This is a genomic window from Borborobacter xinjiangensis (assembly GCF_047739745.1).
Classification (GTDB): Bacteria; Pseudomonadota; Alphaproteobacteria; order Rhizobiales; family Rhizobiaceae; genus Pseudaminobacter.
On sequence record NZ_JBLLVA010000008.1, the window covers coordinates 112,793 to 167,300 of the forward strand.

The window sequence follows — 54,508 nt, forward strand, 5'->3', positions numbered from 1 at the left end:
ACGAAACCACCATCAACTATGTCGGCCACGCGGCCAAATGGGATGCGGTCGACATCGATGGCGATATTGCAGCCGCAGATGCCGTGGTCCGCTACAAGCAGGGCGGGCGGGTTGTTGCCGCCGCTACGCTCGGACGTGACCGCGAAGCGCTTGAAGCGGAAGTGGCGATGGAGGCGGACCGGGCATGATCCCGAAATGTGGGACCCGGTTTTCTGAAAAATATCACGCTTAAACAAGGGGATAGAGCGTGATGGGGCCATCCGCGCGGTCTCAGATCAAGACCAGTCTGATGTCAGGGCAGCGTTCTTCACCACCTGTCGCAGGCCGCTCAGCGCGTCCTTCAGGTCCGGCCGGCTTTCGCTGGCTTCCGAATAGACGGCATAGGCCGGATAGGTGAATTGCGGCGCCCCCTCGACCGCCTCTAGCTTGCCTTCATCGATGAGCGGCGACACCACGCCCTTGCGGAAGTAACCCATGCCCCCGGCGCGCAGGATATAGCTCAAACCGAGAGGACCAAGCCCCACCAGCAGGCCGGGCTCGCCGAATGCCGTCGAACTGGCGTCGTGCTGTGCGGCAAACAGCGGCCCCCAGTCGACATAGACATAGTCGTCGCGCCGGTCCGCGCCGTCCTTTGCCGTGCGCCTTACCAGAACCAGTTGCTCCTCGACCAGGAGATCGACCTTGAAACCGGGCAGCAGCTTGGGTGCATAAAGCACCGCTATGTCGAGCACGCCAGTGCGCAATTGCTCCAGCAATTGGTCAGGCACGCCGACATGCGCATGGATGGCGATTTTCGGCTCGGCCGATTTCATCCAGACCAGCCAGTCCAGAAGCAGCGGGTTCCAGAGGCTGAGCTCGCCGCCGAGTGCCACCACGCTGGTTCTTCCCGAGGGAATGGCGAGCTGGTGGCGGGCGCGTTCCCACACCTGCACGAAGGACTGCGCGAAGCGCTCGAACTCCTTGCCCGCAGGGGTCAGGCGTGCCCCGTTGCGGTTGCGCACGAAGAGCTGCCGTCCGAGTTCGTCTTCCAGCGTTCGGATGCGCGCGCTGACTGTTGTCTGTGTCACATGCAGCCGTTCGGCGGCTCTGAGAAAGCTGCCGGAGTGGACGATTTCGAGGAAAGTGCGGGCGCGGTCGACGTCCATGGGATGGCTCCGGTTTAAATGCAATATTATTGCATCAATACAGCATTTAATTCCGTTTGCCTTCTCCTTTTGTGCGGCGCAACGTCTGGCGCGACGTCGGGGACGGTTCTGTTCCGACGTGGATGGCGCAACACAAAACGGAATCCCTGATGTCCAACGAGAAAAGCACGCATTCCGAGACGGGGCAGTATGCATCTCCACCTTGCTTCATGCATGAACTCGGGCCGGATTACGGGGTTGACGCACCCGGCGGGGACGGCTGGACCGATGTCCTTCGCTGGCGCAGGGCCGAACGCAAACGCCTGATCGACGAGCGGCTCGGCGTCGATGCGGAGGAACGAAAGGTCCTTTCGACGCGGATTGCGACCGGATTGGATCGTGTGGTCGGTAAGTCCGGCAGCCGCATCGTCAGCGCCTATTGGCCGTTTCGCGGCGAACCCGACCTGCGCGACTGGATGATCAGGATGCACGGGCGCGGCGCAAGGATCGCGCTGCCGGTCGTCATCAAGAATGGCTGGCCGCTGGAGTTCCGCATCTGGGCGCCGGGCGACCCGCTGGTCCGCGGCGTCTGGAACATCCTGGTGCCCGCGCATGGGCCGGCCGTTCAGCCGGACGTGGTCGTGGCGCCCGTCGTCGGCTTCGACGAAGCGAACTATCGGCTTGGCTATGGCGGCGGCTTCTTCGACCGCACGCTGGCGGCAATGCCGAGGCGGCCCCTGGTCGTCGGGGTCGGCTACGTGGCGGGCAAGATCAGGACGATCTATCCGCAGGATCACGACATCCCGATGGACGTCATCGTCACCGATGAATGAAGCGCAAGCCGGTAGCTGATCCGCGCTAGCCGACGGCTTTCCGGTGCGCGCCTTTGGCTCGGCCAGGGCGCGCGGACGTGCAGGAACAGGTAAGGCAATGGATACCACCACCACGACGGTCGACGTTCACCAGGATCACAAGCCGTCCTTCATTGCCCGCTGGCTGTTCTCGACCAATCACAAGGACATAGGCACGCTTTATCTGCTGTTCTCGATCCTGTCGGGCATTCTCGGCACTTTCCTGTCGGTGGCCATCCGCATGGAACTGCAGGAGCCCGGCATGCAGATTTTCGGCGATCCCGGGCTCTACAACGTGTTCGTCAGCGCGCATGGGCTGGTGATGATCTTCTTCGTCATCATGCCAGCAATGATCGGCGGGTTCGGCAACTGGTTCGTGCCGATCATGATCGGCGCCCCCGACATGGCCTTCCCGCGCATGAACAACGTCTCCTTCTGGCTTCTGGTCGCCTCGCTGATCCTTTTCATCATCTCGATGTTCGTTCCAGGCGCATCAGGAACGCCAGGCCATGGCGGCGGCTGGACCCTTTATCCGCCCTATTCGACGGCCGGCCAGCCGGGACCGGCGGTTGACCTCGTCATCCTGTCAATGCACCTGTCCGGCGCATCCTCGGTGCTGGGCGCGATCAATTTCATCACCACCATATTCAACATGCGCGCCCCCGGCATGACGCTGCACAAGATGCCGTTGTTCGCCTGGGCCATGCTGGTCACCGGCTTCATGCTCCTCTTTGCCCTGCCGGTGCTTGCCGGCGCTATCACCATGCTTTTGACCGACCGCAATTTCGGCACGACATTCTTTGCGCCCGAAGGCGGCGGTGACCCGATCCTTTACCAGCACCTGTTCTGGTTCTTCGGCCATCCCGAAGTCTACATCATGATCCTGCCGGGCTTCGGCATCATCAGCCATGTCACTTCGACTTTCTCCAGAAAGCCGATCTTCGGCTATCTCGGAATGGCCTATGCGATGGTGGCGATCGGCCTTATCGGCTTCGTGGTCTGGGCGCATCACATGTTCACCGTCGGCTTGTCGGTCGACTCGCAGCGCTATTTCGCCTTCGCTTCGATGGTGATCGCGGTTCCGACCGGCGTGAAGGTGTTCTCATGGCTGGCGACGATGTGGGGCGGCTCGATCCAGTTCAAGACGCCGATGCTGTGGGCGGCCGGCTTCGTCCTGCTGTTCACCATCGGCGGCGTGACCGGCGTGGTGATCGCCAATCCCGGCGTCGACCGCATGCTGCATGACACTTACTATGTGGTCGCCCATTTTCACTATGTGCTGTCGCTCGGCGCGGCGTTCGCCATCTTCGCCGGCTTCTATTACTGGTTCCCGAAGATGAGCGGCTACATGTACAACGAGGCGCTTGGGAAGCTGCATTTCTGGTTGATGTTCATCGGCGTCAACCTGGTCTTCTTCCCGCAGCATTTCCTCGGTCTTGCCGGCATGCCGCGCCGCTATGCGGACTATCCGGATGCCTTCGCCGGCTGGAACTTCATCTCCTCGATCGGGTCCTATATCTCCACGGCCGGGCTGGTGGTCTTCCTGGTAACCGTCGCCGAGGCCTTTGCCCGCAAGCGCAGGGCCGGAGCCAACCCGTGGGGAGCCGGCGCGACCACGCTGGAATGGACACTGTCCTCGCCGCCGCCCTACCACCAGTTCGAGGCCTTGCCCCGCATAAAATGAAGACATGGCAGCCGGCATCGGCCGGAAACGAGGGGACACAATGATCGAAGTTGCTGCGGATTTCGGAAGCTACGCCCTGGCGGTCGGCATGCTCGCCTTCTACTGGATGCTGTTGCGCTTCTGGCCCGATCTCCAGAAGATCGACGAGAACGAAAGGGCCGAGGACAGAATTCCGGCAACCTTTGCCCGCACGACGCTAGACCCGATACCCATGCCGGTTTTCGGCGGCGTTTTCGACACCCTTCGCGCGCACGACCGTTGCTTCGACGAGGCGATTTTCCTGGGCCATGCCCGCAACGTGTATGAGATGGTGCTGGATGCCTTCGCCGACGGTGACACGCTGACATTGCGGCAGCTTGTCGGACAGGAAGTATTCAAGGCGTTTCATCGCGCCATCGCAGAGCGCCGGCAGCGGCAGGAGGTCCTGCGGGTGATGCTCGTCGGCATCAAGGAGGCGCGGATCGTCGCCGCCGAGATCGACGGTGATGTTGCGGAGATATCGGTGCGATTTGTCGCCGAAATGATACGCTCGACCTTGGCGGCCGACGGGGCCATCGTCGAGGGCAGCCCGGAAAAGATCATTGAGACGCATGACCTTTGGACGTTTTCGCGCAAGTTGCCGTCCAACGATCCTTCCTGGCGGTTGATAGGCTCCGACGAAGGCTGACTTCCCACACTCTTGAAAATGCGGCGAAGCGGTCAAAAAACCGCTTGATACTCGTATAAGTGCTTTGGTGTCGGCACTTGCGGTCTTGGCAAAAATCCTTGGTGCGAAGCTGGCAATCGGCTACGAATAATGCTGCCCGCGCAGGAGAAAAGACGTTTGAGCGATATGGAAAGCCGGAGACCCAGACGGGAGCCGCGATTGCTCGGCCTGCACACGCCGACCCGCATCCCGCTGATCCCGCCTGTGACCGCGGCGCGCTGGCTGTTGGTGCTGATCGTGGCGGCCGGCATCTACTTCTTCCACGGCTTCCTGGTGCCGGTGCTCGCCGCCCTCGTCATCGCCTTTGCGAGTTGGCCGATTTACCGGCGCCTCCTTGACGGGGTCGAGGGCAACCGCACGATTGCCGCCACTCTGGCCATCGTGCTCATCCTGACCTTCCTGGTCGTTCCGATCTTTCTCGCCGGCAGCTATGCGGTCAATGAGATTCGAGAATGGTTCAGCTGGGCTGTGGAGACCAACCGGCATGGTGCGCCCACACCGGCCTGGATCGTCGCGCTGCCGGTGGCCGGCGACTGGCTCGACCAGCAATGGGCGCGTCATATCGGCCATCCGGGCGCTATCGGCGAACTGATCCAGATCGTCAGCGGCGCCAATATCGGCAATATCTATCGCGGCGTGCTGGCAGCGGGCGGTGCATCCTTTCATCTGCTGCTGACGCTTCTATTCATGCTGATCGCGCTGTTCTTCATCTACCGCGACGGGGAGGGCGTTGCCCGACAAGTGGACAGGCTCGGCGAACGTATCCTGCCGACGCGCTGGGAACGCATTTCAGGCGTTGTGCCGGCGACCATCAGTTCCACGGTAACCGGAATGACGTTGATCGCCATCGGCGAAGGCGTGGTTCTGGGCACCGCGTACTGGATCGCCGGCGTGCCCTCGCCGGTGACGCTCGGCGTGCTCACCGGGCTCATGGCGCTGGTGCCGGGCGGCGCGCCACTGTCCTTCACGCTGGTATCGGTCTATCTCGTGGCGAGCGGCTCGCCGGTCGCCGGCATTTCGCTGTTCACCTGGGGCTCGGTCGAATTGTTCATCGTCGACAAGACGCTGCGCCCCAAGCTCGTCGGCGGGCCGATCAAGCTGCCGTTCCTTCCGACTTTCTTCGGGCTGGTCGGCGGCGTCAAGACTATGGGCTTTCTCGGCCTTTTCATCGGCCCGGTGCTGATGGCTTTGATCGTGGCGATCTGGCGCGAATGGCTGCGGGAGATTGAAATGACCGACGAAGCCATGTCCGCCGCGCCGGTTGAAGCGCCCCCCGACTTGCGGACCGATCCCGCCGCTTCCGAACGGCGCACCGGTTCCGATTGAGCAAGACAGGTACGCACCATACCGCCTGCCGCAGGCTTGCCGGGGCGGCCCGATACTGGTCGAACCGCCCCATTCCGATTACTTCATTATATGGACGATCTTGCGGGTACCGGGATCCACCAGAACGGTCTGTCCGTCGACGATGACGTAGCTGTACTTGGTTTCCATATCGGGTACTTCGACCGCGTGCAGCTCAACCGTTTCCGGCAATACCGTGCCGACTGACACGGTCACATCGGCCGGCAGCTCCGCAGGGGCTGCCTTTTCCTTCACGACATATTCCCTGATCACGGTTTCCTGCTCCGGAGCGATGACCACGTCTTGGGCATATGCAATGCCTGTACCGGAAAGGATCAGCAGACATGCGATAAGTTTAGCTCTCATAGCTATCTCCTTGGCTTGGAACGGCATTCAAACCCTCCAGCCCCAAAAACGTTCCGTGAGGGCCGTCGATGGCCTTTGGAAACAGCTGCCACCAGATCGGAGCGGAACGTTTCTTCGCTTCCCTCCGTTTAGCAGGCGGAAGGGAAGGGCCGATGCTTGTTTTTCTTGTGGTGGTGCTGGCGCTGCTCGGTGCGGTTTTGGCAGGCGGTGGGGCGTGGCTCGTCGTGCTTGGCGGCAATTGGTACTATCTTCTGGTGGGCCTCGGTTTCCTGGCAACAGCCATACTGCTCTGCCGCAGGAACTCGGCAGCCTTCTATCTCTTCGCGATCATAACCATCGGATCGCTCGCCTGGGCGATCGATGAAGTTGGGTTCGACTGGTGGGCGCTCGCCCCAAGGGGCGGCCTGATCGTTGTCCTCGGACTGCTGATGCTGATCCCCTGGGCGCGGATCAAGCCGAGCCGCGTCGGCTCGCGCACGGCTGCCTGGCGAGGCGGCGGATGGTCGATCATCGCCTCGCTCGCGGTCGCGATCGTCGTCGCCGCCTACTCCATGGTGATCGATACACATGCGCTCGAAGGGCAGGTGGCGCCGGCCGCCTCTGCCGATCTCCCGCCGAGCGAGGCTTCAGTGGATCCCGCGCAATGGGCGGCTTATGGCCGCACGCCCGGCGGAAGCCACTATTCACCGCTCGCCGCGATCACGCCGGAGAATGTCGCCGGGCTGACCAAGGCCTGGGAATATCACACCGGCGATATAAGAACCGACGCCGATCCCGAAGAGACCACCTATGAAGTGACGCCGACGATGATCGACGGCCTCCTTTATCTGTGCACACCGCATCATTTGGCGATTGCCCTCGACCCGGTGAGCGGCAAGGAAGTATGGCGCTTCGACGCAAACGCCGGCATCAACAAGCAGCGCCAACACCAGACATGCCGTGGCCTGTCCTACTACAGGGTCGAAGGCGCGGCGGCCGACGAAGCCTGCTCTGCGCGCGTTCTCTTGCCGACCGGTGATGCGCGGCTGATCGCGCTTGATGCCAAGACCGGAAGTCCTTGCTCAGGCTTTGGCAACAACGGCACTGTCGACCTCTGGGCCAACATGCCCAACATCTATGAAGGCTCATATTATTCGACATCTCCACCGGTGGTGGCCGAGGGCTTGATCGTCGTTGGCGGCGCAGTCAACGACAATGTCTCGACCACCGAACCTTCGGGGGTCATCCGCGCTTTCGATGCCGGCACAGGTCGGCTGGTATGGAATTTCGACAGCGGCAATCCGGAGGCGACGCAGCCGATTTCGCCTGACGCCAAATATGTCGGCAACTCGCCGAACGCCTGGTCCCTCCTCAGCGTCGATACCGAACTCGGGCTGGTTTATGCACCCATGGGCAACGCGCCGCCGGACCAGTTTGGCGGCAACCGCACGCCGCAAACGGAGCGGTTCTCCTCGTCGGTTACCGCGCTCGACCTTCGAACCGGCGAGGTTCGCTGGGTGCGTCAGCTCGTGCACCACGACCTGTGGGACATGGATACGCCATCGCAGCCGCAACTGGTCGATCTGCCGTCCGAGAACGGGATGCTTCCCGCGTTGGTCCAGGCGACCAAGCAGGGCGATATCTATGTGCTCGACCGGCGCACCGGCGAGCCGATCCTGCCGGTGACCGAAGAGCCGGCGCCAACCGGCGCTGTGGAGGGCGACACCACCGCACCGACGCAGCCCACTTCCGCGATGACCTTCAAGCCTGCCCCGCTGCGCGAAAAGGACATGTGGGGCGCCACGATGCTCGACCAGCTCTATTGCCGGGTATGGTTTCGAACCCTCGACTATGAAGGGCGCTACACACCGCCATCGGTGAACGGCACGATCGTTTATCCCGGCAATTTCGGAACCTTCAACTGGGGTGGCGTCGCCGTCGATCCTTTGCGCCAGGTGGTCATTGCCAATCCGGTCTATCTCGCCTTCATCGTCAAGCTCATTCCCCGTGCCGACGACACCACCAGCTATGTCTCCGAAGAAAAGCCAGGCTTCAACGAGAATTTCGGCGCGCCGTTCGCGGCGATGATGCGGCCGTTCTGGTCGCCGATCGGCCTGCCATGCCAGGCGCCGCCTTGGGGCTATATCGCTGCCGCGGACCTGAAGACCGGCGAGACCGTCTGGCAGCATCGCAACGGCACGGTACGTGACCTTTCGCCCTTGCCGCTGCCATTCGAGATGGGCGTGCCGGCAATTGGCGGGCCTATCATCACCGCCGGCGGCGTCGCGTTCCACAGCGGCACGCTCGACTACTATGTGCGTGCCTTCGACGTGACAAACGGACGGGAACTCTGGCGCGAGCGGTTGCCCGCCGGCGGACAAGCCACGCCGATGACCTATCAGGGCGCGGATGGACGCCAATATGTGGTCGTCGTCGCGGGCGGCCATGGATCGACCGGCACCAAGGCGGGCGATTCGATCATCGCTTATGCCCTGCCCGCCAACCAGCCGCAGTAGCAACGTCGACGAGGAGGGAACCGCATAGCGCATGAGGCATCGAAACGCGCAGCGATTCGGCGGGTGTGCAGTTTTTGCGTTTTTTCCCGCGTGTGTCGCCGGCTGCTCGGGAATCCAGTCGGCGCTCGATCCGGCGGGCACGGAGGCCGACAGCGTCGCGCGGCTGTTCTGGGTCATGGTTGCAGGCGGCGCGGCGATCTGGATCGGCGTGGTCGCTCTCCTCCTTTATGCGAACCGCAGCCGACGGCGCGTTCATAGCGAACGGACAGCCAGCCTGCTGATTTTCTGGGGTGGGGCGGTGTTTCCCTCCGTCGTGCTGGCGCTGCTGCTCGGCTATGCGTTCTGGCTGATGCCCGCCATCCGGCCCTGGGCGGCTTTCGCCGACACGCCGTCTCTGCGCATTGCGGTTGTCGGCGAACAATTCTGGTGGCGGGTTACCTATCTTCCCGCAGACGGAAGAGCGCCGGTCGTCTCGGCCAATGAAATCAGGTTGCCGGTCGGCGAGCGCGTGGAGATCACGCTGGAAAGCCGCGACGTCATCCATTCCTTCTGGATACCGCCGCTCGGCGGCAAGATGGACATGATTCCCGGGCGCATCAACCGGCTTTCCCTGCTTGCAACCAGGACGGGGACATTTCGCGGCCCCTGCGCCGAATTCTGCGGGACCTCGCATGCATTGATGGCGTTTGCCGTGGTCGCCATGGAGCCCGCGGCTTTCGATGACTGGCTCGATGCAAGATCGTCGCCGTCGCCGAACGTGGCGGCAACAGGACTGAACGCCTTTCTGGCGAATGGCTGCGGCGCCTGTCACACGATCAAGGGTACGCAAGCTCGCGGCGAGATCGGTCCCGATCTCTCCCATGTCGGCTCGCGCGAAACACTTGGCGCCGGCATTCTGCCTAACACGCAGGTTGCGATCGCTCGCTTCATCGCCGGGCCGGAGGAAATCAAGCCCGGCGTGAAGATGCCGGCGTTCGGCATGCTGCCGCCGCAGGAAATCGATGCGATTGCAGCCTATCTGAAGGGACTGAAATGACCGTCGCTCAGGCAAAACCGTCGCCCGAGGAGCGCCGTGCCCAGGCAGAGCGGCTGCGCGCGGTCTGGGCCAATCCGCCTGGCTGGCGCTATTGGACCTCGGTCAACAATTTCCAGATCGGGCTCTGGTACGCCTCCGCGGCTTTCGCCTTCATGCTTTTTGCCGGTGTTCTCGCCTTGCTGGTGCGTACGCAACTCGCTTTTCCCGAGAATGATTTTCTTTCGGCCGGTCTCTTCAATCAGGCTTTCACCCTGCATGGCACGGTGATGATGTTCCTGTTTGCCGTGCCGATTTTCGAGGCGATAGCGATCTTCCTTTTGCCCCCGATGCTGGGCGCGCGCGAGCTTCCCTTTCCGCGGCTTTCGGCCTTCGGCTTCTGGAGCTTCCTGATTGGCGGCGTATTCGTCTGCGGATCGATTTTCTTCAATGCCGCGCCATCGTCGGGTTGGTTCATGTACCCGCCGCTCGCCACTGACAAGGAACTGTCCGGCATCGGCGCCGACATCTGGCTGCTCGGCCTCTCCTTCATCGAGGTTGCATCGATTGCCGCCGCGGTCGAACTCATCGTCGGCATCATGAAATGCCGGGCGCCTGGAATGCGCATCAACATGATGCCGCTGTTCGCCTGGTATCTGCTCATCGTCGCCGGCATGATCCTGTTCGCCTTTCCGCCGCTGATCGCCGGCGACCTGCTGTTCGAAATGCAGCGGATGTTCGACTGGCCGTTCTTCGATGCGGAACGCGGCGGCGATTCGCTGTTGTGGCAGCATCTCTTCTGGATCTTCGGCCATCCCGAGGTCTACATCATCTTCCTGCCGGCCATCGCGCTGATGGCGATGATCGTGCCGACCTTCGCGCGGCGTCCGATCATCGGCTATTCGTGGATCGTGCTCGCCGCTGTCGGAACCGGTTTCCTGTCGTTCGGCCTGTGGGTGCACCACATGTTCACAACCGGCCTGCCGCAGATATCGCTTGCTTTCTTTTCGGCGGCATCCGAGGCCGTGGCGATCCCCACCGGTGTGCAGATCTTCGTCTTCATCGCGACGATGCTTGCCGGGCGGGTCATCTTTTCCGTGCCGATGCTGTTTGGCACCGGCGGTTTGGCGATCTTCGTCATCGGTGGGCTGACCGGCGTCATGGTCGCGCTGGCGCCTTTCGACTGGCAGGCGCACGATACCTATTTCATCGTCGCGCATCTCCACTATGTCCTGATCGGCGGCATGCTGTTTCCGGTCGTCGCCGGCATCTATTACTATTATCCGCTGATCGACGCCCGCAAGCTCTCGGAGCGGCTCGGCAAAATAGCCTTCTGGCTGATGTTCGTCGGCTTCAACATCGCCTTCTTCCCGATGCATCTCGCCGGCTTGCGCGGCATGCCGCGACGGGTGTTCACCTATCCCGAAGGGATCGGCTGGGACTGGTTCAACCTGATCTCGACAGGGGGAGCCTTCGTCTTTGCCGCAGGTGTCCTGGTGGTGGTCGTCGATGTGCTGCGGCCGAAGCATCGTTCGCCGCGTGGCGAGCTCAATCCGTGGAATGCCGGGACGCTGGAATGGATCAGCGAGCCGGAGGAGAATTGGGGCGTTCGCTCCATTCCGATCATCAAGAGCCGCTATCCGCTGTGGGACCAGGAGAACCTTGCGCGCGACCTGAACGAAGGACGCTTCTACCTGCCCGACGCCAAGGAAGGCTATCGCGAAACGCTGGTCACCTCGGTGCTCGACGCCGAGCCGATCCAGTGCCTGCGTGTCGGCGGAACGTCCTATGTCACCATAGTCTCGGCCTTCGCCCTGGGCGGCGTGTTCATTGCGCTGACATTCCATTGGTGGATCGCGACGCTGGTCTCCGGCCTGGTCGCCTTCGCCGCCATCGTCTACTGGCTGTGGACGGGGACTGCCGAAATTCCCGAGAAGCCCGACAAGGATGTCGGGCTCGGCCTCACCTTGCCGCTCTATGTCTCCGGACCCGCCTCGGTCGGCTGGTGGGCGATGTTCATCACCATGTTCGGCGACGGCACGGCGTTCGCAAGTCTGGTGTTCGGATATTTTTTTTACTGGACGATCCATGACGATTTCACCGCCGGCCTGGCAGGCCCCGGCGTTTTCTGGCCGCTGTCCGCGCTGCTATTGTTTGGCGGCGCCTGGATCGCAATGCTTGCCGCACGGCGGCTGAACGACAAGGACGCGCTCGCCGCGATGCGGTTGTCGCTGACGGTTTCGTTCCTTCTGACGGCCAGCGGATGCGTGGCCGGCTTTCTCGGCCCCTGGACATATGCGATGGACCCGACCGCTCACGTCTATCCGGCCATCGTCTGGATTCTGGTGGGCTGGACCCTTTCCCATGGCGGCGTCGGCATGGTGATGCAGGCCTACTGCCTCGCGCGAAGCTTGGCCGGGCGGCTGACGCGCGACTGCGACATGGATCTGCGCAATGTCGTTCTCTACTGGCATTTTCTCCTGGTAACGGCGGTGACGACTTTCGGCGTCATCGGCCTGTTCCCGCTGGTGCGATGAGGGCGTGATGAGATTTCTGCCAAAAGAAGTCGAAACGCTCTGGACGCTCTTTACCGCCCCGGTGGTTTGGGCCGTCCATTTCCTGATCTCATATGTCGGCGCGGCGATCTTTTGCGCCAAGCAAGATCAATTATCGCTCGGCTTCGACGTGGTTCGTACCGGCATTGCTCTCGTCACCGTAGTGGCGCTGTTGATGATCTTGCTTGCCGGTTGGCTTGCCTGGAGGCAGTGGGGGTTCGGCGCGCACGATCCGCCGCATGACGACCCGACCGCGCACGACCGCAGGCTGTTCCAGGGTTTCGCGACGCTTCTCCTGTCGGGCCTGAGCTTTGTCGCCGTGATCTATGTGGCGATGCCGCTTCTGTTCATGACGGAGTGCTGGCCATGAAACGCGCGGCGCTGTGGTGTGGGCTTCTTCTTCTGATGGTCATCTGGGCGGGGCCGCTGCTCGATGCCGACCGGGACTCCTTTGCCGCCCATATGCTCGCCCATATGGGTGTCGTCGCCATTGCCGCGCCGCTGATCGCCATCGGCCTTTCCGGGACGCGATGGGATTTCGTGAGCAAGCGACGACTGGTTTCGCCGATTGCGGCCTCGTTGTTCGAGCTTGTCGTCGTTTGGGTCTGGCATGCGCCTGCGCTGCGTTCCGCAGCGCAGGCATCGTTAACCGTAACGGTCGTTGAACAGGCAAGCTTCCTCGCTGCGGGACTTGTTCTCTGGATGTCCTGCCTTGGCGGAAACCGCGACGAGCAAGGTGCGGCGGGCGCGTTCGCGCTCCTGCTCACCTCCATCCATATGACCCTTCTTGGCGCGCTTCTCGCCTTGCCGCCGCGCCCGCTCTACGGGTTCGAAACCGTGACCTGCCTTGGCCTCACGTTGGAAGCCGGCCAGGACCAGCAGTTGGGCGGCGTCCTGATGTTGCTTATCGGTGCCGCGGTCTATCTGGCTGGCGGCGTGGCGCTTCTGGCGCGGCTGCTTTCGGCTCCCGCCGGCGGACAGAAATCGGGTGCGGGTTGATGGCGATTCGAAAGCGTCATCTGTTGATCGGGATCGCCGCCTTGCCGGTGGCGGCAGTGGTCTTTGCCTGGCTCGGCATCTTCAACGTCGCGGCAACCGGCGGGCATTGGCAAATCACCAACTGGTTTTTGCATTTCGCCATGCGCTCGTCGGTGCGAACTTATGCGCTCGGCGTGAAAGTGCCGCCGCGTGACATCTCGCTTCTTCAGCCGGCTGCCGGGCACTTCGCGCAAGGCTGCGCTTTCTGTCATGGTGCGCCGGGAGTTCCACCGTCGCCGGCCGCTCTTGCCATGTTGCCGACCCCACCCAATCTGTCGGGAGTGATCGGCGAATGGACCGATGCCCAACTTTTTCGCATCGTCAGGCACGGCGTCCGCTATACCGGCATGCCCGCCTGGCCAGCGCCGGAGCGGACTGATGAGGTCTGGGCGATGGTGGCTTTCCTTCGTGAATTGCCTTCACTGGACGCCAGGAAATATCACGAACTCGCCGAAGGATCGGCGAAGGCCGCGACAGCGCAGGAAACTGGCTTTGATGCTGCACTTGCCGGTTGTGCCCGTTGCCATGGATCGGACGGGATCGGGCGTGGTGAGGGGGTGCCGATTTTGGCCGGCCAATCCAGCGTGTATCTGCGGGCCAGCCTGGAGGCTTACGCCAAGCGCAAGCGGCCAAGCGGCATGATGGAAGTCGCGGTCGAGCAAGCAGGCGGCGGCACTTTTGAAGCGCTGGCGAAACATTACGCGGCTCAGCCGCGGCCAAGCCGTGCGCCTCTTGCCGCTGACCCGGCGCTTGTTGGGCGCGGCAAGGAGATCGCTGAGCGGGGCGTACCAGGAGACGGGGTTCCTGCCTGTCTTGGATGCCACGGCGGCACGCGCAAAAACCCGGCCTATCCGAACCTGGCCGGGCAGAAGCGATCTTATCTGGAAAACCAGCTGCGCTTGTTCGTGGGTGGCAAACGAGGCGGGACCGCCTACGCTCACATCATGGCGAAGGCGGTCAAGAATCTGAGCGAAACCGACATAAAAAGCGTGGCCGGCTACCTGGCTTCCATGGAGTAGGCGGCCGCTCGACCGGGTTCACCGGCCCGCTGGCTGGCCGCCGCTGCCGTCGGGAGGACGCTTGCGCCTTCGAGGGTGCGCAGCCAAAAGATGCGGCGGCTTGCCGTCGAAGTCGACATCGAGGCCGAACTCGATCGCTTCACCTGCGATCGCATCGATCAGTATCCTGTCGCCGAGGCTTCCGCATGACGGACACCGTCGGCGCAAGTCATCCAGCGCATTGGATGTCGATACTGGCCATCCGCCGCGATGGTTGAGGAGGTGCTGCAAAATGGCAGCTCGAACCGCTATTGGAAGTCTAGGAGGGGCAGATGTCATGGCTCACTCCCTGAGAGCTACTATGCTGACATCCATCGAAAAAAATAGCGAGTCACAACTTCACGCCTGCGCGTTAAAAGGACGCATTTTCATCTGACGACCTGCTCTCCCGCCGCAGTCGAACGAGGCGGCTATCGCAAGCTCAGGACGGTCTCCCTCTCGTCGCGCTCGCGCCCGCCGAGAAGAGCGGCGACGGACGCGATGAAGGCGCCGATCAGAAGCGACAGAGCCGCGACAAGCGAGAGTGTAAGCGTTGCCTGCCGTGCGGTGTCGGCTGCCTCCTTGGCCTGGGCTCTTGCCTCATCGATACGCTGCAGGACGCCGTTTACCCGGGCTTCCGCGTCCGCAGGGGCAAGGCCGGTGCGTGCGCTGACAAGCTGCGCCAGATAGGTGCGGTCCTCGGCAGATACTTCGCCTGCAACGGCACTGGACAGCAATATCCGCGAAGCTTCGCCCACCGCCGCCGCATCGCCTTCGGCACCCGGTGCACTCACCGCACCCGGATCGGCGCGCCGGAACAGCGAGTCGACGAAATAGCCGGTCAGGTTATTGTCCTCGCCGGTTGCGCCGTCCTGGCCCGAGGCGGCCGCACCGGCTCCCAGAGCCGCGCCCGAGACGACGGTTGAAGCCGCCTGCACACCGCTTCCCACCACCGACGACAGCGCTGATCCAAGGACGGCGGCGACGAGCAGCGTGGCCAATGCCCATGCCAGGAAGCCGTGCGCCGTATCGCGGAAGTAGACTTCGTCATCATGAATGCCGACCCATTTGGTGCGCAGCCTGCCGGTCAGATAGCCGCCGAGGGCCGAAGCGAGCCATTGCACCACGACAAGCCAGATTGCAGCCGAGACGGCAAAGGTGGTGGCGGATATCCCTTCCGCGGACCATGGCGAAATCACGGTCAGGCCAAGCCCGGAGCCAAGCAGCATCAGGATGAGGGTAGCGGCTGATGCGGCAAGCGCGCCTGCGATGATGGGCCCCCACGCCACCGCGGAAGAAGATGCTTCTGTCGGCGCGACGACCTCAACGGATGACACTGTCGGCATGGCGATCTCCTAGCGCAGGAACAGCAGGATAAGAATGATGATGGGGATCGGTATGCCGATCAGCCAAAGCAGGATTGCGCGACCCATTGTATGTCCTCCTTGAAGACATCGGACCGAATGGCCCGCTGAACCAACCGCAAACAGCCATGAAAGTTCCAGCCGGGCCGTTCGATACCGTTCAGGGGAATTTCGGACGGAAGGCGGAAATCTTATGCCCGGATCGGAACCGCAGTTCGAACCCGACATTGTGAGACATCGACCACTCGACAACGGGAGTTCACAATGGCGAAAGAAAAAATGCTTGAAGACCTCTTCCACGACACGCTGAAGGACATTTATTACGCGGAACGCAAAATCCTGAAGGCATTGCCCAAGATGGCCAAGGGCGCCCAGGCACCCGATCTGAAGGCGGCTTTCGAGAAGCATCGCGACGAAACCGAACAGCATGTGGAACGGCTTCAGGAGGTGTTCGAAATTCTCGGCAAGCGGGCGCAAGGCAAGACCTGCCCGGCCATCGATGGCATCATCGAGGAAGGCGAGGAAGTCCTCGAGGATTACAAGAGCACGGCAGCGCTCGACGCCGGCCTGATTGCCGCTGCGCAAGCCGTCGAGCACTATGAGATCACGCGCTACGGCACTCTCAAGCGCTGGGCCGAACTGATGGGCAAGAAGGACGCCGTGAAACTGCTCGACGCCACGCTGAACGAAGAGGCCAAGACCGACGACGCATTGACCGCGTTGGCGGATGCGCTCGTCAACGAAAAGGCGCTTGGCAAGGCTGCTTGATCTTCAAGATTTTCGACACAGCGCCTCGTGGACAGAGCATCACGGGGCGCTGTTTTCTGTGGGAACCCAAATTCAATCCGCAATCCAAGCGATCGAGGCAGGATGGCAAAAAAGCCCAGCCTACGCAGGGCAATGGTGCGAGGGCGAGCAAGCTGCTGCGCCCTCGCACTCATAGAAGCTCTATTCTGTCTTAGTACCCGCTTGGGCAGCGACCGATATAACGGTTGCCGCGCGAGTCTCGATAGTAGCAATCGCCGGGTTCGTTCGCCCGCCCGATCAGCGCACCCGCTGCGGCGCCAACTGCGCCACCGACCAACGCACCTTCGGCGGTATTTCCCGGTGATGCGACCGCTGCTCCTACCGCCGCGCCGCCGAGGCCTCCGATCGCGGCCCCCCGTTCGGTTTGTGAGCAAGCGCTGATCGATGTAACGACGGCCAACAGAATGAATATCTTTTTCATAATTCGTTCTCCGAAAAGTCCCTCGACGAACGGAAATGCGCGAATGCGGAAATCGATCCATGTGGCGGCAACTGCTTGGTTTTCGCTGGAATGTTAGCGCAAGGGAACATAGCGGCGTTCCGTTGGTTCGAGGTCTTTCCAATGCGAGGAGAAAGACAATGAAAAGCATACTGATCAAGACTGCGGTGGCTTTGGCCCTCGGCATCGCGCCGGGCGTGGCGTTCGGCCAGACGGAAGTGATCAAGAAGAAGACGATGGACCAGACCGAGGGTCAGACGACAGCCCCCGCACAGGAAAGTGAAGGCGCCTCGCCGGATGGAGCTACCACGGGCGAGCAAACGCAAAGTGGCGGAACCGAAAGCGGAACGTCGGGCAGCGCGACAGGCCAATCCTCGTCGGATACCGATGCCGGAGCGACCGGCGGTGCAACTACCGGCCAGGATGCGCAGGGCCAGTCCACTACCGGCGAGCAGCCCGCGCAAACGCAGGAGGGCGGCGAGCAGGGCGGTACCACTGGCCAAAGCACCCAGCAGGGAACGACGGAAGGCGGCGCCACGACGGGCGAGCCGGCCGAGAGCGGACAGGAAGCCACAACACCCACCCAGGAAGAGTCCTCCGGCACCGCCGCATCCGAGGTGAATGTCACGGTCGAGCAGAAAACCGAAATCAGGCAAGTCATCACCGAAGCGGATGTCGAGCCGGTCCCGAGCGTCGACTTCGAAGTGAATGTCGGGACGGCGGTCCCGCAAACCATCACGCTCCATCCGCTACCGCCGCGCATCGTGGAACTGGTGCCGGCCTATCAGGGATATGTCTACTTCCTCCTGGCCGATGGCAGGATCATCATCGTTGATCCGGATTCGCACGAGATCGTCCTGATCATCGTGTAGCTCGTCTCGCACCGAAAGAGGCCCGCCTTCACACAGGGAGGCGGGCCTTTTTATTCAGTCGGCGCATGGCTTTTCAGGACTTTTTCTTGCGGCGTTTGAGCGGAAAGGTTGAATCGCCGTCTTCGTTTCCGGAAAGGACGCGAGGATTGGCACCGCTGACGCCGTCGTTCGACTTGCCGTGTTCGGTGCGAACAAACTGGCCCTTGGCGTCGCGTTCGACGGCTGGCTTGGGGTTCTTGCCTGCTTTGTTCTCGGGCATGTCAGGCGCTCCTTTCTCGATATTTTTGAAACCGCAGCCTTGCCGTTCGGAAACCGACCGGCTTGCGCAATGTTCCCTAAGGCCGCTCGCAGCAGTTCCCGAAACATGGAACAATCCGGCGGCGCAAAGGTTCGCCGTCTTTGTCAGGAAAGGTGATCACCATGGCCGCCAAACAAGGATCGCAACAAATCGCGAAATGGCCCGAGGAATCCCGCGAAGCCGCGCAACTTGTCATCCACCAATACGGCGAACCGGACGAAGCGAGCGAGACGCAACTGACGTGGCATCGACCCGGTCCGTGGAAACGGATCGTCGCGTCGAAAGCCTTCTTTCAGCACGACTTCCCCGCGCCGCACCAGGACTCCGTCGAATCCGTAATCGACTATCGGGTTCCGCCTGAAAAGTTCACGCAATTGGCCGAGTTTGACGGCAGCGTGATCGTCGAGCGCACCGCCGGAGAGGTTTCGGCCCGCTGTCACGACGAGCAGGCGAATTTCCTGGCGCTGAACCTCATGCATGACATCGTCACCGGGGCGAAAAGCGTTCAGCAGGCCAGAGACTACTATGCCAAGGAATTTGCCGATTTCCGGCGAAAGAAGCCGACGCCCTACATGGAAAAACTTCACTTTTCGCCCGGTGACGGCGACACCGCCGATCCCGACATTCGTCAGCTATCCGACGAGGATCTCGAGCAAGCCAAGCGGGAAGGCCAGCAACGCGGCTAGTGCGGACCGATCACGATCCGATCGCTAGTCGCGCCGAACGAACTTGTTGAAGCGGCTGGTGCCGCCATCCTGGGTTGTGTCCTGATAGAGGAATGCCAGGTCGTTTTCCTCGAAAATCTCGAAAAAGCGCTCCCAGCTTATTTCTTCCAGGCTTTCTTCAGGCTCGCCGAAATCAAACCTCAGAATGCCGCCTTCTTTAGCGTCGCCAACGCGCGATGGCTTTCCGCCGCGCTTCTCCGCCCAACGGCGAATTTCGTCATGGTCGGTGGTCGTCTTCGAAGCTGTCATGGTTCTCGCTCGCTGCTCTCGCCCGCCGCCTTCCACGTTCTGAACCCTGCTTGCCGACCATTGTTCCGCTGCGGGACATAAATTGTCTCGGCAGGTTCATCAAAGCCGCGACGGGGCACCGAGCGCCAGCTTCCGCTTCTTTCCGCCCCGCGCCACGATCGCGGCACCGACCGGCAGCTTCGATGCAGGCCGCCCGAGGCAGACATATCGCAGCCCATGCCGGGTCACCTCGCCCGGAGTGAACAGATTTCGATAGTCGACCAGCGTTTTTCCCTTCATGAGCGCCGACATCTCCCGCAGGTCGAGCGACCTGTACTGGTCCCATTCGGTCAAAACCAGCACCACATCGGCGCCGCGACTTGCGCTATAGGGGCAGTCGAAAAAGCTGACATTTTGAAGCCGCAGCCTTGCGGCGGCCATGGCCTGCGGATCGTGGGCCCTGACAGTCACGCCGGCACCCTGAAGGATCGGGATCATAGTGAGCGCGGGCGCTTCACGCACATCGTCGGTGTTGGCCTTGAATGCCAGTCCGAGAATGGTGATGCTCGCGCCTTGTGGCCTGTCGCCGAGTTCGGACAGCACCCGCCGCGCCAGCGCGATCTTGCGGCGCTCATTCTCCAGGATCAGCGTTTCGATCAGCGCTTGCGGTGCCTGATATTTCCGTCCGGCAGCGGCAAAGGCGCGTGTGTCCTTGGGAAAGCAGGAGCCGCCAAAGCCCGGTCCCGGCGAGAGGAAATCCTTGCCGATGCGCTTGTCGAGGCCGATGCCCCTGGCCACGGCCTCGATCTCGCCGCCGACCTTCTCGCAGAGATTGGCGACGTCATTGATGAAGCCGATTTTCAGCGCAAGAAAAGCGTTGGCGGCCTGCTTGACCAGTTCGGCATTGGCCGTGCCTGTAAGGATGATCGGCACCCCGCGTTCGGCCAGGGGCTGGTAGAGGTCTTCGAGGCGGGCCGAGGCGCGCCGATCGTCGGCGCCGATTACGATTCGATCCGGATGGAGAAAATCCTGGATGGCCGAACCCTCGCGCAGGAACTCCGGATTGGAGGCGACCGAGAAGTCGAGCCCGGCGCGCCCATCGGCGATTATTTCGCGCAGCCGTCTGCAGGTACCGACGGCGACGGTGGATTTTACCACCACCACCGCGTTAGGCTTCAGAACCGGCGCAATGTTGCTGGCCGCCGTTTCGATATAGGACACGTCGGCATCACCATCGACGCGCGCCGGCGTTCCGACGGCCAGAAAAACTGCATCCGCCTCGGCTGCGGCCGATGCGCCACGCTTGGAAAAATGCAGACGGCCCGCCGTGCGGTTTCGCGCGATCAGCTCCTCGAGGCCGGGTTCATAGATCGGCATCTCACCGCGGTTGAGCGCATCGATCCTGGCCGCGTCAACGTCCACGCAGATGACCGAATGTCCGATTTCAGCAAGGCAGGCGCCGGTGGTGAGACCCACATAACCGGCTCCGATCATTACGACTTGCATGGCATTTCCTGTTACTAATCAATATGACCAGGGTTCTGGAAACGCCCGCCTAACTATCGGCATCCGCGTCTGTTCCGCAGGGATCAACAAACCTTTCTGACCGCCCGGGAAGATGACCGGACTTGCCCTTCAACCGCGCGACGGGCCGGATTTCTCGATCTCGTCGAGCACCGCTTCCGGCGCCGCATTCTTTTGCAGGTCGTCCATTTCGTTCTCGACGCCGGTGGCGATGTTCAGGTGGGCGGCGATGGCCGAGATCATGGTGATGATCTTCGTCGCCTCGTGTTCGGCAAGGAGGCTGATCTGGAGGTCGAGATCGGCGCGCTTGTCATCGGCGGCAACCATCCTGTTCTGGCTGATCAGGACGAAGCTGGTTAGAAAGATGGCTTCGACGGAAGCCGCCATGGCCAGGACGACGAACGAGGGGTCCCACGGCCTCACCAAGGGGACCCATCCCAGATTGGCGGCAATCCAGAAACCGACGATGACGATGTGCAGGTAGACGAACTTCATGCTGCCGGCGAAATTGGTGATGATCGACGCGAGGCGATCCTCGAATCCGGCTAATTCCGTCTCGGCTTTCCGGCGGCGTACCATCGCCTGAATATTGCGTTCGAGCACCACCGCCAGCCTTTCTTCTTCGGTGCGGGCGGCGGTTGGCGCTTCGGCGTCTGCTCGGTCTTGCTCCGTCATGACCATGCGTCCTCCGCGTTGCGCTTTCTAACTGACGAGACGGCGGTCTGTTCATTGCAAGGCTCCGCGTGCCCGAACGGCAGGGGGAACAATTCAGCAGCTACTTAGTTGGGGTCGCCGAATTGGGGTCGGATTTGGACATCAGGAGCGCGCGTGAGAAAGATACTAGTCACCGGAGGCTGCGGCTTTATCGGGCGCTGCGTCACGAAAGAACTTCTGGCAAATGGATACGAGATACGTGTCCTCGACAACCTCGTCCAGCAGGTGCATGGCGAGGATGGCGTGTCCGTTCCGGCAGGTGTCGAATTGGTGAAGGCTGATATCCGCGATGCGGGAGCGGTGGCTGGCGCGCTGGAAGACATCGAAGCGGTCGTCCATCTCGCCGCCGAAGTGGGCGTTGGTCAATCAATGTATGAGATCGCCCGCTATGTCGGAGCGAACGAACTCGGCACCGCAGTCCTGCTCCAGGAAATGATCGGCCGACCGGTCCGGCGCATCGTAGTCGCCTCGTCCATGAGCGTTTACGGCGAGGGGCTCTACGCCCGCCCGGATGGCAGCCATCTCGGAAATGTCCGGCGCTCTTTCGCGCAGATCAGGGCCGGCCAGTGGGACCCAGTCACCGAAGACGGTCAGCCTCTTTTGCCGGTCGCCACCAGCGAAGACAAGCCGGTCGATCTCGCATCGATCTATGCGCTGACCAAATATGCGCAGGAACGCGCCGTCCTCATCTTCGGCGAGGCTTACGGGATCGAGGCGGTGGCGCTGCGGCTGTTCAACGTTTTCGGCCCAGGCCAGGCTCTTTCCAATCCCTACACGGGCGTGCTGGCCAATTTTGGCTCGCGGCTCGCCAATGGCCAGCGGCCGACGATCTTCGAGGACGGCGAACAGCGCCGCGACTTCGTACATGTCAGGGATGTGGCGCGTGCCTTTCGCCTCGCGCTTGAGCAGCCGCATGCGCCCGGCCACGTAGTCAATATCGGCAGCGGTCAGGCTTACACCATCTCGCAAGTGGCCAGGCTGCTGGCGCAAGCCATGGGCGTACCCGAAATCGAGCCGGAGTCTCTCGGCAAGGCGCGATCGGGCGACATTCGCAACTGCTTCGCCGACATTTCCCGCGCCAGGGAACTCCTGGGCTTTTCCCCACAGCTAAGGCTGGAAAACTCGGTGGACGAGCTGGCCGAATGGATAGGAGCGGCCGGGGCGGTGGACCGCGGTTTTGAAATGAGACGCAATCTGGAAGAACGGGGACTGGTGTTGTGAGACGTGCGAACGGCAATTTGCCCGCGCCGGCAGTGGCGCGCGGCACCTCGCCGATCCTGATCACGGGGGGCAGCGGCTTTATCGGCTCGAACCTCGCCGCCCGTTTTCTCGCCGATGGCGAGGAGGTGATCGTCCTCGACAATCTCAGCCGTGCGGGCGTTGCGCAGAATCTCGCCTGGTTGCGCGAAAACCATGGCGACAGAGTACACCTGCTTCAAGCCGACATTCGCGACCTTGAAGCGATACGGCCTGCCTTCAGCGATGCTCGGGCTGTCTTCCATTTCGCCGCTCAGACCGCGGTCACCACCAGCTTGGCTGAGCCGGTCGAGGATTTTGAAGTCAATGGTCGCGGAACGCTGAACGTGCTCGAGGCGGCGCGCCACAGCGGCCGGCGCATGCCGGTGATCTTCGCCAGCACCAACAAGGTCTACGGCAATCTGGACGATCTTTCCATGGTCGAGGCTGGCGACCGCTACGTGCCGGCCGATGACGCCATGCGCAGATATGGCATTGATGAAACGCGCGGGCTCGATTTCTGCAGCCCCTATGGCTGCTCCAAGGGTGTCGCCGACCAATATGTGCTCGACTACGCCAAATCCTACCGGCTGCCGACCGCGGTGCTGCGCATGAGCTGCATCTACGGTCCGCGCCAGTTCGGCACGGAAGACCAGGGCTGGGTAGCACATTTCCTTATCCGGGCTCTTCGCCACCAGGCGATCTCCATCTTCGGCGATGGCAAGCAGGTGCGCGACATACTGCATGTCGACGATGCGGTGGCCGCCTATCGGGCGGTGCTGTGCCAAATCGATCGGGTGCAGGGCCAGGCTTTCAATCTCGGCGGCGGCGCGAGCAATGCCGTGAGCTTGCGCGGCCTGTTGCGGGAGATCGCGCGCATAACCGGCAAGGACGTGCCGATAAGCTATGGCGACTGGCGCAGGGGCGATCAGCTCTATTTCGTCGCCGACACCCGCCGACTGCAGACGGCCCTTGGCTGGCGCCCGACGGTCGGCTGGCGTGAGGGCCTGCGCGACCTCGCCCTCTGGCTTGCCGAGTACCGCTCGTCCGAGCAGGCGGAAATTCCGGAGCGGAGGATAACCGCGTGAAAATAGCGCTTGTAAATCCCTGCTGGAGCTATGAGGGCAGCATTTATTTCGGCTGCCGTCACGAACACCTGCCGCTCGAGCTCGGCTACGCCGCGGCGCTGTTGCAGGATCAGGGACACAAGGCGCTGATGCTCGACGGCCTGCTGCAAAAGCTCGACAATGATGCGCTTGCCGAGCGGGTCGCCGGCTTCGATCCGGACATGACGGTGGTTACGACCGCACCGACCTACCTGTTCTGGCGCTGCGCACCGCCGGAACTGCGCGTGCCGGCCGAATTCCTGAATGCGCTCGGCAATCGCGGCGGTGCGACGGTCGCTGTCGGGCCGCATGGCTCGGCCACGCCTGCCACCACGCTCCGTAAGCTCGGCGTCGACCTCGTGGTGCGCGGCGAATGCGAGGAGATCATAGCTCGCCTTGCCGAGTCGGAGGACTGGCGCGCCATTCCCTCGACCGCTCATCTCGATGATGGCGAGCTCGTCTGCAATGGCGGCAATCACGCCAGCGCCTTTGTCGACCATAAGCCGCTCGAATGGCCTGCTGATTGGCTCGCCAATCATTGGCACCATCATCATCGTTTCGATGAAAACCGCCGGGGATACGGTGCCGAGGTCGAGGCTTCGCGCGGCTGCCCATATGATTGCAGCTTCTGTGCGAAGATCGATTTCCGCGATGCATATCGCCGGCGCAATCACGACGCCATCGTCGCGGAGATAGACCGTCTCATCGATCAAGGCGTCGGCTACATCTACTTCATCGACGAGATTTTCCTGCCGCAGAAGGCGTTGCTGGAGGCCCTGGTCGATCGCGACGTGCAGTTCGGCGTCCAGACCCGCATCGATCTCTGGAAGCCGGAACTGCTCGAATTGCTCGGTGCCGCTGGCTGCGTTTCCGTCGAGGCGGGTCTTGAAAGTCTGACGGTCGAAGGCCGCGAAATGCTGGCGAAGCGCTGCCGGCTCGACACCGAAGCGCTGGCCGAGCTGCTGATCAAGACGCGCCGCCACGTGCCTTTCGTCCAGGCCAATCTGATCGGCGTCGTGACCGACGACAAGTCTCTTGTCGACTATTGGCGCGATCGCCTGATCTCGAACGGCGTGTGGGCCAACGAGCCGGTGCCGCTTTATCCCTATCCGAGCTCGCCGCATTACCGGCGGCTTTGGGGCGAGCCGGACGATCGCGCCTGGGAGCGCGCCCACGAACATTATCTGGCATCGTTCCAAAGCTTCAGCGACCTGCAGGACAAGCAACCGCTGCCCCTGCCGGTATTGGAGGACGCGTGCTGCAACGCCTGAGCGCCCCCCGCCGCATCCTGATGACGCTCGACGCTGTCGGCGGGGTCTGGCGCTATGCAATGAATGTAGCGGCGGGGTTGCGAGATGTCGGCATCGAGACCGTCTTCGCCGGTCTCGGTCCGGCTTCTTCCATAGAGCAGCGGCGGGAAGCCGAGCAGCTTGGCGATCTCGTTTGGATCGAAGCGCCGCTCGACTGGACTGCAAGTGCCGAGAGCGAGTTGAGGGATGTGCCTGAACTCATCGCGGCGCTCGCAAGCGAGAAAAAGGCGGATCTTCTCCATCTCAACCTGCCGTCACAGGCTTGGCGCATGCATGCGTCCTGTCCGGTGGTCGTCGTTTCCCATTCCTGCGTGGTCACCTGGTTCCATGGCGTACGTGGCGAGGCGGTGCCGTCGGCATGGGCATGGCACGAAAAGCTCAATCGCGCCGGTTTCGAAAATGCCGATGCGGTGGTGGCGCCAAGCCGCAGCCACGCCGACATGCTTTTGGCCTGCTATGGCGCCATTCACGGTCTTTCCGTCGTGCCCAATGCAATTGCCACATGCCCGTTTGCCGCGAGCAAGCAAGATTACGTATTCGCGGTCGGCCGGTGGTGGGACGAGGGCAAGAACGGGCGGGTTCTCGATTGCGCGGCGCGGGAAATGAAATTGCCGGTGCGGATGGTGGGCCCGACGACCGGCCCGAACGGACAGTCGGTCGAGATCAGCCATGCTGAGAAACTCGGTGAATTGCCCAATCAGGCGGTGCGCCGGCTGATGGGCCGCGCCGCGATCTTTGTCTCGCCCAGCGTCTATGAGCCTTTCGGCCTGGCGGCGCTCGAGGCGGCGCAGGCCGAGGCCGCGCTCGTGCTTTCCGACATTCCGACCTATCGCGAATTCTGGGATGGAGCCGCTCTCTTTGCCGATCCCGGCGAGCCGGAAGGATTCGCCGACGCGGTGAACCGTCTGGCCCGGGACGCTGCGCTTCGCAGCGCGCTTGCTTCAAGGGCGAGCGCCAGGATGAGGCGCTTTTCGCCGCAAACCCAGGCGCGCGCTTTGCTGGACGTCTACACAAGCGCCGCCGCTCGGGCTTCGAGGCAGCGGGCCGAGGTTATGGTGTAGCCATGCGCTTTCTCCTGTACACACATTCTCTGGTCTCGGATTGGAACCACGGCAACGCGCACTTCCTGAGAGGCGTGATGCGCGAACTGATCGCACGCGGCCACGACGCCATTGCGCTGGAGCCTGAACATGGCTGGAGCCGGCGCCATCTCGTCGCGCAGAATGGCAGCGTCGCGACTGAGCGTTTCGAGCGTGATTTTCCGACCTTGCGTACTCAGGTCTATGACGAGGATTTCGACCATGAAGCGGCGCTGGCCGTCGCCGACGTGGTGATCGTGCATGAGTGGATCGAGCCCGAACTGGTCGCCCGGATCGGCCGGGCACGGCGGGAAGGCGGCGCCTTCACCCTCTTCTTTCACGACACACACCATCGCGCGGTGACGGCGACAAGCGATATCGCCGATCTGATGTTGCAGGACTATGACGGCATTCTGGCCTTCGGGGAAACGCTGCGGCAGCGCTATGTCGATGCCGGATGGGGTCCGCGGGCCTTCACCTGGCATGAGGCCGCTGACGATCGCCTGTTTCGTCCCTTGCCCGAGGTCGAGAAGACCGGCGACCTGGTGTGGATCGGCAATTGGGGCGACGAGGAACGCAGCGCCGAGATTGGCGCTTTCCTGATCGAGCCGGCACGCCGTTTGTGCATCGATGGCACCGTGTACGGCGTACGCTATCCCGACCAGGCCTTGATCGCGCTGGACGAGGCCGGCTTGCGCTATCGCGGCTGGATCGCGAATGCGGATGTACCGCATGCGTTCGCCGGGCATCGGGTGACGATCCATGTGCCGCGTCGTCCCTATCTGGATTCGCTGCGCGGCATTCCGACAATCCGCGTCTTCGAAGCTTTGGCTTGCGGTATTCCGCTGATTTCAGCGCCCTGGGATGATGCGGAAAACCTGTTCCGTCCCGGTAAGGATTTCCTCTTTGCGCAGGATAGCGACGAGATGACCGGCCTTCTGGCTCAGGTCCTGAACGATGCCGACCGCGCCGCCGAACTCGCTGCTTCGGGACTCGAAATCATCAGGACGCGTCACACCTGCCGACACCGTGTCGACGAGCTTTTCTCCATTCTCGCGGCGTGTGGAACGGCCCGCGTTCTCGACCAGCTAATACCCATGGAGGCCGCACAGTGAGGATCGCTTTCTATGGTTCCAGCCTGCTGTCATCCTATTGGAACGGAGCCGCGACCTATTATCGAGGCCTGCTGCGGGCGCTCGCCGGATTGGGCTACGACATCACCTTCTACGAGCCGAATGTCTATGACAGGCAGGCGAACCGGGACATCGATCCGCCGGACTGGTGCAAGGTCGTGGTTTATGACGGCACCGTCGAGGCCGTGAAGGCGACCGCGCTCGAGGCGGCAAGTGCTGATATCGTGGTGAAGGCCAGCGGGGTCGGCTTCGAGGATGACGCCCTTCTCGATGCGGTGCTGATCGCCGCTCGGCCGCAGGCACTGAAGGTCTTCTGGGATGTCGACGCGCCGGCGACGCTGGCGGAGTTGCGGGAGCGATCGGATCATCCGCTTCACCGCGCACTCAAGCGCATCGATCTGGTGCTGACCTATGGCGGCGGCGCACCGGTGGTCGAAGCCTATCGTGAAATGGGGGCGGCGGACTGCATTCCGATCTACAACGCGCTGGACCCGGAAACTCACCATCCCGTGCGGTCGGATGCGCGCTTTTCCGCCGACCTTGCCTTTCTTGGCAACCGCTTGCCGGACCGCGAGGAGCGCGTCGATTCCTTCTTCTTCGAGCCAGCCGCCTATCTGCCGCGGCTTTCCTTCCTGCTCGGCGGTTCGGGCTGGGCCGACAAGCCTATGTCCGGCAATATCCATTATATCGGCCATGTGCCGACCCGCGACCACAATGCCTTCAACGTCAGTCCGAGGGCTGTCCTCAACATCAGCCGGGCCAGCATGGCGCTGAACGGCTTTTCGCCGGCCACCCGCGTGTTCGAGGCAGCCGGGGCCGGCGCCTGCCTGATCACCGATGCCTGGATCGGCCTCGAGCAATTCCTGGCCGAAGGCGAGGAAGTTCTGGTGGCCCGCGACGGCAAGGACGTCGCCGCGTTGCTTCAGGAACTGACCGACGCACGGGCGCGGGAAATCGGCCGGAACGCGCTCCGCCGTGTGCTTCGAGACCATACCTACGCGCAGCGCGCCGCTGAAACCGATCGGATTTTCCGGCGGTTTGTGCGCACGCCTGCCGTGGAGGCGGCCGAATGAGCGACCTCCCGCTGGACATCGTGGTCGTCGGCCTCTCGCTTTCCTCATCCTGGGGCAACGGGCATGCAACGACATTTCGAGGGTTGTTACGCGGCCTGGATGCGCTCGGCCATCGGGTCTTGTTCCTGGAGCGCGACGTGCCCTGGTATGCGCGACATCGCGATCTGGCCATGCCGGACTTCTGCGAGCTGGCTTATTACGACGGGGTCGACGATTTGCGCGAGCGCCTCGCCGGGCGCGTGTCCGGCGCGGACGCGGTGATCGTCGGCTCCTTCGTGCCGGAGGGCGTCGCAATCATCGACATGATCGCGAGCCTGCGGCCCGCCTGCCTCTGCTTCTACGACATCGATACGCCGGTCACGCTGGCGAAGCTTGCTCGGCGCGACGAGGAATATTTGGCCGGCCGGCAGATTGGGCTGTTCGACATCTATTTCTCCTTTACCGGCGGGCCGGTGCTGCAGCGCTTGCAGGACTGCCACGGTGCGCGTCGCGCCGCCGCCCTTTACTGTTCCGTCGATGCCTCGCGCTATCGCCCGACAGGCGAGCCGGTCCGATGGGACCTTGGCTATCTCGGCACATACAGCGCCGACCGGCAAAAGACGCTGGAGCAGTTTCTGATCGAACCGGCGCGGCTGTTGCCGCAAATGCATTTCGTCGTCGCCGGCCCGCAATACCCGTCCGGCATCGATTGGCCGGCCAATGTCGAGCGGATCGAACACCTGCCGCCGAAGGATCATCCATCTTTCTATAGCCGGCAGCGTTTCACGCTCAACGTCACCCGCGCCGACATGATTGCCGCCGGCTGGTCGCCCAGTGTCCGGTTGTTCGAGGCTGCTGCTTGCGGAGCGCCGATCATTTCCGATTTCTGGGAAGGGCTCGGCACGCTTCTGCCTGAAGGCGAAGCGTTGCTGGTGGCCCGCACAACCGACGATGTCGTGCGACTGCTGACCTCCATGCCCGAAGACCGGCGCAAGGCGATGGCCACTGCCGCCCGGGAGCGTGTGTTGAGCTCCCATACCGGGGATATGCGCGCGGCTCAGCTGATCGGGCATCTGCGGAAAGTCCGCGATGGGGGCAAGGCGATCAAAACCGAGGATCATGCATATGCTGACACGCACGACGCAGCGTGAAAAAACCGTGCTTGTTGCCGGTGGTGCCGGTTTCGTCGGCTCGCATCTTTGCGAGGCGCTCCTTCAGGCCGGCCGCAACGTCATCAGCGTCGACAACTACCTGACCGGCCTCCAGCGAAACATTGCGGACCTACGCGGCTTTGCCCGCTTCACCTCAATCGCTCACGACATCTGCGATCCGCTGGAAATCGATGGACCGATTGACGCGATCTATAATCTCGCCTGTGCCGCGTCGCCACCTGCCTACCAGGCCGATCCGGTCCACACGATGATGACGAACGTGCTCGGCACCAAGACGCTCCTCGATCTTGCCGAACGCCATGGCGCCACTTTCGTGCAGGCTTCGACCAGCGAAGTCTATGGCGATCCCGAACAGCACCCGCAGCGGGAGGACTATCGAGGCCATGTCAACTGCACCGGCCCGCGCGCCTGCTACGATGAGGGCAAGCGTGCGGCTGAAGCTCTTTGCTTCGACTTCCTGCGGGCCGGACGAGCCGATGCCCGCGTGGCGCGGATATTCAACACCTACGGCCCGCGCATGCGGCCCGACGACGGGCGCATCGTCTCCAATCTCATCGTCCAGGCGCTCAAATCCGAGCCGCTGACCATCTACGGGAGCGGCCAGCAGACGCGCTCCTTCTGCTATGTGTCCGATCTGGTGCGCGGCCTCATGGCATTGATGGATGCCTCGGCTAATCCGGAAATGCCGATCAATCTCGGCAACCCGGCGGAGTTCACCATCAACGAACTGGCAGACAAAGTGGTCGCGCTCGTCCCGACCGGGTCGCCACGGCTCTACAGGCCGCTGCCCTGCGATGATCCGCAACGCCGGCGTCCCGACATCAGCCGTGCCAGGAAGACGCTCGGCTGGGCGCCGGACGTGACCTTGGCGGAAGGGTTGCCAAGGACCATCGACTGGTTCGCCTCCGTGATTTCCAGGCCCGCCCGTCCGGCGGGAATGGCCAGGCAGTCGGCGCGCTGAGGCTCAAAAGCCATCCTTTCGGAACAAACCGCCAGGGCGCGCGGTTTGACCGCGACGAGAGGTGCATCATGGAAAAGATCGAGGAAATCGACGCGATGTGCGAACGACAGAAGGAGGATTTCCTTCGCCGCTCTTCACTGACCTATCTTGAGTGCTGCATAAGCCTGATGCTCACCCATATGAGCGTCGAGGAGGTAGCCGCCATCCTCGAGCGGCAGGCCGAAACACTCCGTGAATTGGACTAGTCGGCTCAGAAGCTGCGTGGCGGCACGAACAGGCAGATAGTGCGACCGTCGTCGGCACCGTCGGCCGAACACCAGTGATATTCGCCGTCCGGCGAATCTTTCACCCGCCCGTCCTTATAGGACAGGACCTCGCCAGTACCGATGATGACATAGCCTTCCGGCCGTTCCGAAATGGCCTTGTGCGCAACCTCGCGGCAATCCTGATTGGAACAGCAGTTCAGCGGATAGGCCCAGCCGGAGGGCGCCTGATGGGCGCGTGCCGGCGGGGAGCCCGCCAGCGCCAAGGCGACGGCTGATGGCAGCAGCAGGAAGAACACCTTCGCACCCCGGGACTGCAATGAAAACGTGGATCGAAAAAGAAGATGAAGGCTCTCGCGCAACATTGTAGGTCTCCTTCTGCCTCAAACATTTGCAGCGGAGCCATGTTCCCGCGCCCAGGGCAGGCTTGTTCAACAATTGTGCCGATCGGACATGAAGGGTGTAGGGTCCTGCTTAGCCGTCAAGGAAGCCGGCGAGCCGGAGCTGATATCGGCGACTGGCCGTCGTCGTTCTGGCAGTTTCTGCGGAATTGAGGCCGCCTGCGAGTGTCCAAAGGCCCATTTGGAAGGCCAGATAGCAAGGGGTCATCACCGTCACCAAACCACGCTCCACTGTCCGCCCGCTCTGTCGTTCGACAAGTTGGCAGAGCCGTGCAAGTTCGGCCGGCGACAGATCGTGCTCGACCGCCGCTCCGGCGATATCCCAGGCGATATCCTGGCAGCCGACGAGATCGTGAGCCGAGCTGTGATCGAGCCCATCCACCTTCATGAGCCGGCCATCGCGCAGCCGCAGCCATTCCCAGGCATGCAGGCGGTTGTCGCTGTCGATCCTGTGAATTGAAAGATCGCCGGCAGCGCCGATGCGCCCGAAGAAAAGATTGAGCTGATCCGCGCGGTGGCCGCCGAGGGCCTGTTCTGTGTTGTGGCAAGCCATTTCGAACAGCGCCTGCAGACTGGCACCGCCATTGGCGGCGTCGAAGCCGGCACGCAGGCCAAGATACCGCCCAAGGCTGTCGATCAGCTGGTTCTTGTCGCATGTCCCAACCTCCAGCGCCGCGCCCTCGACCCAATGCTGGACAAGGAAGCCGTGGCAGAGGCCGGCGACTTCGGGCGCGAAGCCGGCCCGATGCAGCCTATGTGCCTTGTGCAGCTTGCGCTCACCCTCCGCACCGAGCCCGGAGAACTTGGCAAGCCATTGCTTCCCGCCGGCGCGAGCCAGAAATTTACGGCGTTCCAATCGCGGGTCGGCCGGCGGCCACAGGTGCTCGCCGCGATAGCGCAGATGCCGCCACGCGCCGCCGGAAATGTCCTGCAGCGGCTCGTCGAGCGGACCTATGAGATCGGTAATCCAGGTCTCCAGCCGATGTTCGCGGCTCGGCGATTGGGTCAGCGCTTCGTCGAACTCCACGACGTGGCGATGGCCGTGCGACCAGCGCCGGCGGTTCTCAGGGCTGGCCTGCGCGCCCGGACTTCCGCTGTGGCTGGGAAAGAAATGGATGCGCCGACCGGCAACGCCACGGCTTTCCAGCCAGTCGGCGACCGCGGCAAAAGAACTTCCCGACAGGCCGGGGCCTTCGTCGACAATGGCGAAATCGCGCGTCGTGATTGCCGTCAGTTCCGTGGCGAGTTCGGGTCCGATGCTTACCTTGCGTCGAAACGGGTGGCCTGTCGGGCGCAGCGTAACGGGCCGCCTTGCACCGAGCGCGGTTGCCACCATGGCGGCGAGGCCGGTGCCGATGCTGCGGATGCCGATGACGCAACAGTCCGAGCCGAGCGCCGAGGCTATCGCCGCGTCCAGGTAGGTCTCCGGATAGAGTGCGTAGAAGGCGTAGCCCTCCGGCCTCCTGACATCGAGAAGGCCGGAATAATCGAGTGCTTGCAGCAGTAGGCCGGCGGATGCCGGCACGGTCACCGGAGTGTGGAAACCGTCGCGCCATGACTGCTTGATTGCCGAGGCGATCGAAAGCAGCAGGCGGGCGCCGATCTCCTGCCGATGCGAGCCGGCGTCGAAGCCGCGCTCCTTGAACTCGGCGTCGGCTATCGCCTGCACGAACGCGCCGGCCTCGATGAAGGCCCCGACCAGGGCGGCGTGGCGTTGCAGGCCGGGGGTCATCACCTCGATTTTGTTCAACGCCTCGGCAAGCGAGAGCCGCAGCGCTGAAGCGTTTTCCGTGCGTTCGATGTCGCCGTACACCAGCATGGTTTAGTCCCTACGGTTGTCGGATCCCGAACCCGGTCGAAGCGAAATTGATCCGTAGCCGGTGCCCGACGGAACCCCTGGGCAGCAAAGGGAACAATAGCTTTGTCGGCTGGTTAGGCCCGGGAACTTACCTCCGGGCAGATAGTGGGAAATCCAGATGACATCCAAAACCGTTCGCATCGGCATTGTCGGGGTGGGAAACTGCGCGTCCTCGCTGGTCCAGGGCTTGACCTATTATCGCGACGCCAATGGCAATGAGCCGGTCCCCGGTTTGATGAATGTCGAACTCGGCGGATATCATGTGCGCGATGTAGAGGTCGCGTGCGCTTTCGATGTCGCCTCGAGCAAGGTCGGTCGCGACGTGGCCGAAGCGATCTATGCGCCGCCCAACAACACCCATCGTTTCGCGGAGGTGGAGCGAACCGGCGTGCGGGTCGCGCGCGGCAACACTCTGGATGGCATCGGCAAATATCTGCTCGACGAGATAGAAGAAGCCGACGAGCCGGTGGCCGATGTTACCGATATCCTTGATCGCAGCAGAACCGACGTGCTCGTCTCCTACCTTCCGGTGGGCTCGCAACGCGCCACCGAGTGGTATGCCGAACGGGCCCTGGAAGCCGGTTGCGCCTTCGTCAATTGCATTCCGGTTTTCATCGCCTCATCGGCGCCATGGCGCGAGCGTTTCGAGCAGCGCGGCCTGCCCTTGATCGGCGACGACATAAAAAGCCAGGTCGGCGCCACCATCGTCCATCGCCAACTCGTCAACCTTTTTCGCGAGCGCGGCGTGCGGGTCGACCGGACCTATCAGCTCAATTTCGGCGGCAACACCGATTTCCTGAACATGCTGGAGCGGGAACGCCTGGAATCGAAGAAGATCTCCAAGACCCGATCGGTCACGAGCCAGCTCGATATGCCCTTGGCGCCCGAAAACGTCCATGTCGGACCAAGCGACCATGTTCCGTGGCTCACCGACCGAAAATGGGCCTATATTCGCTTGGAAGGTACCACCTTCGGCGGGGTGCCGCTCAATGCCGAACTCAAGCTCGAAGTGTGGGACTCGCCGAATTCGGCTGGCGTGGTCATCGATGCGGTGCGCTGCGCCAAGCTGGCGCTCGACCGCGGTCTTTCCGGCGCTCTGGTCGGCCCCTCAAGCTATTTCATGAAGTCGCCGCCCGAACAGTTCATCGATGCCGTGGCGCGCGAGCGGACGCTGGAATTCATAGCAGGAAAAAGCCAAACGGGGCGTGGCGCGCACCAGTGACCACCACTTTCTTTCTCATCCGCCATGCGGCTCACGACATGTTCGACGATCGGCTGGTCGGGCGGTCGGAGGGTGTTTGCCTGAGCGAGGCGGGGATGGGGCAAGCCATCCTCCTGGCCGAGCGCATGCGCCGCGAACGCTTCGACAGCGTGGTTTCGAGCCCGCGTGAGCGTACCTGCGAAACAGCCTCGGTGATCGCCGCTGCCTGCGGCATAGGCGGCGTCGAGATCGATCCGGATCTGGACGAGGTCGATTTCGGCGAGTGGTCCGGCAAGACCTTCGAGGAGCTAAGCCTTGATCCGCGCTGGCAGCATTGGAACGACGAACGGGGCTTGGCGAGCACGCCGGCAGGCGAAACCATGCAGAATGTCCAGCACCGGGTGGTCTGCTGCATGGACAGGCTCGCCAAGACCAACCGCAATCGGGCCCTCGTTCTCGTCAGCCATGCCGAGGTGATCAAGGCAGCGGTGTGCCACTATCTCGGGCTGCCTCTCGACAACTGGTTCCGCTTCGACGTCGCTCCGGCCTCGATCACCACGGTTGTGACGGGAGGCTGGGGCGGAAAACTGATCGGCCTCAACGAGCCGGTTGCCTGACCGCAACCGGCCGCGGGTGCGGGCGGCCGCAGCGAAAGGATAGTCTGCATGCAGCTTTCCAGCAGTGAGATACGCCGCCAGGTCGAAGCGCTCGGTCCGTGGTTTCACAATATCGATCTTGCCGGCGTCGAAACCGCACCGGGCCATTTCCTCGGCAACTACCCCTATGTGAAATGGCGGAAATTTGCCGACGCTATCCCAGCCGACCTGACCGGACGCACCGTGCTCGACATCGGATGCAATGCCGGCTTCTACTCCATCGAAATGAAGCGCCGGCGCGCCGAGCGCGTGGTCGGAATCGACTTCGACGATGCGTATTTGGCCCAGGCCCGCTTCGCCGCTTCTGTCGCCGGCGTCGAGATCGAGTTTCGACGGCTGTCGGTCTACGACCTGGGCCTGCTCGGGGAGAAGTTCGACGTCGTTTTGTTCATGGGCGTTCTCTACCATCTGCGCCACCCGCTCCTGGCGCTCGACATCATCCGCGACTACGTGGCAGGCGACATGCTGGTGTTCCAGTCGATGCAGCGCGGCAGCGATGCGGTGACCGTCGTCGAAGCGAACTACCCCTTTTGGGAACGGGAACATTTCGACGAGCCCGGATTTCCAAAGCTTCACTTCGTCGAGCATCGATATGCCGACGATCCGACCAATTGGTGGATACCGAACCGCGCCTGCGTGGAGGCGATGCTGAGGAGCGCCGGCTTCAGCATCATCAGCCGCCCCGAAGACGAGGTCTATATTTGCGGGCTTGCCGAAGTACCGGATGGTTGTGGCCTGCCCGGCGCGACGACGAGGCAGGCATGATCGAAGCAGCGATGATATGGAACGAGCCCAATAACAAATCGCATTGGGACCCGGAGCTCGACGCGGAATGGCTCCGCTTTTCGGAAATGGCCATTCTGGCCGCTGATGCGATTGCTCACGAAAATCCCCGCCTGACGAAAGTGCTGGGCGGCATTTCGCCGATCGATCCGGCGTTCATCGGCCGCATGTCCGCTCACGGCGTGCTGGATCATGTCGATGCCGTTGCGGTGCACGGCTTTCCGCTCGACTGGAACTTGTGGCAGATTCACGAATGGCCGGCCAAGCTCGAAGAAATCCGCGCCGTCACCGACCTGCCGGTATGGGTGAGCGAAGTCGGCGTCTCGAGCTTCGGTGCGGAAGAAGTGCAGCTCTGGGGATTGCAGCGCACGGCCGAACTGCTGGTCGGCAAGTCGCCGCGCATCCAATGGTACAGTCTCTATGACCTGCCGAGCACCTGGGAGGCGACGACGCGCCATCGGGAGGCGGAGGGCTCGTCCTACTACCGGCACTTCCATATGGGCCTGTTGCGGGAAGACGGCTCGCCGAAGCCCGCACTCGATCGGTTCGCGCGCTACACGCCTGACATCGGCATCGTGCAGTGGTTCCATTTCGAGGACCACCGGCTGGACGACGCTGTCGGATGGCTGAAGCGTCTCGGTGTGAAGTCGCTACGAACCGGCCTCTCCTGGGCCGACAGCTTTCGGCCGAATGCGCTCGGCTGGTTCGATCGCCAGATGGAGGCGCTCGCCGATTTCGATGTGACCGTAACCTTCTGCTTCACTCCCGAACATCGCGGATTGATGCCCCACCATACAAGCCCGCCGCTGGTTCCCGAGGAGTTTGCGCAATTCTGCGCGGAAATGATTCGGCGATATGCCGGGTCTGGACTGGATGCGGCCGGGTTGCGGCACCCGGCGGCCTGAAGGGGGCGCTTTGTCCAGCGTTCAGGTCCCCGCAAGCATATTTCAGGCTCTCTATTGCAAATTTCCGCGACTCCACCGATCTTTGCAATGAAGGGCTTTAACCTATGTTATGGGGCTTTGGATGCCGCGATCGAGCACCGATGTTGAACTGCCGAATGAAGCCGGTCCGCTCGAGCCTGCGCTTCTCGACCTGGAAATTCGCATGCTCCTGACCGAGATCGAAAGAGAGAAGACTCCCAACAGGCTTCTCGTCTTGGCCGAGCAACTGCAGGGGGCCCTTGCCGCCAAAAGGCAGCGTTCGAGCCCCAATTGAGTCACCGTCGACTGGCGCTGTGCGTTGCCGGCGCCGTTGAGACGACGGACGTTTCGAAGAGCGTCTGTAGTGACTTTTCCCCGAGTTCATCGAGAAGCCTCAGACGCGCGCGGCTAAGTCTGCTCTTGACGGTTCCGACCGCGCATCCGCAGATGCCGGCCGTGTCTTCGTAGCTCGTTCCAAGCACGCCGATCAGCACAAGGACCTCTCTTTGTTGCTGGGGCAGCCGCTGGATCGCATGTTTGAGTTCCAGCGCCCGGATGGACCATTCCTGCGAAGCCATCATCACAGGCTTTCCCGAAATACAGTCGATACGACCGGGAGCCTCTCGCATGTAGGATTTGATGCGAGTGTAGAATGTATTGCGCATGATGGTGAATAGCCAGGATTTGAGACTTGTGCCCGGCGAGAACTGATCTATCGCGGCAAGTCCTTTTGTCAGGGTTTCTTGTACAAGATCGTCAGCGTCGGAAACTTCGTGACAGAAGGTGCGGGCAAAGGCACGAAGTGCCGGAATCAAGCTGACGATCTCGTCGTCGGAATCGCGTTGTCGACTCCGATCAGCTTTCCGCGGCGGCCGCATTATAGCAGTGCCTCCCTTCAATAGTTTATAGCGCTGAATGGCTCGAAGAAGCGTCAGAGGAACGAGGTGAAGCCTCAATGGTTCCCGGCCTCCAAGCAACATTCCTTCGACCCTCTTCACCCTTCCATCGAGGACGGAACCTTTTCAGGCAGTGGAGGTTCGGGGCGTCTTCAGACGGTGGCCGCCCCCCTCAACGCGACGGGAGAAGGAAAAATGAAGGCCTTGGTTTGGCACGGCACGAAGGACATCCGTTGCGAGGAAGTACCGGACCCGCAAATAGAGCAGCCTCGCGATGCAATCGTCCGCGTCACCAGCTGCGCCATCTGCGGCTCCGATCTCCATCTCTATGACGGCTACAATCCCGCAATGAAAAGCGGCGACATCATGGGCCATGAATTCATGGGCGAGGTCATGGAGGTCGGCGCCGGCAACAAGCGTCTCAAGACAGGCGATCGCGTCGTGGTGCCCTTCACCATCGCTTGCGGGGAATGCGAACAATGCCGCCGCGGCTATTTCTCCGTTTGCGAACGATCCAACCGCAAGCGCGATCTGGCGGAAAAGGCTTTCGGCCATTCGACCGCCGGGCTGTTCGGTTACTCGCACCTGACCGGCGGTTATCCGGGTGGCCAGGCCGAGTATGTTCGGGTGCCATATGCCGACGTCACCCCTGTGAAGGTGCCGGATACTTTGACAGACGAACAGGCCCTGTTCCTGGGCGACATATTTCCGACCGGCTGGCAGGCGGCGATTCAGTGCGACATCCAGCCGACGGACACCGTCGCCATATGGGGCTGCGGTCCGGTCGGCCAGATGACGATCCGCAGCGCGATCCTGCTTGGCGCAAAGCGGGTGATCGCGATCGACAATGTTCCCGAGCGCCTCGAAATGGCGCGAGCCGGCGGCGCCGACACCATCGACTTCGCCGAAGAGGACGTCGTCGACCGGCTCAACGAGATGACCGACCGCAAGGGCCCGGAGAAATGTATCGATGCGGTCGGCATGGAGGCGCATGCCACCTCATCGCTCGATGCCTTTTACGACCGCGTGAAGCAGGCAATGATGCTGGAGAGCGATCGCGTTCATGTCCTGCGCGAGATGATTTATGTCTGTCGCCCGGCCGGCGTGCTTTCCGTTCCCGGCGTCTATAGCGGCCTTTCCGACAAGATTCCGCTCGGCGCCCTAATGAACAAGGGGTTGACCGTGCGCACCGGCCAGACCCACGTCAATCGCTGGACCGACGATCTCCTCCGACGCATCGAGGAGGGGCAGATCGATCCCTCTTTCGTCATCACCCACACGACCTCGCTGGACGAAGGCCCGGCGATGTACAAGACGTTCCGCGACAAGGAGGACGGCTGCGTGAAGGTGGTCCTCAAGCCGCAAGCGAGGCCCTAGGAGGGGCGAGAATGTTCCAGAGCAGGAAATCGACCGTAGGGGACGCCTCCGGCTTGCAGCTTGCGCGTGCGCTCGGATGGTTGTCGATCGGGCTCGGTGCGATCGAAATACTGGCGCCCGGCACACTTGCACGTGTCTTGGAAACGCCGCGCCAGCGAAAGCTCTTTCGCATTTTCGGCTTTCGCGAAGTTGCAAACGGATTGGCCGTGCTGCTGTCGTCGCGTCCGACGCCCTGGATTTGGGGCAGGGTCGCGGGAGACGTCCTCGATATCGCTGCCCTCGCGGCCGGCGGCAGGTCCGCCAGGCGTCGTCCGGCGGTCGGCATCACTTTCCTCGCCTTGGCAGGGGTGACTGCGCTGGACGTGTTCTGCGCCTGCAAGCTCTCCACCGCCAGGAAGCCGATATCCAGCTTGCGCCACAGATATCGTGCACGATCGGGCTTTCAAGGCAGTGCTGGAGCCGCTCGCGGGAGCGCCGCCAGCGTCGAGGTTCCGGGCGATTTGAAGATTCCATCGGCGTTGCGGCCATGGGCGGTCTAGGAAAGTCCCTTCACCGCAGGGACGCAACCAAATCTGCGGAGCGTCGTTGTGCTGCTGCTTCCCAAAGGGGGAGTGCTCGAAGCAGTGAAGGCTTGCCGCCCTGAGGGGCGGCGGCCTTTTTATCGCGCGCTCTGGGGCGCTTGCTCACCACGGGAGACCGAGACAATGACCATCATGCTGATCGATCACGATGAAATCCGCAATTGGGCGGCCGCCCGTATGGGAGCGCCGGCCATCGTCGATATGTCGACGGAAGGTGGGACCCAGCCTCTGCTGCGCCTCGTGTTCGACCAGGCCGCGTATCAGGATCAGGATCAGGGTGAACGCCCGCAGAATGCCGGGGGCTACGAACTCGTCGAATGGGATGAGTGGTTCGAGATTTTTGAAAAAAAGGGTCTGGCCTTGCTTGTGGAGAACGAAAGCGCCGGCATCTTCGACAGCGCGCATGAATTCGTAAGACGCACGCAGACGGAGCCCGGTCCGGCTGGGGCCGGCGAATCCGGCGCAATGGACGAGGACGTGAAATATCTTGCTGAAAATACCGATCTTTCGCCCAATCAGGCCCGTGACCTGATCCGAAAATATGGGCGCGATCGGAAAATCCTTATTGAAAAGGCGCGGACGAGGAAGGCCGAAGGTTGATCGCGGCGGAGCCTGCCGAGCCGGCTCGGCATGGAACTTTGGCCGCGATGGCGCATTACATCGCATTCGTTCGCCCATTGCAGATTTGTCATTATGCGAGGTGGCATGTCTCCTCCGCAGAAAATCGGCGTCCTGACGTTTCACCGTTGCATCAACTACGGCTCCTATTGGCAGGCGCGATGCCTGGTGGAAGGGCTTCGTGCGCGCGGCCAGGAAGCGGTACTCCTGGACCATGATTCGCGCAGCGTTAATCGGGCGGAGTGGAAGTGCGCCTTGCAGCCGCTTCTGCCGGTACCCACGCCCAAGTCGGACTATCCGCTCTACGCGCTCAAGACGCGAAGATTCTTCGACGCCTTCGCCACGCTGCCGGTTTCGGCGCCTTTCACGCTCGATGATCCGGACAATATGGACGACTACGATCTTGTGATTGTCGGCAGTGACGAGGTCTGGAACCAGCGGCATCCCTGGTACGGCGGCTATCGGCTTTTCTACGGCGAGGGTCTCAAGACCGAGCGCCTTGCCTCTTATGCGGCGAGCTTCGGCAATCACCCGGCATCCGATGGGCTGGACCACGAGCGGGTAGCCATGCTGCGCAAGTTTGCCGGAATATCGATCCGCGACGAGAACTCGCGGCGCATCGTTCAGGATGCACTCGATTACGAGCCGGAACTTGTTCTGGATCCCTGCCTGCAGTTTCCAGGTGAGATCACCGCCAGCCACAAGGAAGCGCATCGGCCCTATGTCGCGCTCTACGGCCATAGTTTTCCCGATTGGTTCCAACAATCGCTTCGGAATTGGGCGGCGTCGCACGGCTACCGTCTCGCCAGCATTGGCTACCGCAATGACTGGGCCGACGAACAATGGATCACCGCGGGGCCGGAAGATTTCGCAGGCTTCATGAGCAAGGCAGAGGCGGTCGCGACCAACTTCTTTCATGGATGCATCTTCGCGCTTCTTAACGAAAAGCCGTTTGTCTGCGCCGCGTCCGACTACCGCCTCAGCAAGGTCCAGGACCTCGCATCCATGGTGGGTGCGGAAAATCACCTGGTGTCGCAAGCCACGCCGCAAGCTCACTATGCGCAAATTCTGGAGCAGGCGTTGGAACCGGAGATTTCCATGCGCATAGCGGCCCTTCGGCAGCGGTCGGAGGCCTATCTGAATGGCCTGCTCCACTGACGTCGCGGCAAGGTTGCCGAGCGGCCGGCGGGTGAGCCCAAGGGACATCGTAAGATCGGGTCTTTGCATAGGCTGCGGCAGCTGCGTGGCGCAGGCCGACCGGCCCGATGTGCGGATGGAACTCGATCGTTACGGCCAGTTCAAGCCCCACGGTCCGGCCGAATGGATGCGTGAACGCACACCGGCCTTCTCAAGGACCTGTCCCTTTTCGCCACTTTCCCGGAATGAATACGAGCTCGCTGCCGGCCGCTTTCCTGCCGCCAGCCATCGAGATGGCCTGACTGGCCGTTTCGAAGCCGCCTATGTCGGCCACGCGCGGGAACAGGATTTCCGCGCATCCGGCAGTTCGGGCGGCATGGTCAGCTGGGTTGCGGCCGAGCTCTTGCGAACTGGTCTGGTGGACAGCATTGCCCATGTCGTGGCGAGCGCGGGGTCGGACCCCGATCGCCGCTTCTTTCGCTATCAGGTCTCGCGAAGCGAAGAGGAGGTAAAGCGTGGCGCCAAATCCAGATATTATCCGGTGGAATTGTCAGGCGTAATCGAGGCGATCCGCGCGACACCAGGGCGTTACGCGGTGGTGGGCATACCGTGCTTCATCAAGGCGCTACACCTTTTGCGCGCCGAAGACGCGGTGCTGCGCGAGCGGGTGATTTTCACGCTCGGCCTTTTCTGCGGCCACATGAAGAGCGCCCGTATGGTGGAAAGCTTCGCCTGGCAGATGGGTGCGGGTGTCGATGAGGTGGAGAGCGTCGAATACCGCCTGAAAGACCCCGCACGCCCGGCAAACTGGTACACCGCGCAACTGACGCTCAGGGGTGGTGCCAAGAAAAGCAAGGACTGGTGGCATCTGGTCGACGGCGACTGGGGAGCCGGTTTCTTCCAGAACTCCGCTTGCGACTTCTGCGACGACGTTGTCGCCGAGACCGCCGATATCTCCTTCGGCGATGCGTGGGTGGAGCCTTACTCGTCGGATGGACGCGGAACCAATGTGGTGATCGTCCGCTCGCCGGTGCTTCACATGCTGGTGCGCGCGGCTATCGCCGACCGTCGCCTCGATCTGCGGCCTGTCGATCAGGAGTTCGTCGAAGCGACCCAGGCCGCCGGGTTCAGGCAGCGGCGAGAGGGGCTGGCTTTCAGGCTGAGCTGGCCGACGCTTGGCCTGCGTCCCAACAAGCGTGTCACGCCACGCTGGGGCGGCTTGTCATTGCGGCGCAGGTCGATCTACTGGATGCGCAGCCGGATCAGTATCTGGAGCCACCGGATGTTCTGGCTGGCGAAGCGAATGCATCGGCCGGGCATTTATCTGTTCTGGGCGCGCGCGGCACTGACGGTATATCACGGGCTTGCCTATTCGCGCGGCCGGCTCGGTCGGTTCCTGGACCGGATCGGATCGGCCGACGGGAATGTCTGACGAAGCTGCGGCAAGGTCAACCAGTCAAGCTTTAGGCAGGCGCCCGGCCTTCGACGGCTTCGGATGTTCGGCGGCGTCCTTTTCGGCAGAATCGTCCGGCGCTTCAGTCAGTCGTAAGGTTCCGGCTTGTCCGGAAGCGCGGCATCAATAGCCTCGTCGCGATTATATTCCTCCGGAACGGCTGGGTATTTGCGAGCGCCGGTCTCGCGATCGTTCTTGTCTCCAGGCATTGTCTTGGCTCCATTCAATGGCTGGAACCATAAGACTTCGAGGGCGAAAGCGTTCCTGAAGTTGTTGGGGCGCTGATTGGAACTTTCCTGCAGATGGACCGTTTGGATGCGGGCCTGTCCAACGCCCGGCCGAGGATATTCCCTCGATCCCCGGCGAGGAGCCCGTCGCCATTGAGGTGACGGGCCTCTTTCCGGTGTTTTTATTGCGCATTTAGTCAAGCCTGAGCGACAGTCGCTCGCCCACCGGAAGCTGTAGGGTTCTACCTTTAAAAGCGTTCGATCGTGCTGTAGAGTTTTTCGCTCAGCACGCGCAACGGAGCAGCTAATGCACCAGAAGGCGCCTCCCGGCGCGGCCGGACACGAGACGCTCGTCAAGCAGGTCGACGAGCTCACCGCACTTTACCGATTGACCGACAAACTATACCGCGCCAGATCGTTGGACGATGTCTTCGATGCGGCGCTCGACGCCATTTTGAGCACACTAGGCTGTAGCCGTGCCTCGGTTCTTCTCTTTGACGAAGCGGGCGTGATGCGCTTTGTCGCCTGGCGCGGACTTTCCGACACCTACCGCCATACGCTGGAAGGCCATTCGCCATGGAAACCTGGCGAGCCGGACCCGCTGCCGATCTTCGTTTCGGACATCGAGGACACCGAGGAGCCTGAGTGGATCAAGTCCACCATCAAGATGGAAGGCATACGCGGGCTTGCCTTCATCCCGCTGATGGCGCAGGGCGGCGTGGTCGGGAAGTTCATGACCTATTACCAGACGCCCCATGACTTCGCCGATCATGAGACCGAACTTGCCGTGGCGATTGCCCGGCAGGTGGGGTTCAGTCTTGAACGGATGCGAGCCGAGCAGGCGCGCCGTTTCGCCGAAGAAGAAATGCGCCAGTCGGAAGAGCGATTCCGTCTCATGTCCGAACATGCGCCGGTGATGATCTGGACAAGCGACATCGAGGGCCGCTGCCTGCATCTCAACAGCATGCTGCGCGAATTCTGGAACGTCGATGCGGCGTCGATTGCCGATTTCGACTGGCAGTCGACGATTCATCCCGAAGATGCACCCGATATCCGCAGCCGCATCAGGGAGGCGCTGGACAAAAAGTGCAGCGTCGCCATGAAGGGTCGCTACCGTAACTCATGTGGCGAGTACCGCATTCTCCAGACGGATGCGCAGCCATATTTTTCCGCAAGAGGCGAATTCCGCGGCATGACGGGGGTCAATGTCGATATCACCGAGCGGGAGCAGGCCGAAAAAGCCCTGCGCGACAGCGAGGAAAGGTTTCGGCTTGCGGTCGAAGCGGCCCCCAGCGGCATGGTGATGACCGACGGAGAAGGGCGAATCCTGCTGGTGAATACCCACGCCGAAAAGCTGTTCGGCTATAGCCGCGACGAGCTGGTCGGCGAGCCGATCGAAATTCTCGTTCCGGAGCGCTTGCGCAGCAGCACGCAGGCGGAATTTCGAAGCGACCTGAACGGAGGGCCGACCGCTCGTCCCATAGGTGCCGGCGAAACGATTGTAGCTCTGCGCAAAGATGGGACGGAAGTGCCTGTCGAGGTCGGGTTGAGCCCGATCGAGACCAGCGATGGGCTGATGACGCTCGCGGCCGTGGTCGATATCAGCGAGCGCAAGCGGGCAGATTCGCAGCGCGACCTGCTCCTGGCCGAACTCAACCATCGAGTCAAGAACACGCTGGCCGTCGTTCAGGGTATCGCGCATCAGACGTTCAAGGGCGACGAAGCATCGGCCGGGGCGAGAACCGCTTTCGAAGGCCGGCTTGTGGCGCTTGCCGCCGCCCACAATCTCTTGACCCAGGCGAGCTGGGAAAACGCTTCGCTGCTGCAGCTCGCAGTCGACGCCTTGCAGGTACAGGGAGCACACGCCAGGCGCATTTTCCTGAAGGGGCCGCGTGTCCTGCTTCAGCCAAAGGCGGCGCTGGCGATCGCCATGGGTCTGCACGAACTATGCACGAATGCGGTCAAATATGGCGCGCTTTCCAATGATGTCGGCGAAATCTCTGTGGAATGGACCCGTGCCGACGGCCCGCAGCCTCGGCTCAAGCTGGTCTGGCGCGAACAGGGCGGCCCAGCGGTTTTGCCGCCGAAGCGCCGCGGCTTCGGCTCGCGGCTGGTGGAGAGAGCGCTCGCCCAGGACCTCGACGGCGAAGTGAGCATCGAATTCAGGCCGGACGGGCTTGTCTGCTCGATAGACGCACCGTTGGCATAGCACGGGAGGAGCCTCCAGTGAGCACGTTGTCGGGCAAGCGAATATTCCTCGTTGAGGATGAGGCCATCGTGGCGCTCATGGTCGAGGATATGCTGGCCGAACTCGACGCGACCGTGGTCGGGCCCGCGCTGACGATCGCCAACGGTCTGGCCTTGGCGCAATCCGAGGAGATCGATGCCGCCGTCCTTGACGTCAATGTTCGTGGTGAACGCATCGACCCGGTCGCCGAGGTGCTGAGGGCCCGGAAGGTGCCGATCGTTTTTGCTACGGGATACGGGGATGGCGCGGGGGAGATTGCGCGGGAAGCGCCGGTGCTGGACAAGCCCTATACAAGGGAAAAACTCGCGACCACGCTTGCCCGCTTGCTGTAGCCCGGTTCGGTCATAGGAGTCGACGGGCGACTGCGGGAACAAATCCCCGCGCGGACACGTTGAAGTGCTTCATCCTGCCATAGCGAAACCATGGCAAGTAAGAGTGAGGCCGCGTTTTGGCGCCGAGAGCAAACTGGAAGGGTTTCCTGAAAGTTGGCGAGCTCACCTGTCCGGTGGCGCTCTACACCGCCGCGTCCACCTCCGAGCGCATTGCCTTCCACACCATCAATCGCGCAACCGGTCACCGCGTTCATCGCCAGTTCGTCGACAGCAGTACCGGCAAGCCGGTGGAGAAGGAGGATCAGGTCAAGGGCTACGAGCTCGGGTCGGGCGATTATGTCGTGCTCGAGCCCGATGAAGTGGCTGCCGCGGTGCCTGAAAGCGACAAGACCCTGTCGGTCTCGGCCTTCATCGGCCGCTCGGATGTCGACGACGTCTATTTCGACAAGCCCTACTACCTGACCCCGACGGACAAGCATGCCGAGGAAGCTTTCGCGCTCATCCGGGAAGGCATGCGCAAAAAGAAGGTCGCGGCAATCGCCCAGGCTGTGCTCTTCCGGCGTGTGCGCACGCTGTTGATCCGTCCGGAGGGTGACGGCCTTCTCGCAACGACGCTCAGCTACGACTACGAGGTCCGCTCGTCGAAGGAGGTTTTCGACGACGTGCCCGAAATGAAGATCAAGGGCGAGATGCTGGAGCTTGCCGAGCACATCATCAACACGAAGCGGGGCAAATTCGCTCCAGCCGAATTCGACGACCGCTACGAGGCAGCACTTGCCGAGCTGGTCAAGGCAAAGATCGAGGGGCGGGAGATCAAGGTCCGCAAGGAGCCGAAGCGCGAAAAGGTCGTGGATCTGATGGAGGCTTTGCGGCAGAGCGCGGGTGTCGGCAAGAAAAGCGCTTCCGCCAAGGCTGCCGCGAAATCGAAGCCGAGCGCGCGCAAGACCGCGCAGGCCGCGCCCCGGCGAAAAGCGAGCTGACGCATGGCGCTCGAAACCTACCGCAAGAAACGCGACTTCTCCACCACGCCCGAGCCCAAGGGCCGCAAGGCCCGGAAATCCGGCAACAGCTTCGTCATCCAGAAGCACGATGCGACGCGCCTGCACTATGATTTCCGCTTGGAGATGGACGGCGTCCTCAAGAGCTGGGCCGTAACCCGAGGTCCGAGCCTTGTGCCCGGGGAGAAACGCCTGGCCGTTCATGTCGAGGACCATCCCCTCGAATATGGCGGCTTCGAGGGCACCATCCCGAAGGGCGAATATGGCGGCGGCACGGTGATCCTATGGGATCGCGGCACCTGGACGCCGATCTATGACCCCCATAAGGGCTACGCCAAGGGCCACCTTGAATTCGAGCTCAAAGGCGAGAAGCTTTCGGGTCGCTGGCATCTCGTGCGCATGCAGGGCAAGCCGCGCGAGAAGCGCGAGAACTGGCTGCTGATCAAGGGAGAGGACGAGGCGGCGCGTTCCGAAACCGACCCCGACATACTCGAGGAGCGGCCGGAATCGGTCAAGACGGGCCGCGTGATCGCCGAGGTCGCCGGCGAAGAACCGGGCTGGTCGTCGAAGACCGGCCGGATTCGCAAGAATGCACGCAGGAGCCGGGCAGCACCGGCGCGGGAGGAAAGTCCGCCTCCTGATCTCCCCGATGCATCGAAGATCAAGGGCGCCAAAAAGGCCGCGCTGCCCGATTTCGTCGAACCGACGCTGGCGACACTGGTTTCGTCGGCCCCCGCAGGGGCGCGCTGGCTCCATGAGATCAAGTTCGACGGCTACCGTTTGCAGGCGCGCATCGAGCCGGGCCGCGTGAAGCTGCTGACGCGCAGCGGCCTCGACTGGACGAAGAAATTCGGCAAGCAGTTGCTGGGCGCCTTGCAGGAGCTCCCCATAGGCAAGGCCCTGATCGACGGCGAGCTTGTCGTCGAGACCAGGTCCGGCACTTCCGATTTCTCGGCATTGCAGGCCGACCTCAGCGAAGGCCGTAGCGACCGTTTCCGCTTCTATGTCTTCGATCTCCTGTATCTGGATGGCTATGATCTGACCGGGTTGCCGCTGGTTAAGCGCAAGGAATTGCTGGAGCAGATCGTCGGCCACCGGGCAGGCATCATCCGCTACAGCAGCCATTTCGAGGAGAACGGCGATCTGGTGCTGCAGCATGCCTGCCGGCTCGGCCTTGAAGGCGTCGTCTCCAAACTGCGCGATGCACCCTATCGCGCCGGGCGGAGCAAGAGCTGGGTGAAATCCAAGTGCTCGGCGCGGCAGGAATTCGTTGTCGCCGGCTACGTGCCCTCGACCATATCGCGCAAGGCGATCGGCTCGCTTGTGCTCGGTGTCTACGAAGGCGACAAGCTGCGGCATGTCGGCCGCGTCGGTACCGGATACACGGCAACGGTGGCCGAGGATTTGTTCAGCAGGCTGGAGCGGATGAGAATTCCTTCGAGCCCGTTCGACGAGCGACTGACCGCGGAGGAAGCGCGGCAGGCCCGCTATGTGCGCCCCGAGCTGGTGGCGGAAGTCGAATTCCGGGCCTGGACCGCCGACGGCCATCTGCGCCACGCCTCTTTCCGGGGACTGCGAGAGGACAAGCTCGCGCGCAAGATCGTGCGCGAAACACCGAAGGCATCGAAGACCATGTCGAAAGAGCAGCGATCGAGCGTGAAGCTCACCCATCCGGACCGGCTTTACTGGCCGGACGAGGGCGTCACCAAAGGCGGGCTGGCGGACTATTACGCCGAAGTCTGGCCCTGCATCGAACCTTATCTCGTCGGTCGGCCGCTGGCGCTTCTGCGATGTCCGAATGGCATTACCGGAGAGAAGTTCTTCCAGAAGCACGCTTGGAAGGGGCTGAACCCCAATATCGTGCTGGTGAACGACCCGAAGGACCCGCCGGACGAGCCACTCATCAGCATCAACGATCTGGATGGGTTGATCGGTCTGGTCCAGTCGGCGGTCCTTGAAATTCATCCCTGGGGATCGACGGTCAAAAACTGGGAGCGGCCGGACATGATCATCATGGACCTCGATCCGGGTGAGAACGTGGATTGGGAAGCCGTCATCGCGGCGGCCGAGGAGACGCGCGACCGCTTGAAGGAGGCGGGTCTTGCGCCCTTCGTCAAGACATCGGGCGGCAAGGGACTGCACGTGGTGGCGCCGCTCAAGCCGAAGGCGGACTGGGCCGCGGTCAAGACGTTCACCAAGGCGATCGCCGATGCGATGGCTGCCGACAGTCCGGATCGTTTCGTCGCCACGATCACCAAGTCGAAACGGGTAGGCAAGATCCTCATAGACTATCTGCGCAATCAGCGCGGGGCCACCGCCGTCGCGGCCTATTCGACACGCGCCCGGCCGGGCGCCGCCGTTTCGATGCCCCTGGCCTGGGAAGAACTCAGCCCCGCCATAGGCCCGGCTTATTTCACCGTGGAAAACACGCCGACGCGGCTGGCCTCTCTGGCGTCCGACCCATGGGCTGACTTCCGTTCGGCTGCCGTCCCGCTAGAAGCTGCCAGGTCGCGCCGCAAGAATGCGGCCTGATTTCCGATGGTTGGAAGACGGGATGCCGTCGACTTCGATCGCCAGAACGCAGTATGACCCGCAGACGCGGACACTGTCGGTCTGGTTCGTGGCGAGCGGGAAGCGCTACGACTATGAGGACGTACCTCAAGAAACTTATGCGGCCTTCATGAGAGCGCGATCCAAGGGCAGATTCTTCAATGCGTTTATCCGTAACCGGTTCAGATATCGATTGATGCCGGCTGCGTAAGCTATTTTCGCTTTGCGCTCTCCTTGCTGATGCTCTTGCGCAGCGCGTCCATGATACTGATCACATTGCTCGGCGGCTCTTCGGCTTCGGCCTTGCTCCTGGCCGGCCGCTTTCTGCCCTTCTTCTTGGCGGCGATGATGTCGAGCAGCCGCGCCTGGACCGGGTCGCCCGCCATGCTGGGGTCCCACTTCTTGGTGCGCTCGTCGATCAATGTGGTCACCAGTTCCATGAGTTTGGCATCGACCTTGGCGTCGCCGATCTTGCCGAAATAATCGTTCGGGTCGCGCACTTCGTCGCCATAACGCAAGGTCCAGAGCACGATGCCCTTGTCGCGTGGCTCAAGCATCACCGCACGCTCGCGTCGATACATGACCAGGCGCGAAATTCCGACCGTGCCGGTCGAGGCCATGGCGTCCCGGATGACCGAAAATGCCTCCTCGCCGACCGGGTCGTCCGGCGTGAGGTAGTGAGGCTTGTCGTACCAGATCCAGCCTATGCTGGCGGCATCGACGAACATTTCGATATCGATGGTGCGGGTGCTTTCGAGTCCGACCGCCTCCAGCTCGTCATCCTCCAAGAGCACGTAATCGTCTTCACCGCGCGGATAGCCCTTCACCTCATCGTCCTCGTCGACAGGCTTGCCGCTCACCGCATCGACATATTGGCTGACGACGCGATTGCCGGTTTTTCGGCTGAGCGTGTGGAAGCGGACCTTTTCGTTCTCGGTGGTGGCCGGCGTCATCGCCACCGGGCAGGTGACGAGCGAAAGCTTCAGATAGCCCTTCCAGAAAGAACGCGGCGCCATTGACGTCCCCAACACGGCAAGTTGCGCCCCGGGCGGCGCAGTGCTTTAGCGGGCACAACGCGGCGCAGGCGCCGATGTTCCCTGTCGGGCCTGACCCGCGACCTATAGACTCAGATTGTCTTCATCTGTCTGGCGGCCGGTGACGCTGGTGATTTTAATCCGGTAGAAGAGATGCGACGAGCCTGGGGCAACGGGCTGTCGGACAGGTTTCAGGCTGCCAGGTTCCCACCAGTTGGCATGTTTTTCCAGAAGTGACCAGGCCCGGTCGCGCTCGCGCTTCCAGCCGATCCTGTCGCGTAGTTCCTCATATACGCCGTAAACGACCACGCTTCGCCAATCTCGGCTGGTCACAAGGTCATCTACCTGAACGCAGACGAGCGGGTTGGCGCGCATCCATTCGATTTTCTGGCCCGGCATCGAGAAACTGTAGAGATGCTGGTCGTCAAATGCATAGTGGATCGGCACGGCGTAAGGCTGCCCGTCCTTGCAGCAGGCCAGCCGTGCAACACGGGAAGCGGCCAAAACGGCAATGCAGCCCTCTCGATCGATTTCTTTCACGATCATTGCATATCTCCAACGTTCGAGTGCTACGGGTGCGGCGTTCCAGCCAATATCCCACCACCGCAGAAGAATTCCAAAGCAGCTATCGAGAGCGTTCAAGCCTTGTTGATTTGACCGTGAGCCGTCCATCTGACGTTTGGGTGCGAAAAGCAGCCGGCGCTGCATGCGATTCGACCACAATAGGAGATGGACTTGGCCGAAGCGACCAATACAACACCGGGCGGACGCCTGATCATTCCCGCACTTGGCGGTCTTTACCGCAACCTGCATGAGGGAGCCGAAACCCTGCTGCGAGTCGTTGCGGGCCTGGCGCTCGTCACACATGGCGCCGTCAAGATCGTCAATCCGTTCGGAGCCATCGAGATGGTCGAGGGCCTCGGCTTCTATCCAGGCGCATTCTGGTCGCCGCTACTGGCCGCAACCGAGTTCTTCGGCGGCATTCTTATTGCGCTCGGCCTGCTGACGCGGCCTGCCGCCGTCGCGGCGACGATCGTGCTTTTGGTGACGGTCTGGTTTCACTGGATCACCATGGGCCAGGGCTATGGCGGCGCTGAAAAGTCGATTCTCTGGGCGGCGATCTTCATCTTCTTCGCCATTCGCGGCGGCAACCGGCATTCGGTGGACGCCAGACTCGGCCGCCAATTCTAACAGCCGTCACGGCTGGTCAGACGAACAGCCCGCCGGATAGACGCCGGCGGGCTTTTTCGCTTGCGAGATGCGGCGGAAAGCGCCGTGCTGTGCTCTTTGCCTTTGCCGCGAAACCGACTAATACACGTCCGTTGCGACGCCTGAGGCATGACGGAGCCAGCCATGACAGAAATCCTGCAGACCCCGAAACTCGTTACCGTTTTCGGCGGATCGGGCTTTGTCGGCCGCCACGTCGTGCGGGAATTGGCCAGGCGCGGCTATCGGGTGCGTGTCGCCTGCCGGCGCCCGGATCTGGCGGGCCATCTGCAGCCGCTCGGCAATGTCGGGCAGATCCAGGCGGTGCAAGCCAATTTGCGCGTGCGCTGGTCGGTGGATCGGGCGGTCGAGGGCGCCGACCATGTCATCAATCTGGTAGGCATCCTGGCTGAGACGGGCCGCCAGAAATTTCCGGCCGTACATGAACTTGGCGCGCGCACTGTAGCCGAGGCGGCTCGCGCGGTCGGCGCCGGGCTCACCCATATCTCGGCCCTTGGCGCTGACGCGCGGTCGCCTTCGTCCTACGCGCGCACCAAGGCGCGCGGCGAAAAGGCCGTTCTGGCGACGATCCCCGATGCGGTGATCTTCCGTCCCTCGATCATGTTCGGCCCGGAAGACGCCTTCTTCAACAGATTTGCCGCCATAGCGCGGCTTTCGCCGGTGCTGCCGCTGATCGGCGGCGGACAGACGCGCTTCCAGCCGGTCTATGTCGCCGACGTCGCCGAGGCGATCGCGCGCGCGGTCGACGGCACTGTCGCGGGCGGCAGGATTTATGAGCTCGGCGGGCCGAATGTCGCGAGTTTCAGGGAATGCATGGAGGAGATGCTCGAAGTGATCGGCCGCGACCGCTGGCTGGTAACGGTGCCGTGGTGGCTCGCCCGGTTGCAGGGAGCGATCCTCGGCAGGCTGCCCGGCAAGCTGCTGACCTCGGATCAGGTGCTCCTGCTGCGCTCCGATAATGTCGTTTCGACGGAAGCGGAAAACGAGCTTCGCACCTTTGCCGGTCTCGGCATCTTGCCGCAATCGACTGCCGCCATCCTGCCGACCTATCTCTGGCGCTACCGTGCCGCCGGCCAGTTTTCGCGCAAGACCTTCGCCTGAGGCCGCGCGCTAGCATGGAGGCGGTTTCAGCTCTCTTGCCAGCGGACCTGAGCGTCTGGGTTGGTGCGCTGCTGGTGGTGGCGAGCTTCTTCACCTCGGCACTGACCGCCGCTTTCGGCGTCGGAGGCGGCCTCGCCATGCTGGCGCTGATGGGCCTGTTCATTCCAGTCGCCGCCCTCATTCCGGTGCATGGCGCGGTGCAGTTCGGCTCCAACACCGGCCGCGCCTGGCATCAACGCGAAAATGTTCGCATGGAGGTGGCCGGCCCGTTCATAGGCGGCAGCATCATCGGGGCGATTGCCGGTGTCTTCCTGGTGGTGCAACTGCCAGACAGCCTGCTGAAGCTGGTCCTTGGCGGCTTCATCATCGCCATCGTCTGGTTCAAAATTCCCGGCATAGAAAGCATCGGCCGGTTCGGGCTGATCGTCTGGAGCGTGTTCCTTGCCGTTCTCAGCATGATGGTGGGCGCCACCGGACCCCTGGTTTCGGCGGTTTTCGCACAGTTCTTCCGCAACGAGCGCAAGGCGCTGGTCGCGACCCATGCCGCCGCGATGACGGTTCAGCACGCGCTGAAGATCGTGGTGTTCGGACTTGCCGGTTTCGCCTTTGGCGATTGGTTGCCGCTGGTGCTGCTGATGATCTGCTCCGGCTTCCTCGGCACGATCTTCGGCACAAGGCTTCTTGAGCGCATGCCCGAGGAGGTGTTTCGGAAGTGGTTCAAGATCGGCATCACCATTCTCGCGCTCGATCTTCTGCGGCGCGGGATAGCCGGCTGGATTTAAGTCTGGAAACTCAGGCCCGTCAGCCCCAGATCAGCAACGCGGCCAGGCCGATGCCGCCGACGATGAGCCGCCACCAGGCGAAGACCCGATAGCCCTTGCGCGAGACGTAGCCGAGCAGGGTGCGGACGACAATGACCGCCATGATGAAGGACGCGACGAAGCCCGCCGTTATGATCGGCAGGTCGGCCGCCGACAGGATGTCGCGGTTCTTGAAAAGGTCATAGGCGAAGGCGCCGGCCATGGTCGGCATAGCCAGGAAGAACGAAAACTCCGCCGCCGAACGCTTGTCTGCGCCGAGCAGCAGCGAGCCGACAATCGTCGCGCCCGAACGCGAGGTGCCCGGAATCATCGCCAGGCACTGGAACAGCCCGATCTTGAGGCAGAGTGACAGCGGAAATTCCATCACGTCGTGATATTTCGGCTTCAGCGCCAGGCGGTCGACGCCGAGAAGCACGAAGCCGCCGATGATGAGCATGATACAGATGAGCATCGGCGATTCGAAGAGCACCGTCTTGATGAAGCCATGTGCCATCGCGCCGATGACGGCGGCCGGCAGGAAAGCCACCAGAATGCCGAGCACGAAGCGCTGAGTTACGATGTCGCGCGGCAGTTGGGTAGCTATTTTCCACAGGCGGGCGGAATAGACCGTCAGGATCGCCAATATGGCGCCGAGCTGGATCAGCACCTCGAAGGTCTTGCCGGTTGATTCGAAGCCGAGGAAATGGCCGGCCAGCAGGATATGCCCGGTCGACGAAACGGGGATGAACTCGGTCAGCCCTTCGAGCAGGCCAAGCAGAAGGGCTTCCACGATCGTCTGATTTTCCATTGGGCACTCAAGGACGTTGAACGGGAATGTGAAGCGAGGGCATTCGCTTGTCACGGCGCGGAACACCCCCTATAGGTCGTGACGCCTCGACCTCCCGGGGAATCGTGTGCATAGAAATACCGGCGCGGCCCCAAAATGACCAGCGCGCTTTTTCACCGCAGGACAATGCTGACGCTTTTCCATCACCCCATGTTCGCTTCGTGCCGTTTCGTTCGCCTCGCATTCGGCGAGTATGGCGAGGAGCTTGCGCTGATCGAGGAGAAGCCATGGGCGCGCCGCAAGGAGTTTCTGCAGCTGAACGCGGCAGGCACGCTGCCGGTCCTTCTGGCCGAAGGCGACGTGCCCATTGTCGGCGCGAATGTGATTGCCGAATATCTCGATGAAACCCGTGGCGTACTCAAGCGCGACAAGCGGCTTTTGGCCGAGGACCCGATGGATCGCGCCGAGATACGCCGCCTCGTCGACTGGTACCTGGCCAAGGCCGACAGCGAGGTGACCCGCCATCTGGTGCGCGAGCGGGTACTCAAGCCGCAGATGCCGAGCGACATGGCCGGCCGTTCGCCCGATTCGGCGGCGATACGGGCGGCACGCGCCAATATCCGTCAGCACATGAAATATACCAACTGGTTGGCGGGCACCCGTCATTGGCTGGCGGGCTCACGAATAACCTATGCGGATCTTGCCGCCGCCGCGACGATCTCGGTGCTCGATTATCTCGGCGAGATCGACTGGAACGGGCATGGCGCGGCGCGAGAATGGTATGCGCGGGTGAAGTCGAGACCGTCGTTCCGCCCGCTGCTTGGC

General features: G+C 62.3%; 57 protein-coding genes (2 of these 57 cut by a window edge). 42 read left to right on the forward strand and 15 right to left on the reverse strand.

What is annotated here, in order from left to right:
* Positions 1–188 carry the end of an FAD-dependent oxidoreductase gene (locus tag ACLKMW_RS11360; protein WP_415724577.1) on the forward strand. Its footprint begins 1,339 nt before the window's first position, so only the last 188 of its 1,527 coding nucleotides appear in the window; its start codon lies off the left edge, out of view; its stop codon occupies positions 186–188.
* A gap of 87 nt (positions 189–275) precedes the next feature.
* Here the strand turns inward: ACLKMW_RS11360 and ACLKMW_RS11365 are convergent, their stop codons facing one another.
* Positions 276–1,145 (reverse strand): LysR family transcriptional regulator, encoded by an 870-nt coding sequence (locus ACLKMW_RS11365; RefSeq protein ID WP_415724578.1) that lies wholly within the window; start codon positions 1,143–1,145, stop codon positions 276–278.
* Positions 1,146–1,294: 149 nt separating this feature from the next.
* Here ACLKMW_RS11365 and ACLKMW_RS11370 point away from each other — a divergent pair, with 149 nt between their 5' ends.
* From ACLKMW_RS11370 to ACLKMW_RS11385, 4 genes are all read left to right on the forward strand, one after another.
* Positions 1,295–1,957, forward strand: coding sequence for a 5-formyltetrahydrofolate cyclo-ligase (locus tag ACLKMW_RS11370; RefSeq protein WP_415724579.1), 663 nt, complete (start codon positions 1,295–1,297; stop codon positions 1,955–1,957).
* A 97-nt stretch (positions 1,958–2,054) separates the two neighbouring features.
* Complete coding sequence (ctaD, locus tag ACLKMW_RS11375; RefSeq protein ID WP_415724580.1) at positions 2,055–3,659, forward strand: cytochrome c oxidase subunit I; 1,605 nt, start codon at positions 2,055–2,057, stop codon at positions 3,657–3,659.
* 40 nt (positions 3,660–3,699) lie between these two features.
* Positions 3,700–4,326 (forward strand): Tim44/TimA family putative adaptor protein, encoded by a 627-nt coding sequence (locus ACLKMW_RS11380; protein ID WP_415724581.1) that lies wholly within the window; start codon positions 3,700–3,702, stop codon positions 4,324–4,326.
* A gap of 165 nt (positions 4,327–4,491) precedes the next feature.
* Positions 4,492–5,691 carry an AI-2E family transporter gene (locus ACLKMW_RS11385; protein WP_415724641.1) on the forward strand — a complete coding sequence of 400 codons (1,200 nt, stop codon included), beginning with the start codon at positions 4,492–4,494 and terminating at the stop codon, positions 5,689–5,691.
* A gap of 78 nt (positions 5,692–5,769) precedes the next feature.
* Here ACLKMW_RS11385 and ACLKMW_RS11390 read toward each other — a convergent pair whose 3' ends face one another.
* Positions 5,770–6,075 (reverse strand): DUF1236 domain-containing protein, encoded by a 306-nt coding sequence (locus ACLKMW_RS11390; RefSeq protein ID WP_415724582.1) that lies wholly within the window; start codon positions 6,073–6,075, stop codon positions 5,770–5,772.
* A 152-nt stretch (positions 6,076–6,227) separates the two neighbouring features.
* Here ACLKMW_RS11390 and ACLKMW_RS11395 point away from each other — a divergent pair, with 152 nt between their 5' ends.
* Genes ACLKMW_RS11395 through ACLKMW_RS11420 form a run of 6 tightly spaced genes read left to right on the forward strand, consistent with a single transcriptional unit; the run spans position 6,228 to position 14,194 of the window.
* Positions 6,228–8,570 carry a membrane-bound PQQ-dependent dehydrogenase, glucose/quinate/shikimate family gene (locus ACLKMW_RS11395; RefSeq protein ID WP_415724583.1) on the forward strand — a complete coding sequence of 781 codons (2,343 nt, stop codon included), beginning with the start codon at positions 6,228–6,230 and terminating at the stop codon, positions 8,568–8,570.
* 31 nt (positions 8,571–8,601) lie between these two features.
* Positions 8,602–9,606: a cytochrome c oxidase subunit II gene (gene coxB, locus ACLKMW_RS11400; RefSeq protein WP_415724584.1), complete on the forward strand. Its 1,005-nt coding sequence runs from the start codon at positions 8,602–8,604 to the stop codon at positions 9,604–9,606.
* Positions 9,603–12,119 (forward strand): cytochrome c oxidase subunit I, encoded by a 2,517-nt coding sequence (ctaD, locus tag ACLKMW_RS11405; protein ID WP_415724585.1) that lies wholly within the window; start codon positions 9,603–9,605, stop codon positions 12,117–12,119. Before coxB ends, ctaD (ACLKMW_RS11405) begins: the two co-directional genes overlap by 4 nt.
* A 7-nt stretch (positions 12,120–12,126) precedes the next feature.
* A complete protein-coding gene (locus ACLKMW_RS11410; protein ID WP_415724586.1) occupies positions 12,127–12,507 on the forward strand; it encodes a hypothetical protein in 381 nt (126 codons plus the stop codon).
* Positions 12,504–13,136: a cytochrome c oxidase assembly protein gene (locus tag ACLKMW_RS11415; RefSeq protein WP_415724587.1), complete on the forward strand. Its 633-nt coding sequence runs from the start codon at positions 12,504–12,506 to the stop codon at positions 13,134–13,136. The genes ACLKMW_RS11410 and ACLKMW_RS11415 overlap by 4 nt, the downstream gene beginning before the upstream one ends.
* A complete protein-coding gene (locus tag ACLKMW_RS11420) occupies positions 13,136–14,194 on the forward strand; it encodes a c-type cytochrome (RefSeq protein ID WP_415724588.1) in 1,059 nt (352 codons plus the stop codon). Before ACLKMW_RS11415 ends, ACLKMW_RS11420 begins: the two co-directional genes overlap by 1 nt.
* A gap of 449 nt (positions 14,195–14,643) precedes the next feature.
* Here ACLKMW_RS11420 and ACLKMW_RS11425 read toward each other — a convergent pair whose 3' ends face one another.
* On the reverse strand, positions 14,644–15,558 hold the full coding sequence (locus tag ACLKMW_RS11425; protein ID WP_415724589.1) for a hypothetical protein: 915 nt from the start codon (positions 15,556–15,558) through the stop codon (positions 14,644–14,646).
* A gap of 282 nt (positions 15,559–15,840) precedes the next feature.
* Between ACLKMW_RS11425 and ACLKMW_RS11430 the strand changes: the two genes are divergently transcribed.
* Entirely contained in the window at positions 15,841–16,344 is a 504-nt protein-coding gene (locus ACLKMW_RS11430; protein WP_415724590.1) for a YciE/YciF ferroxidase family protein, read from the forward strand.
* Positions 16,345–16,534: 190 nt separating this feature from the next.
* Here ACLKMW_RS11430 and ACLKMW_RS11435 read toward each other — a convergent pair whose 3' ends face one another.
* Positions 16,535–16,804 carry a YMGG-like glycine zipper-containing protein gene (locus ACLKMW_RS11435; protein ID WP_415724591.1) on the reverse strand — a complete coding sequence of 90 codons (270 nt, stop codon included), beginning with the start codon at positions 16,802–16,804 and terminating at the stop codon, positions 16,535–16,537.
* Positions 16,805–16,962: 158 nt separating this feature from the next.
* Between ACLKMW_RS11435 and ACLKMW_RS11440 the strand changes: the two genes are divergently transcribed.
* Positions 16,963–17,694: a DUF1236 domain-containing protein gene (locus ACLKMW_RS11440; protein WP_415724592.1), complete on the forward strand. Its 732-nt coding sequence runs from the start codon at positions 16,963–16,965 to the stop codon at positions 17,692–17,694.
* A gap of 73 nt (positions 17,695–17,767) precedes the next feature.
* Here the strand turns inward: ACLKMW_RS11440 and ACLKMW_RS11445 are convergent, their stop codons facing one another.
* On the reverse strand, positions 17,768–17,953 hold the full coding sequence (locus tag ACLKMW_RS11445; protein WP_415724593.1) for a hypothetical protein: 186 nt from the start codon (positions 17,951–17,953) through the stop codon (positions 17,768–17,770).
* A gap of 161 nt (positions 17,954–18,114) precedes the next feature.
* Between ACLKMW_RS11445 and ACLKMW_RS11450 the strand changes: the two genes are divergently transcribed.
* Entirely contained in the window at positions 18,115–18,678 is a 564-nt protein-coding gene (locus ACLKMW_RS11450) for a hypothetical protein (RefSeq protein ID WP_415724594.1), read from the forward strand.
* A gap of 24 nt (positions 18,679–18,702) precedes the next feature.
* Here ACLKMW_RS11450 and ACLKMW_RS11455 read toward each other — a convergent pair whose 3' ends face one another.
* The 3 genes from ACLKMW_RS11455 to ACLKMW_RS11465 form a co-directional block, all read right to left on the reverse strand.
* Entirely contained in the window at positions 18,703–18,966 is a 264-nt protein-coding gene (locus tag ACLKMW_RS11455) for a hypothetical protein (RefSeq protein WP_415724595.1), read from the reverse strand.
* 99 nt (positions 18,967–19,065) lie between these two features.
* Positions 19,066–20,451 (reverse strand): UDP-glucose dehydrogenase family protein, encoded by a 1,386-nt coding sequence (locus ACLKMW_RS11460; protein ID WP_415724596.1) that lies wholly within the window; start codon positions 20,449–20,451, stop codon positions 19,066–19,068.
* A gap of 129 nt (positions 20,452–20,580) precedes the next feature.
* Entirely contained in the window at positions 20,581–21,144 is a 564-nt protein-coding gene (locus ACLKMW_RS11465; protein ID WP_415724597.1) for a DUF1003 domain-containing protein, read from the reverse strand.
* 153 nt (positions 21,145–21,297) lie between these two features.
* On the opposite strand from ACLKMW_RS11465, the gene ACLKMW_RS11470 reads away from it, so the two are divergent.
* The 9 genes from ACLKMW_RS11470 to ACLKMW_RS11510 all read left to right on the forward strand — a co-directional run bounded on the left by ACLKMW_RS11470 (position 21,298) and on the right by ACLKMW_RS11510 (position 30,477).
* Positions 21,298–22,404: an NAD-dependent epimerase/dehydratase family protein gene (locus ACLKMW_RS11470; RefSeq protein ID WP_415724598.1), complete on the forward strand. Its 1,107-nt coding sequence runs from the start codon at positions 21,298–21,300 to the stop codon at positions 22,402–22,404.
* Positions 22,401–23,507, forward strand: coding sequence for an SDR family NAD(P)-dependent oxidoreductase (locus ACLKMW_RS11475; protein ID WP_415724599.1), 1,107 nt, complete (start codon positions 22,401–22,403; stop codon positions 23,505–23,507). The genes ACLKMW_RS11470 and ACLKMW_RS11475 overlap by 4 nt, the downstream gene beginning before the upstream one ends.
* Positions 23,504–24,796 (forward strand): TIGR04295 family B12-binding domain-containing radical SAM protein, encoded by a 1,293-nt coding sequence (locus ACLKMW_RS11480; RefSeq protein WP_415724600.1) that lies wholly within the window; start codon positions 23,504–23,506, stop codon positions 24,794–24,796. The genes ACLKMW_RS11475 and ACLKMW_RS11480 overlap by 4 nt, the downstream gene beginning before the upstream one ends.
* Positions 24,781–25,896: a glycosyltransferase family 4 protein gene (locus ACLKMW_RS11485; protein ID WP_415724601.1), complete on the forward strand. Its 1,116-nt coding sequence runs from the start codon at positions 24,781–24,783 to the stop codon at positions 25,894–25,896. The genes ACLKMW_RS11480 and ACLKMW_RS11485 overlap by 16 nt, the downstream gene beginning before the upstream one ends.
* Before the next feature lie 2 nt (positions 25,897–25,898).
* Positions 25,899–27,029, forward strand: coding sequence for a CgeB family protein (locus ACLKMW_RS11490; RefSeq protein ID WP_415724602.1), 1,131 nt, complete (start codon positions 25,899–25,901; stop codon positions 27,027–27,029).
* Positions 27,026–28,120 (forward strand): CgeB family protein, encoded by a 1,095-nt coding sequence (locus ACLKMW_RS11495; RefSeq protein ID WP_415724603.1) that lies wholly within the window; start codon positions 27,026–27,028, stop codon positions 28,118–28,120. The genes ACLKMW_RS11490 and ACLKMW_RS11495 overlap by 4 nt, the downstream gene beginning before the upstream one ends.
* The gene (locus ACLKMW_RS11500) at positions 28,117–29,250 is read left to right on the forward strand and encodes a CgeB family protein (protein WP_415724604.1); all 1,134 of its coding nucleotides are present in this window, start codon (positions 28,117–28,119) and stop codon (positions 29,248–29,250) included. Before ACLKMW_RS11495 ends, ACLKMW_RS11500 begins: the two co-directional genes overlap by 4 nt.
* On the forward strand, positions 29,225–30,232 hold the full coding sequence (locus ACLKMW_RS11505) for a UDP-glucuronic acid decarboxylase family protein (RefSeq protein ID WP_415724605.1): 1,008 nt from the start codon (positions 29,225–29,227) through the stop codon (positions 30,230–30,232). Before ACLKMW_RS11500 ends, ACLKMW_RS11505 begins: the two co-directional genes overlap by 26 nt.
* Positions 30,233–30,300: 68 nt before the next feature.
* The gene (locus tag ACLKMW_RS11510) at positions 30,301–30,477 is read left to right on the forward strand and encodes a hypothetical protein (protein ID WP_415724606.1); all 177 of its coding nucleotides are present in this window, start codon (positions 30,301–30,303) and stop codon (positions 30,475–30,477) included.
* A 5-nt stretch (positions 30,478–30,482) separates the two neighbouring features.
* Here ACLKMW_RS11510 and ACLKMW_RS11515 read toward each other — a convergent pair whose 3' ends face one another.
* Together ACLKMW_RS11515 and ACLKMW_RS11520 are read right to left on the reverse strand one after the other, a co-directional pair.
* Complete coding sequence (locus ACLKMW_RS11515; RefSeq protein ID WP_415724607.1) at positions 30,483–30,860, reverse strand: hypothetical protein; 378 nt, start codon at positions 30,858–30,860, stop codon at positions 30,483–30,485.
* A 109-nt stretch (positions 30,861–30,969) separates the two neighbouring features.
* Positions 30,970–32,715: a hypothetical protein gene (locus tag ACLKMW_RS11520; RefSeq protein ID WP_415724608.1), complete on the reverse strand. Its 1,746-nt coding sequence runs from the start codon at positions 32,713–32,715 to the stop codon at positions 30,970–30,972.
* Positions 32,716–32,872: 157 nt separating this feature from the next.
* On the opposite strand from ACLKMW_RS11520, the gene ACLKMW_RS11525 reads away from it, so the two are divergent.
* The 5 genes from ACLKMW_RS11525 to ACLKMW_RS11545 all read left to right on the forward strand — a co-directional run bounded on the left by ACLKMW_RS11525 (position 32,873) and on the right by ACLKMW_RS11545 (position 36,612).
* Entirely contained in the window at positions 32,873–33,976 is a 1,104-nt protein-coding gene (locus ACLKMW_RS11525; RefSeq protein WP_415724609.1) for an inositol-3-phosphate synthase, read from the forward strand.
* Positions 33,973–34,572 (forward strand): histidine phosphatase family protein, encoded by a 600-nt coding sequence (locus ACLKMW_RS11530; protein ID WP_415724610.1) that lies wholly within the window; start codon positions 33,973–33,975, stop codon positions 34,570–34,572. Before ACLKMW_RS11525 ends, ACLKMW_RS11530 begins: the two co-directional genes overlap by 4 nt.
* Before the next feature lie 48 nt (positions 34,573–34,620).
* Positions 34,621–35,376, forward strand: a complete 756-nt coding sequence (locus ACLKMW_RS11535; RefSeq protein ID WP_415724611.1) for a TIGR04290 family methyltransferase — start codon at positions 34,621–34,623, stop codon at positions 35,374–35,376.
* Positions 35,373–36,299 (forward strand): glycoside hydrolase 5 family protein, encoded by a 927-nt coding sequence (locus ACLKMW_RS11540; RefSeq protein ID WP_415724612.1) that lies wholly within the window; start codon positions 35,373–35,375, stop codon positions 36,297–36,299. Before ACLKMW_RS11535 ends, ACLKMW_RS11540 begins: the two co-directional genes overlap by 4 nt.
* Before the next feature lie 121 nt (positions 36,300–36,420).
* Positions 36,421–36,612 (forward strand): hypothetical protein, encoded by a 192-nt coding sequence (locus ACLKMW_RS11545; protein WP_415724613.1) that lies wholly within the window; start codon positions 36,421–36,423, stop codon positions 36,610–36,612.
* A gap of 1 nt (position 36,613) precedes the next feature.
* On the opposite strand, the gene ACLKMW_RS11550 is transcribed toward ACLKMW_RS11545, so the two are convergent.
* Entirely contained in the window at positions 36,614–37,195 is a 582-nt protein-coding gene (locus tag ACLKMW_RS11550) for a sigma-70 family RNA polymerase sigma factor (protein WP_415724614.1), read from the reverse strand.
* A 213-nt stretch (positions 37,196–37,408) separates the two neighbouring features.
* Between ACLKMW_RS11550 and ACLKMW_RS11555 the strand changes: the two genes are divergently transcribed.
* The 5 genes from ACLKMW_RS11555 (at position 37,409) to ACLKMW_RS11575 (ending at position 42,358) form a co-directional block, all read left to right on the forward strand.
* Positions 37,409–38,590 (forward strand): zinc-dependent alcohol dehydrogenase, encoded by a 1,182-nt coding sequence (locus ACLKMW_RS11555; protein ID WP_415724615.1) that lies wholly within the window; start codon positions 37,409–37,411, stop codon positions 38,588–38,590.
* Between the two features lie 11 nt (positions 38,591–38,601).
* The gene (locus ACLKMW_RS11560; protein WP_415724616.1) at positions 38,602–39,129 is read left to right on the forward strand and encodes a cyclase dehydrase; all 528 of its coding nucleotides are present in this window, start codon (positions 38,602–38,604) and stop codon (positions 39,127–39,129) included.
* Positions 39,130–39,294: 165 nt separating this feature from the next.
* On the forward strand, positions 39,295–39,771 hold the full coding sequence (locus ACLKMW_RS11565; protein WP_415724617.1) for a hypothetical protein: 477 nt from the start codon (positions 39,295–39,297) through the stop codon (positions 39,769–39,771).
* Between the two features lie 105 nt (positions 39,772–39,876).
* Positions 39,877–40,947 carry a polysaccharide pyruvyl transferase family protein gene (locus ACLKMW_RS11570; protein ID WP_415724618.1) on the forward strand — a complete coding sequence of 357 codons (1,071 nt, stop codon included), beginning with the start codon at positions 39,877–39,879 and terminating at the stop codon, positions 40,945–40,947.
* Complete coding sequence (locus tag ACLKMW_RS11575) at positions 40,931–42,358, forward strand: Coenzyme F420 hydrogenase/dehydrogenase, beta subunit C-terminal domain (RefSeq protein WP_415724619.1); 1,428 nt, start codon at positions 40,931–40,933, stop codon at positions 42,356–42,358. The genes ACLKMW_RS11570 and ACLKMW_RS11575 overlap by 17 nt, the downstream gene beginning before the upstream one ends.
* 107 nt (positions 42,359–42,465) lie before the next feature.
* On the opposite strand, the gene ACLKMW_RS11580 is transcribed toward ACLKMW_RS11575, so the two are convergent.
* Positions 42,466–42,588: a hypothetical protein gene (locus tag ACLKMW_RS11580; protein WP_415724620.1), complete on the reverse strand. Its 123-nt coding sequence runs from the start codon at positions 42,586–42,588 to the stop codon at positions 42,466–42,468.
* Between the two features lie 325 nt (positions 42,589–42,913).
* On the opposite strand from ACLKMW_RS11580, the gene ACLKMW_RS11585 reads away from it, so the two are divergent.
* The 5 genes from ACLKMW_RS11585 (at position 42,914) to ACLKMW_RS11605 (ending at position 48,945) form a co-directional block, all read left to right on the forward strand.
* The gene (locus ACLKMW_RS11585) at positions 42,914–44,815 is read left to right on the forward strand and encodes a PAS domain S-box protein (protein ID WP_415724621.1); all 1,902 of its coding nucleotides are present in this window, start codon (positions 42,914–42,916) and stop codon (positions 44,813–44,815) included.
* A gap of 17 nt (positions 44,816–44,832) precedes the next feature.
* A complete protein-coding gene (locus ACLKMW_RS11590; RefSeq protein ID WP_415724622.1) occupies positions 44,833–45,186 on the forward strand; it encodes a response regulator in 354 nt (117 codons plus the stop codon).
* Positions 45,187–45,302: 116 nt separating this feature from the next.
* Positions 45,303–46,166, forward strand: coding sequence for a non-homologous end joining protein Ku (ku, locus tag ACLKMW_RS11595; protein ID WP_415724623.1), 864 nt, complete (start codon positions 45,303–45,305; stop codon positions 46,164–46,166).
* 3 nt (positions 46,167–46,169) lie between these two features.
* The gene (ligD, locus tag ACLKMW_RS11600; protein ID WP_415724624.1) at positions 46,170–48,716 is read left to right on the forward strand and encodes a DNA ligase D; all 2,547 of its coding nucleotides are present in this window, start codon (positions 46,170–46,172) and stop codon (positions 48,714–48,716) included.
* A gap of 22 nt (positions 48,717–48,738) precedes the next feature.
* Positions 48,739–48,945, forward strand: a complete 207-nt coding sequence (locus tag ACLKMW_RS11605) for a KTSC domain-containing protein (RefSeq protein ID WP_415724625.1) — start codon at positions 48,739–48,741, stop codon at positions 48,943–48,945.
* A 1-nt stretch (position 48,946) separates the two neighbouring features.
* Here ACLKMW_RS11605 and ku (ACLKMW_RS11610) read toward each other — a convergent pair whose 3' ends face one another.
* Together ku (ACLKMW_RS11610) and ACLKMW_RS11615 are read right to left on the reverse strand one after the other, a co-directional pair.
* Positions 48,947–49,750, reverse strand: coding sequence for a non-homologous end joining protein Ku (gene ku, locus ACLKMW_RS11610; RefSeq protein WP_415724626.1), 804 nt, complete (start codon positions 49,748–49,750; stop codon positions 48,947–48,949).
* Between the two features lie 102 nt (positions 49,751–49,852).
* The gene (locus tag ACLKMW_RS11615) at positions 49,853–50,476 is read right to left on the reverse strand and encodes a pyridoxamine 5'-phosphate oxidase family protein (RefSeq protein ID WP_415724627.1); all 624 of its coding nucleotides are present in this window, start codon (positions 50,474–50,476) and stop codon (positions 49,853–49,855) included.
* A gap of 21 nt (positions 50,477–50,497) precedes the next feature.
* Here ACLKMW_RS11615 and ACLKMW_RS11620 point away from each other — a divergent pair, with 21 nt between their 5' ends.
* From ACLKMW_RS11620 to ACLKMW_RS11630, 3 genes are all read left to right on the forward strand, one after another.
* Entirely contained in the window at positions 50,498–50,959 is a 462-nt protein-coding gene (locus ACLKMW_RS11620; protein WP_415724628.1) for a DoxX family protein, read from the forward strand.
* Positions 50,960–51,121: 162 nt separating this feature from the next.
* Positions 51,122–52,096 carry a complex I NDUFA9 subunit family protein gene (locus ACLKMW_RS11625; protein WP_415724629.1) on the forward strand — a complete coding sequence of 325 codons (975 nt, stop codon included), beginning with the start codon at positions 51,122–51,124 and terminating at the stop codon, positions 52,094–52,096.
* A 35-nt stretch (positions 52,097–52,131) separates the two neighbouring features.
* Entirely contained in the window at positions 52,132–52,878 is a 747-nt protein-coding gene (locus ACLKMW_RS11630; protein WP_415724630.1) for a sulfite exporter TauE/SafE family protein, read from the forward strand.
* 19 nt (positions 52,879–52,897) lie between these two features.
* Here the strand turns inward: ACLKMW_RS11630 and ACLKMW_RS11635 are convergent, their stop codons facing one another.
* On the reverse strand, positions 52,898–53,704 hold the full coding sequence (locus tag ACLKMW_RS11635; protein ID WP_415724631.1) for an undecaprenyl-diphosphate phosphatase: 807 nt from the start codon (positions 53,702–53,704) through the stop codon (positions 52,898–52,900).
* 165 nt (positions 53,705–53,869) lie between these two features.
* Here ACLKMW_RS11635 and ACLKMW_RS11640 point away from each other — a divergent pair, with 165 nt between their 5' ends.
* Positions 53,870–54,508 carry the 5' portion of a glutathione S-transferase family protein gene (locus tag ACLKMW_RS11640; RefSeq protein ID WP_415724642.1) on the forward strand. Its footprint extends 54 nt past the window's final position, so 639 of the gene's 693 nt are visible here — the first part of the coding sequence; its start codon is at positions 53,870–53,872; its stop codon lies beyond the right edge, outside the window.

What these genes read in the sequence shown, in the direction of transcription:
- ACLKMW_RS11365 (WP_415724578.1), bottom strand. Translation starts at nt 1,145, where the DNA reads ATGGACGTCGACCGCGCCCGCACTTTCCTCGAAATCGTCCACTCCGGC.
- ACLKMW_RS11370 (WP_415724579.1), top strand. Translation starts at nt 1,295, where the DNA reads ATGTCCAACGAGAAAAGCACGCATTCCGAGACGGGGCAGTATGCATCT.
- ctaD (WP_415724580.1), top strand. Translation starts at nt 2,055, where the DNA reads ATGGATACCACCACCACGACGGTCGACGTTCACCAGGATCACAAGCCG.
- ACLKMW_RS11380 (WP_415724581.1), top strand. Translation starts at nt 3,700, where the DNA reads ATGATCGAAGTTGCTGCGGATTTCGGAAGCTACGCCCTGGCGGTCGGC.
- ACLKMW_RS11385 (WP_415724641.1), top strand. Translation starts at nt 4,492, where the DNA reads ATGGAAAGCCGGAGACCCAGACGGGAGCCGCGATTGCTCGGCCTGCAC.
- ACLKMW_RS11390 (WP_415724582.1), bottom strand. Translation starts at nt 6,075, where the DNA reads ATGAGAGCTAAACTTATCGCATGTCTGCTGATCCTTTCCGGTACAGGC.
- ACLKMW_RS11395 (WP_415724583.1), top strand. Translation starts at nt 6,228, where the DNA reads ATGCTTGTTTTTCTTGTGGTGGTGCTGGCGCTGCTCGGTGCGGTTTTG.
- coxB (WP_415724584.1), top strand. Translation starts at nt 8,602, where the DNA reads ATGAGGCATCGAAACGCGCAGCGATTCGGCGGGTGTGCAGTTTTTGCG.
- ctaD (WP_415724585.1), top strand. Translation starts at nt 9,603, where the DNA reads ATGACCGTCGCTCAGGCAAAACCGTCGCCCGAGGAGCGCCGTGCCCAG.
- ACLKMW_RS11410 (WP_415724586.1), top strand. Translation starts at nt 12,127, where the DNA reads ATGAGATTTCTGCCAAAAGAAGTCGAAACGCTCTGGACGCTCTTTACC.
- ACLKMW_RS11415 (WP_415724587.1), top strand. Translation starts at nt 12,504, where the DNA reads ATGAAACGCGCGGCGCTGTGGTGTGGGCTTCTTCTTCTGATGGTCATC.
- ACLKMW_RS11420 (WP_415724588.1), top strand. Translation starts at nt 13,136, where the DNA reads ATGGCGATTCGAAAGCGTCATCTGTTGATCGGGATCGCCGCCTTGCCG.
- ACLKMW_RS11425 (WP_415724589.1), bottom strand. Translation starts at nt 15,558, where the DNA reads ATGCCGACAGTGTCATCCGTTGAGGTCGTCGCGCCGACAGAAGCATCT.
- ACLKMW_RS11430 (WP_415724590.1), top strand. Translation starts at nt 15,841, where the DNA reads ATGGCGAAAGAAAAAATGCTTGAAGACCTCTTCCACGACACGCTGAAG.
- ACLKMW_RS11435 (WP_415724591.1), bottom strand. Translation starts at nt 16,804, where the DNA reads ATGAAAAAGATATTCATTCTGTTGGCCGTCGTTACATCGATCAGCGCT.
- ACLKMW_RS11440 (WP_415724592.1), top strand. Translation starts at nt 16,963, where the DNA reads ATGAAAAGCATACTGATCAAGACTGCGGTGGCTTTGGCCCTCGGCATC.
- ACLKMW_RS11445 (WP_415724593.1), bottom strand. Translation starts at nt 17,953, where the DNA reads ATGCCCGAGAACAAAGCAGGCAAGAACCCCAAGCCAGCCGTCGAACGC.
- ACLKMW_RS11450 (WP_415724594.1), top strand. Translation starts at nt 18,115, where the DNA reads ATGGCCGCCAAACAAGGATCGCAACAAATCGCGAAATGGCCCGAGGAA.
- ACLKMW_RS11455 (WP_415724595.1), bottom strand. Translation starts at nt 18,966, where the DNA reads ATGACAGCTTCGAAGACGACCACCGACCATGACGAAATTCGCCGTTGG.
- ACLKMW_RS11460 (WP_415724596.1), bottom strand. Translation starts at nt 20,451, where the DNA reads ATGCAAGTCGTAATGATCGGAGCCGGTTATGTGGGTCTCACCACCGGC.
- ACLKMW_RS11465 (WP_415724597.1), bottom strand. Translation starts at nt 21,144, where the DNA reads ATGACGGAGCAAGACCGAGCAGACGCCGAAGCGCCAACCGCCGCCCGC.
- ACLKMW_RS11490 (WP_415724602.1), top strand. Translation starts at nt 25,899, where the DNA reads ATGCGCTTTCTCCTGTACACACATTCTCTGGTCTCGGATTGGAACCAC.
- ACLKMW_RS11500 (WP_415724604.1), top strand. Translation starts at nt 28,117, where the DNA reads ATGAGCGACCTCCCGCTGGACATCGTGGTCGTCGGCCTCTCGCTTTCC.
- ACLKMW_RS11505 (WP_415724605.1), top strand. Translation starts at nt 29,225, where the DNA reads ATGCTGACACGCACGACGCAGCGTGAAAAAACCGTGCTTGTTGCCGGT.
- ACLKMW_RS11510 (WP_415724606.1), top strand. Translation starts at nt 30,301, where the DNA reads ATGGAAAAGATCGAGGAAATCGACGCGATGTGCGAACGACAGAAGGAG.
- ACLKMW_RS11515 (WP_415724607.1), bottom strand. Translation starts at nt 30,860, where the DNA reads ATGTTGCGCGAGAGCCTTCATCTTCTTTTTCGATCCACGTTTTCATTG.
- ACLKMW_RS11520 (WP_415724608.1), bottom strand. Translation starts at nt 32,715, where the DNA reads ATGCTGGTGTACGGCGACATCGAACGCACGGAAAACGCTTCAGCGCTG.
- ACLKMW_RS11525 (WP_415724609.1), top strand. Translation starts at nt 32,873, where the DNA reads ATGACATCCAAAACCGTTCGCATCGGCATTGTCGGGGTGGGAAACTGC.
- ACLKMW_RS11535 (WP_415724611.1), top strand. Translation starts at nt 34,621, where the DNA reads ATGCAGCTTTCCAGCAGTGAGATACGCCGCCAGGTCGAAGCGCTCGGT.
- ACLKMW_RS11540 (WP_415724612.1), top strand. Translation starts at nt 35,373, where the DNA reads ATGATCGAAGCAGCGATGATATGGAACGAGCCCAATAACAAATCGCAT.
- ACLKMW_RS11545 (WP_415724613.1), top strand. Translation starts at nt 36,421, where the DNA reads ATGCCGCGATCGAGCACCGATGTTGAACTGCCGAATGAAGCCGGTCCG.
- ACLKMW_RS11550 (WP_415724614.1), bottom strand. Translation starts at nt 37,195, where the DNA reads ATGCGGCCGCCGCGGAAAGCTGATCGGAGTCGACAACGCGATTCCGAC.
- ACLKMW_RS11555 (WP_415724615.1), top strand. Translation starts at nt 37,409, where the DNA reads ATGAAGGCCTTGGTTTGGCACGGCACGAAGGACATCCGTTGCGAGGAA.
- ACLKMW_RS11560 (WP_415724616.1), top strand. Translation starts at nt 38,602, where the DNA reads ATGTTCCAGAGCAGGAAATCGACCGTAGGGGACGCCTCCGGCTTGCAG.
- ACLKMW_RS11565 (WP_415724617.1), top strand. Translation starts at nt 39,295, where the DNA reads ATGACCATCATGCTGATCGATCACGATGAAATCCGCAATTGGGCGGCC.
- ACLKMW_RS11570 (WP_415724618.1), top strand. Translation starts at nt 39,877, where the DNA reads ATGTCTCCTCCGCAGAAAATCGGCGTCCTGACGTTTCACCGTTGCATC.
- ACLKMW_RS11575 (WP_415724619.1), top strand. Translation starts at nt 40,931, where the DNA reads ATGGCCTGCTCCACTGACGTCGCGGCAAGGTTGCCGAGCGGCCGGCGG.
- ACLKMW_RS11580 (WP_415724620.1), bottom strand. Translation starts at nt 42,588, where the DNA reads ATGCCTGGAGACAAGAACGATCGCGAGACCGGCGCTCGCAAATACCCA.
- ACLKMW_RS11585 (WP_415724621.1), top strand. Translation starts at nt 42,914, where the DNA reads ATGCACCAGAAGGCGCCTCCCGGCGCGGCCGGACACGAGACGCTCGTC.
- ligD (WP_415724624.1), top strand. Translation starts at nt 46,170, where the DNA reads ATGGCGCTCGAAACCTACCGCAAGAAACGCGACTTCTCCACCACGCCC.
- ACLKMW_RS11605 (WP_415724625.1), top strand. Translation starts at nt 48,739, where the DNA reads ATGCCGTCGACTTCGATCGCCAGAACGCAGTATGACCCGCAGACGCGG.
- ku (WP_415724626.1), bottom strand. Translation starts at nt 49,750, where the DNA reads ATGGCGCCGCGTTCTTTCTGGAAGGGCTATCTGAAGCTTTCGCTCGTC.
- ACLKMW_RS11615 (WP_415724627.1), bottom strand. Translation starts at nt 50,476, where the DNA reads ATGCAGCGCCGGCTGCTTTTCGCACCCAAACGTCAGATGGACGGCTCA.
- ACLKMW_RS11620 (WP_415724628.1), top strand. Translation starts at nt 50,498, where the DNA reads ATGGACTTGGCCGAAGCGACCAATACAACACCGGGCGGACGCCTGATC.
- ACLKMW_RS11625 (WP_415724629.1), top strand. Translation starts at nt 51,122, where the DNA reads ATGACAGAAATCCTGCAGACCCCGAAACTCGTTACCGTTTTCGGCGGA.
- ACLKMW_RS11635 (WP_415724631.1), bottom strand. Translation starts at nt 53,704, where the DNA reads ATGGAAAATCAGACGATCGTGGAAGCCCTTCTGCTTGGCCTGCTCGAA.